At 69.6% G+C, this 56,362-nt stretch carries 53 protein-coding genes and 1 tRNA gene (2 of these 54 cut by a window edge); 27 read left to right on the top strand and 27 right to left on the bottom strand.

Going from position 1 to position 56,362, the window contains the following annotated elements:
• The 3 genes from BLQ62_RS24410 to BLQ62_RS21665 all read left to right on the top strand — a co-directional run.
• On the top strand, positions 1–113 hold the end of the coding sequence (locus BLQ62_RS24410) for an SMP-30/gluconolactonase/LRE family protein (protein WP_068530992.1). Its footprint begins 814 nt before the window's first position; the window shows 113 of its 927 coding nt (coding positions 815–927); the start codon falls outside the window, past its left edge; it ends in the stop codon at positions 111–113.
• Positions 114–141: 28 nt separating this feature from the next.
• Positions 142–1,305 (top strand): glycoside hydrolase family 3 N-terminal domain-containing protein, encoded by a 1,164-nt coding sequence (locus BLQ62_RS21670; RefSeq protein ID WP_068530993.1) that lies wholly within the window; start codon positions 142–144, stop codon positions 1,303–1,305.
• 79 nt (positions 1,306–1,384) lie between these two features.
• On the top strand, positions 1,385–1,981 hold the full coding sequence (locus tag BLQ62_RS21665; RefSeq protein ID WP_068530996.1) for a TetR/AcrR family transcriptional regulator: 597 nt from the start codon (positions 1,385–1,387) through the stop codon (positions 1,979–1,981).
• Between the two features lie 165 nt (positions 1,982–2,146).
• Here BLQ62_RS21665 and BLQ62_RS24405 read toward each other — a convergent pair whose 3' ends face one another.
• From BLQ62_RS24405 to BLQ62_RS21655, 3 genes are all read right to left on the bottom strand, one after another.
• A complete protein-coding gene (locus tag BLQ62_RS24405; RefSeq protein WP_269451310.1) occupies positions 2,147–2,275 on the bottom strand; it encodes a hypothetical protein in 129 nt (42 codons plus the stop codon).
• A gap of 274 nt (positions 2,276–2,549) precedes the next feature.
• On the bottom strand, positions 2,550–3,440 hold the full coding sequence (locus tag BLQ62_RS21660) for a MaoC/PaaZ C-terminal domain-containing protein (protein WP_068531002.1): 891 nt from the start codon (positions 3,438–3,440) through the stop codon (positions 2,550–2,552).
• 1 nt (position 3,441) lies between these two features.
• Entirely contained in the window at positions 3,442–4,800 is a 1,359-nt protein-coding gene (locus BLQ62_RS21655) for a 3-oxoacyl-ACP reductase (RefSeq protein WP_068531005.1), read from the bottom strand.
• Between the two features lie 105 nt (positions 4,801–4,905).
• Here BLQ62_RS21655 and BLQ62_RS21650 point away from each other — a divergent pair, with 105 nt between their 5' ends.
• The 3 genes from BLQ62_RS21650 to BLQ62_RS21640 all read left to right on the top strand — a co-directional run bounded on the left by BLQ62_RS21650 (position 4,906) and on the right by BLQ62_RS21640 (position 7,194).
• Positions 4,906–6,189, top strand: a complete 1,284-nt coding sequence (locus BLQ62_RS21650; protein ID WP_068531008.1) for an acetyl-CoA C-acetyltransferase — start codon at positions 4,906–4,908, stop codon at positions 6,187–6,189.
• A gap of 85 nt (positions 6,190–6,274) precedes the next feature.
• A complete protein-coding gene (locus BLQ62_RS21645; RefSeq protein WP_068531011.1) occupies positions 6,275–6,697 on the top strand; it encodes a CoA-binding protein in 423 nt (140 codons plus the stop codon).
• Positions 6,694–7,194, top strand: coding sequence for a hypothetical protein (locus BLQ62_RS21640; protein ID WP_068564058.1), 501 nt, complete (start codon positions 6,694–6,696; stop codon positions 7,192–7,194). Before BLQ62_RS21645 ends, BLQ62_RS21640 begins: the two co-directional genes overlap by 4 nt.
• A gap of 560 nt (positions 7,195–7,754) precedes the next feature.
• Here the strand turns inward: BLQ62_RS21640 and BLQ62_RS21635 are convergent.
• The 7 genes from BLQ62_RS21635 to BLQ62_RS21605 all read right to left on the bottom strand — a co-directional run bounded on the left by BLQ62_RS21635 (position 7,755) and on the right by BLQ62_RS21605 (position 15,722).
• Complete coding sequence (locus tag BLQ62_RS21635) at positions 7,755–8,825, bottom strand: acyltransferase family protein (RefSeq protein ID WP_280138112.1); 1,071 nt, start codon at positions 8,823–8,825, stop codon at positions 7,755–7,757.
• A 51-nt stretch (positions 8,826–8,876) separates the two neighbouring features.
• Entirely contained in the window at positions 8,877–10,835 is a 1,959-nt protein-coding gene (locus BLQ62_RS21630) for a YhgE/Pip domain-containing protein (protein WP_068564655.1), read from the bottom strand.
• A 35-nt stretch (positions 10,836–10,870) separates the two neighbouring features.
• A complete protein-coding gene (locus tag BLQ62_RS21625) occupies positions 10,871–11,539 on the bottom strand; it encodes a hypothetical protein (protein WP_068531018.1) in 669 nt (222 codons plus the stop codon).
• Between the two features lie 166 nt (positions 11,540–11,705).
• Positions 11,706–13,538 (bottom strand): acyl-CoA dehydrogenase, encoded by a 1,833-nt coding sequence (locus BLQ62_RS21620; RefSeq protein ID WP_068531022.1) that lies wholly within the window; start codon positions 13,536–13,538, stop codon positions 11,706–11,708.
• Between the two features lie 115 nt (positions 13,539–13,653).
• Positions 13,654–14,367, bottom strand: coding sequence for a class I SAM-dependent methyltransferase (locus BLQ62_RS21615; protein WP_068564062.1), 714 nt, complete (start codon positions 14,365–14,367; stop codon positions 13,654–13,656).
• Positions 14,364–15,134 carry a deoxyribonuclease IV gene (locus BLQ62_RS21610; protein ID WP_068531025.1) on the bottom strand — a complete coding sequence of 257 codons (771 nt, stop codon included), beginning with the start codon at positions 15,132–15,134 and terminating at the stop codon, positions 14,364–14,366. Before BLQ62_RS21610 ends, BLQ62_RS21615 begins: the two co-directional genes overlap by 4 nt.
• Positions 15,135–15,161: 27 nt before the next feature.
• Positions 15,162–15,722: a TetR/AcrR family transcriptional regulator gene (locus tag BLQ62_RS21605; RefSeq protein WP_068564657.1), complete on the bottom strand. Its 561-nt coding sequence runs from the start codon at positions 15,720–15,722 to the stop codon at positions 15,162–15,164.
• A gap of 108 nt (positions 15,723–15,830) precedes the next feature.
• Here BLQ62_RS21605 and BLQ62_RS21600 point away from each other — a divergent pair, with 108 nt between their 5' ends.
• From BLQ62_RS21600 to BLQ62_RS21590, 3 genes are all read left to right on the top strand, one after another.
• A complete protein-coding gene (locus BLQ62_RS21600; RefSeq protein ID WP_068564064.1) occupies positions 15,831–16,607 on the top strand; it encodes an SDR family oxidoreductase in 777 nt (258 codons plus the stop codon).
• Positions 16,600–17,001: a GlcG/HbpS family heme-binding protein gene (locus BLQ62_RS21595; RefSeq protein ID WP_068564065.1), complete on the top strand. Its 402-nt coding sequence runs from the start codon at positions 16,600–16,602 to the stop codon at positions 16,999–17,001. Before BLQ62_RS21600 ends, BLQ62_RS21595 begins: the two co-directional genes overlap by 8 nt.
• Before the next feature lie 124 nt (positions 17,002–17,125).
• Positions 17,126–18,274, top strand: coding sequence for an alpha/beta hydrolase (locus BLQ62_RS21590; RefSeq protein WP_139184281.1), 1,149 nt, complete (start codon positions 17,126–17,128; stop codon positions 18,272–18,274).
• 192 nt (positions 18,275–18,466) lie between these two features.
• Here the strand turns inward: BLQ62_RS21590 and BLQ62_RS21585 are convergent, their stop codons facing one another.
• On the bottom strand, positions 18,467–20,017 hold the full coding sequence (locus tag BLQ62_RS21585) for an MFS transporter (protein ID WP_068564070.1): 1,551 nt from the start codon (positions 20,015–20,017) through the stop codon (positions 18,467–18,469).
• Between the two features lie 106 nt (positions 20,018–20,123).
• Here BLQ62_RS21585 and BLQ62_RS21580 point away from each other — a divergent pair, with 106 nt between their 5' ends.
• Positions 20,124–20,675, top strand: a complete 552-nt coding sequence (locus BLQ62_RS21580; protein ID WP_068564072.1) for a TetR/AcrR family transcriptional regulator — start codon at positions 20,124–20,126, stop codon at positions 20,673–20,675.
• Positions 20,676–21,150: 475 nt separating this feature from the next.
• Here BLQ62_RS21580 and BLQ62_RS23595 read toward each other — a convergent pair whose 3' ends face one another.
• From BLQ62_RS23595 to BLQ62_RS21570, 3 genes are all read right to left on the bottom strand, one after another.
• On the bottom strand, positions 21,151–21,924 hold the full coding sequence (locus tag BLQ62_RS23595; protein ID WP_139184280.1) for a hypothetical protein: 774 nt from the start codon (positions 21,922–21,924) through the stop codon (positions 21,151–21,153).
• Positions 21,925–21,935: 11 nt separating this feature from the next.
• A complete protein-coding gene (locus BLQ62_RS23945) occupies positions 21,936–23,813 on the bottom strand; it encodes a hypothetical protein (protein WP_156483173.1) in 1,878 nt (625 codons plus the stop codon).
• Positions 23,814–24,128: 315 nt separating this feature from the next.
• Positions 24,129–25,589 (bottom strand): alanine/glycine:cation symporter family protein, encoded by a 1,461-nt coding sequence (locus BLQ62_RS21570; RefSeq protein WP_068564074.1) that lies wholly within the window; start codon positions 25,587–25,589, stop codon positions 24,129–24,131.
• 162 nt (positions 25,590–25,751) lie between these two features.
• Here BLQ62_RS21570 and BLQ62_RS21565 point away from each other — a divergent pair, with 162 nt between their 5' ends.
• The 3 genes from BLQ62_RS21565 to BLQ62_RS21555 all read left to right on the top strand — a co-directional run bounded on the left by BLQ62_RS21565 (position 25,752) and on the right by BLQ62_RS21555 (position 29,925).
• Complete coding sequence (locus tag BLQ62_RS21565; RefSeq protein ID WP_068531049.1) at positions 25,752–26,522, top strand: SDR family oxidoreductase; 771 nt, start codon at positions 25,752–25,754, stop codon at positions 26,520–26,522.
• 53 nt (positions 26,523–26,575) lie between these two features.
• Positions 26,576–28,219, top strand: coding sequence for a long-chain fatty acid--CoA ligase (locus BLQ62_RS21560; protein ID WP_231857523.1), 1,644 nt, complete (start codon positions 26,576–26,578; stop codon positions 28,217–28,219).
• 146 nt (positions 28,220–28,365) lie between these two features.
• A complete protein-coding gene (locus BLQ62_RS21555) occupies positions 28,366–29,925 on the top strand; it encodes a molybdopterin-dependent oxidoreductase (RefSeq protein WP_068564078.1) in 1,560 nt (519 codons plus the stop codon).
• Here the strand turns inward: BLQ62_RS21555 and glsA are convergent.
• Positions 29,912–31,183, bottom strand: a complete 1,272-nt coding sequence (gene glsA / locus BLQ62_RS21550) for a glutaminase A (protein ID WP_068564079.1) — start codon at positions 31,181–31,183, stop codon at positions 29,912–29,914. The two genes, BLQ62_RS21555 and glsA, sit on opposite strands and share 14 nt — an antisense overlap.
• Positions 31,184–31,345: 162 nt before the next feature.
• On the opposite strand from glsA, the gene BLQ62_RS21545 reads away from it, so the two are divergent.
• Complete coding sequence (locus tag BLQ62_RS21545) at positions 31,346–32,731, top strand: aspartate aminotransferase family protein (RefSeq protein WP_068564081.1); 1,386 nt, start codon at positions 31,346–31,348, stop codon at positions 32,729–32,731.
• 26 nt (positions 32,732–32,757) lie between these two features.
• Positions 32,758–33,249 carry an SRPBCC family protein gene (locus tag BLQ62_RS21540; protein WP_068564083.1) on the top strand — a complete coding sequence of 164 codons (492 nt, stop codon included), beginning with the start codon at positions 32,758–32,760 and terminating at the stop codon, positions 33,247–33,249.
• Between the two features lie 3 nt (positions 33,250–33,252).
• On the opposite strand, the gene BLQ62_RS21535 is transcribed toward BLQ62_RS21540, so the two are convergent.
• Positions 33,253–34,032, bottom strand: a complete 780-nt coding sequence (locus BLQ62_RS21535) for an S-methyl-5'-thioadenosine phosphorylase (protein ID WP_068564084.1) — start codon at positions 34,030–34,032, stop codon at positions 33,253–33,255.
• A complete protein-coding gene (locus tag BLQ62_RS21530) occupies positions 34,029–34,352 on the bottom strand; it encodes a hypothetical protein (protein WP_068531068.1) in 324 nt (107 codons plus the stop codon). Before BLQ62_RS21530 ends, BLQ62_RS21535 begins: the two co-directional genes overlap by 4 nt.
• 77 nt (positions 34,353–34,429) lie before the next feature.
• Between BLQ62_RS21530 and BLQ62_RS21525 the strand changes: the two genes are divergently transcribed.
• Positions 34,430–34,795 (top strand): PLD nuclease N-terminal domain-containing protein, encoded by a 366-nt coding sequence (locus tag BLQ62_RS21525; protein ID WP_068531071.1) that lies wholly within the window; start codon positions 34,430–34,432, stop codon positions 34,793–34,795.
• An 86-nt stretch (positions 34,796–34,881) separates the two neighbouring features.
• Entirely contained in the window at positions 34,882–35,682 is an 801-nt protein-coding gene (locus tag BLQ62_RS21520) for a DUF7847 domain-containing protein (protein ID WP_133298493.1), read from the top strand.
• Here BLQ62_RS21520 and BLQ62_RS21515 read toward each other — a convergent pair.
• Both BLQ62_RS21515 and BLQ62_RS21510 read right to left on the bottom strand, forming a co-directional pair.
• On the bottom strand, positions 35,640–36,188 hold the full coding sequence (locus BLQ62_RS21515; protein ID WP_139184278.1) for a hypothetical protein: 549 nt from the start codon (positions 36,186–36,188) through the stop codon (positions 35,640–35,642). The genes BLQ62_RS21520 and BLQ62_RS21515 overlap by 43 nt on opposite strands.
• Before the next feature lie 328 nt (positions 36,189–36,516).
• Positions 36,517–36,978 carry a hypothetical protein gene (locus BLQ62_RS21510; protein ID WP_139184277.1) on the bottom strand — a complete coding sequence of 154 codons (462 nt, stop codon included), beginning with the start codon at positions 36,976–36,978 and terminating at the stop codon, positions 36,517–36,519.
• Positions 36,979–37,380: 402 nt separating this feature from the next.
• On the opposite strand from BLQ62_RS21510, the gene BLQ62_RS21505 reads away from it, so the two are divergent.
• The 5 genes from BLQ62_RS21505 (at position 37,381) to BLQ62_RS24510 (ending at position 42,647) form a co-directional block, all read left to right on the top strand.
• The gene (locus BLQ62_RS21505; protein WP_068564090.1) at positions 37,381–38,532 is read left to right on the top strand and encodes an MspA family porin; all 1,152 of its coding nucleotides are present in this window, start codon (positions 37,381–37,383) and stop codon (positions 38,530–38,532) included.
• A 7-nt stretch (positions 38,533–38,539) separates the two neighbouring features.
• Positions 38,540–40,189, top strand: a complete 1,650-nt coding sequence (locus BLQ62_RS21500; protein ID WP_115391311.1) for an alpha/beta hydrolase — start codon at positions 38,540–38,542, stop codon at positions 40,187–40,189.
• Between the two features lie 794 nt (positions 40,190–40,983).
• Positions 40,984–41,463, top strand: a complete 480-nt coding sequence (locus BLQ62_RS23580; RefSeq protein ID WP_139184276.1) for a hypothetical protein — start codon at positions 40,984–40,986, stop codon at positions 41,461–41,463.
• Between the two features lie 156 nt (positions 41,464–41,619).
• Entirely contained in the window at positions 41,620–42,039 is a 420-nt protein-coding gene (locus tag BLQ62_RS23575) for a hypothetical protein (RefSeq protein WP_139184275.1), read from the top strand.
• The gene (locus BLQ62_RS24510) at positions 42,039–42,647 is read left to right on the top strand and encodes an LppU/SCO3897 family protein (RefSeq protein WP_425288338.1); all 609 of its coding nucleotides are present in this window, start codon (positions 42,039–42,041) and stop codon (positions 42,645–42,647) included. Before BLQ62_RS23575 ends, BLQ62_RS24510 begins: the two co-directional genes overlap by 1 nt.
• Positions 42,648–42,905: 258 nt before the next feature.
• Here BLQ62_RS24510 and BLQ62_RS21495 read toward each other — a convergent pair whose 3' ends face one another.
• Positions 42,906–43,202, bottom strand: a complete 297-nt coding sequence (locus BLQ62_RS21495; RefSeq protein ID WP_068564091.1) for a hypothetical protein — start codon at positions 43,200–43,202, stop codon at positions 42,906–42,908.
• A 91-nt stretch (positions 43,203–43,293) separates the two neighbouring features.
• Between BLQ62_RS21495 and BLQ62_RS21490 the strand changes: the two genes are divergently transcribed.
• Genes BLQ62_RS21490 through BLQ62_RS21480 form a run of 3 tightly spaced genes read left to right on the top strand, consistent with a single transcriptional unit; the run spans position 43,294 to position 46,261 of the window.
• Entirely contained in the window at positions 43,294–43,569 is a 276-nt protein-coding gene (locus BLQ62_RS21490) for a hypothetical protein (protein WP_139184274.1), read from the top strand.
• 9 nt (positions 43,570–43,578) lie between these two features.
• Positions 43,579–44,379, top strand: a complete 801-nt coding sequence (locus BLQ62_RS21485) for a chymotrypsin family serine protease (RefSeq protein ID WP_068564095.1) — start codon at positions 43,579–43,581, stop codon at positions 44,377–44,379.
• A 52-nt stretch (positions 44,380–44,431) separates the two neighbouring features.
• The gene (locus BLQ62_RS21480) at positions 44,432–46,261 is read left to right on the top strand and encodes a tyrosine-type recombinase/integrase (RefSeq protein WP_068564097.1); all 1,830 of its coding nucleotides are present in this window, start codon (positions 44,432–44,434) and stop codon (positions 46,259–46,261) included.
• A 37-nt stretch (positions 46,262–46,298) separates the two neighbouring features.
• Here BLQ62_RS21480 and BLQ62_RS21475 read toward each other — a convergent pair.
• Together BLQ62_RS21475 and BLQ62_RS21470 are read right to left on the bottom strand one after the other, a co-directional pair.
• Positions 46,299–46,372 (bottom strand) — tRNA-Gly (locus tag BLQ62_RS21475).
• Positions 46,373–46,448: 76 nt separating this feature from the next.
• A complete protein-coding gene (locus BLQ62_RS21470) occupies positions 46,449–47,810 on the bottom strand; it encodes an amino acid permease (RefSeq protein WP_068564099.1) in 1,362 nt (453 codons plus the stop codon).
• A 67-nt stretch (positions 47,811–47,877) separates the two neighbouring features.
• Here BLQ62_RS21470 and dcd point away from each other — a divergent pair, with 67 nt between their 5' ends.
• A complete protein-coding gene (dcd, locus tag BLQ62_RS21465; RefSeq protein WP_068564100.1) occupies positions 47,878–48,444 on the top strand; it encodes a dCTP deaminase in 567 nt (188 codons plus the stop codon).
• Positions 48,445–48,523: 79 nt separating this feature from the next.
• Here the strand turns inward: dcd and BLQ62_RS21460 are convergent, their stop codons facing one another.
• Genes BLQ62_RS21460 through BLQ62_RS21450 form a run of 3 tightly spaced genes read right to left on the bottom strand, consistent with a single transcriptional unit; the run spans position 48,524 to position 52,930 of the window.
• The gene (locus BLQ62_RS21460) at positions 48,524–50,563 is read right to left on the bottom strand and encodes a YibE/F family protein (protein ID WP_082756191.1); all 2,040 of its coding nucleotides are present in this window, start codon (positions 50,561–50,563) and stop codon (positions 48,524–48,526) included.
• A gap of 9 nt (positions 50,564–50,572) precedes the next feature.
• Positions 50,573–51,829, bottom strand: coding sequence for a pyridoxal phosphate-dependent aminotransferase (locus BLQ62_RS21455; protein WP_068564102.1), 1,257 nt, complete (start codon positions 51,827–51,829; stop codon positions 50,573–50,575).
• Positions 51,830–51,862: 33 nt separating this feature from the next.
• Complete coding sequence (locus BLQ62_RS21450; protein ID WP_176582428.1) at positions 51,863–52,930, bottom strand: ABC transporter permease; 1,068 nt, start codon at positions 52,928–52,930, stop codon at positions 51,863–51,865.
• 98 nt (positions 52,931–53,028) lie between these two features.
• On the opposite strand from BLQ62_RS21450, the gene BLQ62_RS21445 reads away from it, so the two are divergent.
• A complete protein-coding gene (locus tag BLQ62_RS21445; RefSeq protein WP_068564104.1) occupies positions 53,029–53,610 on the top strand; it encodes a TetR/AcrR family transcriptional regulator in 582 nt (193 codons plus the stop codon).
• 77 nt (positions 53,611–53,687) lie between these two features.
• Here the strand turns inward: BLQ62_RS21445 and BLQ62_RS21440 are convergent, their stop codons facing one another.
• Positions 53,688–54,323, bottom strand: coding sequence for a hypothetical protein (locus BLQ62_RS21440; RefSeq protein ID WP_231857525.1), 636 nt, complete (start codon positions 54,321–54,323; stop codon positions 53,688–53,690).
• 45 nt (positions 54,324–54,368) lie between these two features.
• Positions 54,369–56,362: the 3' portion of a (Fe-S)-binding protein gene (locus tag BLQ62_RS21435; protein WP_082756192.1), read on the bottom strand. Its footprint extends 1,477 nt past the window's final position; 1,994 of the gene's 3,471 nt are visible here — the last part of the coding sequence; its start codon lies off the right edge, out of view — the gene reads right to left on this strand; its stop codon occupies positions 54,369–54,371.

Below are 56,362 nucleotides of genomic sequence, written 5' to 3'. Positions count from 1 at the left end.
CGACCGGCCACCGCGGCGTGACGTCCGTGCGGTTCGGCCGCGGGCCGGGCTGGGACGGCGCGGCGATGTACGCGACCACGCTCACCGGCAAGCTGCTTCGCCTGACCCGGTAGCCGCGACGATCTGACACACTGGCCCTCGATGCAGAAGTTTCGGAACCTCACGATCCTGGTGCTCGCCGCGGCCGGCGTGGCGGCGTGCAGCCCGGCGACGCCGGAAGCCGCCCCGTCGCCGAGCTCGACACTCGCGCAAGCCCCGTCGACGGCGTCGGCGGCACCGTCCTCCGGGCCCGCGCGCCCCGCGACCTGCGGCGCGGACTTCCTCGCGAAGCTCTCGGTGCGGGAGAAGATCGGGCAGTTGCTCATGGTCGGGGTCAAGGACGCCGCGGACGCGCGCCGCGCTGTGCAGCAGGGCGCGGGCGGCGTGTTCATCGGCAGTTGGACCGACCGCTCCGTATTCTCCGGCGGCACCCTGCAGTCCGTCGCGAAGGCGGGCAAGGTGCCGGCGATGGTCTCCGTCGACGAGGAGGGCGGCCGCGTCTCCCGGATCCCCGGCGCGAACCTGGTCTCGGCGCGCGAGCTGGCGGCGACGATGACCGTCGCGCAGGCGCGGGCGGAGGGCGCCCGGGTCGGGAAGCTGATGAAGTCGATGGGCATCACCGTCGACTTCGCGCCCGACGCCGACGTCTCCGCGCAGCCCGATGACTCCGTCATCGGCGACCGCTCCTACTCGAACGATCCCGCCGTGGTCGTGAAGTACTCGCAGGCCTTCGCCGCGGGCCTGCGCGACGGTGGCGTCTACCCGGTGTTCAAGCACTTCCCGGGGCACGGCAGCTCGTCGGGCGATTCGCACCGCGGCGGGGTCAGCGTGCCGCCGCTGTCCGCCCTCAAGCAGAAGGACCTCGTCCCGTTCCGCGCGGCGGTCGAGGCCGGCGACGCGGGCATGATGGTCGGCCACCTGACGGTGCCGGGCCTCACCGAGCCCGGCCTGCCGACCAGCCTGAGCCCGGCCACGATGCGGCTGCTGCGCGACGGTGCCGGATACGGCGCGAAGCCCTTCGACGGGCCGATCTTCACCGACGACCTCTCCGGCATGAAGGCGGTCACCGACCGGTTCACGGTGCCGCAGGCGGTGGCGAAGTCGCTCGAGGCCGGTGCCGATGTGGCGCTGTGGATCTCGACGGATCAGCTCGGCGCGGCCGTCGACGCGGTGGAGGCCTCGGTGAAGTCGGGCAAGCTCTCGCGCGCGCGGCTCGACGATTCGGTGCTGCGCGTGGCGCGCGCGAAGCACGCCGTACGCTGCTGATTCCGAACGGATTTCAGCGGAACTTACTTGCGGGTAACCTCGTGGGCTAGGATCTGACTCGAGAGTAAGGAGGACGCCGATGGCCGGTGGTACGAAGCGTTTGCCGCGCGCGGTACGCGAGCAGCAGATGCTGGACGCCGCCATCAAGGTGTTCTCGCGCAACGGCTTCTACGAGACGTCGATGGACGCGGTGGCCCGCGAGGCGCAGATCAGCAAGCCGATGCTGTACCTGTACTACGGCTCCAAGGACGAGCTCTTCGCCGCCTGCGTGACCCGCGAGGCCGGCAAGTTCATGCGCAGCATCGAGTTCGACGCCAGCCCCACCCTGCCGCCGCTGCAGCGCCTGCGGTCCGTGATCGCCGGCTTCCTCAAGTACGTCGACGAGAACCGCGACGCCTGGCGCGTGATGTACCGCGAGACCACGGGGCAGGCCGCCTTCGCCGCGCTCTCGGAGAACAGCCGCGAGCGCGTGGTCGAGATGACCGCCGTGCTCCTGCGCGAGGCCGCCAAGTACGCGCCCGACGACACCGACTTCGAGCTCTACGCCGTCGCCCTCGTCGGCTCGGGCGAGGCGATCGCGGACCGCCTCGCCACCGGCAAGGTCGAGCTCGACCGCGCCGTCGAGATCATGACCTCGTTCCTCTGGGGCGGCATCCGCGGCGAGCGCCCGGAGTAATCGCCCGACGGTGCCCGGCCTGTGCGCGGGTGCGGGGCGAGGCGGTGGACGCGGAAGGCGTGTCCGTTCCGACGAGCCATGCGTCGGACGCATGCCCCTGTATCCGCAGGTCAGGTGCGTTTCGGGGCACTCGAGCCATGCGCGAGACGCATGGCTCCCGTGCTTTCACATCCTCGGCTGCGCCCTCTCTTCGTGCATCATCCGGTCGACCCAATCGGTCATCGCCGCTCGGACCACCTCCGGCCGGTCGATGTGCACGTTGTGGCCGGCGCGGTCGGCGACGAGCACAGCCATCTGTTCTGCGTGCCTACCTGGATTGCGACGGGGCGCGCCGCTGAGCGGGTGATGCGCGCGGCGCATCGCTCGAACGTCTGGAAACGCGTTCGACCTGCGTCGATGAGGGGTATGCGCGGGACGCATCGCCTGCGTGAGAGACACATCGTCCTTCGTCCGCCCGCCTCCGTCCCCGCCCCCCGGGGCCCCACCCTCGGGCCCGCGCCCCGCGGCGGCCCCGGAGACGACGATGCCCGCCGCGGCCGAAGCCGGGCGGGCACCGTCGAACAGCGGACTACAGCGGGGTGACGGTGGCCGTCACGTGCGGGTAGCCCTTCTTCAGATCCTTGGCGACGATCTCGGTGCCGCCGGTGGCCTCGTCGCGCGCGACGTAGAGCCCGATCCGCGCGGGCAGGATCACCGGCTTGCCGAAGCGCACCGAGTGGATCACGGCGTCGGGGACGTGGCCCTCGACGACGCGCAGCATCGCGGCCGCGGTCCACGCGCCGTGCGCGATCGAGGACGGGAACCCGAAGGCCTTGCCGCCCAACGGCGACATGTGGATCGGGTTCCGGTCACCGCTCACGCCGGCGTACCGGCGGATGAGGGCACCGTCGGCGGAGAGCAGCGCGTCGGGGGCGCCGGGGCGGCCCTCCTTCGGCGCCGGGCCCGACGGCTCGCCCGACAGCGACGTGCGCTGCTGGATGAGCATCGTCGACACCTCGGAGGCGACGGAATCGCCTGCCGCGTCGGTGAACTCGGTCGTGAAGTCGATCAGCATGCCCTTGCGGTGCTCGCGCAGGTTGCCCACCGAGGTGCGCAGCGTGAGCTGCTCGCCCGGGACCACCCGGCGGCGCCGCGTGATCGTGTTCTCCACGTGCACCGAACCCACCGCCGCGGCGGGGAAGTCGTCCGCGAGGAACAGGTCCATGATCAGCGGGAACGAGAGCACGTAGAGGTACATCACGGGCACCTCGCCGGTGTTCTTGAGCCCGACGACCTCGCAGTACTCGCCGACCCGGACGGGATCGACGTCGACGGTGAGCTCGACGGTCCGGTCCGGCAGCACGGTCTCCGGCGTGAGCTTGCCCTGCTTGCCGACCACGGGCAGGATGCCGCGCAGCCCGCGTGTGAGCACGGACAGGCTCGACGGCGGCGCCTGCAGCACGGTCACGTTCGTCGCCATATCAGGCTCCCAGCAGGCTCTGACCGCACACGCGCACGACGTTGCCGGTCACGGCGGCGGAGGCCGGAGCCGCGAAGTAGGAGATGGTCTCGGCCACGTCGACGGTCTGGCCGCCCTGCTGCAGCGAGTTCATCAGGCGGCCGGCCTGGCGGGTGGCGAGCGGGATCGCGGCGGTCATGGCGGTCTCGATGAAGCCGGGTGCCACGGCGTTGATGGTGATGTTCTTCTTCGCCAGGACCGGGGCGTAGGCGTCGACGATGCCGATGACGCCGGCCTTGGTCGCGCCGTAGTTGGTCTGGCCGCGGTTGCCCGCGATGCCGGCGATGGACGAGACGTCGACGACGGCGCCGCCCTCGTTCAGGGCGTCCTCGGCGAGCAGGGCGTCGACGAGCTGCTTCGGCGCCTTGAGGTTCACGGCCATCACCGAGTTCCAGCGGGCCTCGTCCATGTTGGCGAGCAGCTTGTCGCGGGTGATGCCGGCGTTGTTGACGATGATGTCGAGGCCCTGGTGGCGCGACTTCACCAGCTCGGCGATCTTCTTGCCGGCGTCCTCGGCGGTCACGTCCAGCGGCAGCGCGGTGCCGCCGACCTTGTTCGCGACCGCGGACAGGGCCTCGCCGGCGGCGGGGATGTCGGCGGCGATGACGTGGGCGCCGTCGCGCGAGAGGACCTCGGCGATGGTGGCGCCGATGCCGCGGGCGGCACCGGTGACCAGGGCGACCTTGCCGGCCAGCGGCTTGTCCCAGTCGGCGGGCGCCTCGGCGTCCTTGTCGGTGACGCGGATGACCTGCGCGTCGACGTACGCCGACTTGCCCGAGAGCAGGAAGCGCAGCGTCGAGGCCAGGCCCGAGGCGCCGGTGGAGGCGTCCGGGTGGACGTAGACCAGCTGGGCGGTGGCACCGTCGCGCAGCTCCTTGGCGACCGAGCGCGTGAAGCCCTCGAGGGCGCGCTGGACGATGTGCTCGTCCAGGTCCTCGATCAGCTCCGGCGTGGTGCCCAGCACGACGAGACGCGCGCTGTTGCCGAGCGAGCGGATCTGCGGGCCGAAGAACTCGTAGAGGCCCACGAGCTCGTCGATCGAGGTGATGCCGGTGGCGTCGAAGACCGCGCCGCCCAGCTTCTCGGCGCCGCGGGCGCCGCCGTTGTTGACGACGAGGTCGTAGTCCGCGAGCAGTTCGCGCACGGGCTCGACGAGGCGGCCCTTGCCGCCGAGGAGGACGGGGCCGGCGAGCGCGGGCTTACCGGCCTGGTAGCGGCGCAGGACCGGCGGCTGCGGCAGGCCGAGGCGGCTGGCCAGGAAGGAGCCGGGGCCCGACTTCACGAAGGCCGCGTAGAAATCCGTGCTGGGTGCATCAGGCATGTGAGGTACCTCATCCGTGTGGGGTTCCGATAGGCTATCGACAAGCAACTTACTCCAGAGTAAGAATACTCGGTAGTAGCAACCCTCGATCACTGGGAGAAACCCGTGGCAAACATCGAAACCCGCCCGGTCGCGATCCTCGGCGGCAACCGGATCCCCTTCGCGCGTTCGGACCGTGCGTACGCGAAGGCCAGCAACCAGGACATGTTCACCGCTGCGCTCAATGGTCTCGTGAGCCGCTTCAACCTGCAGGGCGAGCAGCTCGGCACCGTCGTCGGCGGCGCCGTGCTCAAGCACAGCCGCGACTTCAACCTGATCCGCGAGTCGGTGCTCGGCAGCCCCCTGAGCCCGTACACCCCGGCGTTCGACGTGCAGCAGGCCTGCGCCACCGGCCTGCAGGCGATCAACGCCGCGGCCCAGGGCATCCAGCTCGGCCGTTACGAGGCGGCCATCGGCGGCGGCGTCGACACCACCTCCGACGCCCCCATCGGCGTGTCCGAGGGCATGCGCAAGGTGATGCTCGAGCTCAACCGCGCGTCGAGCACCGTCGACCGCCTCAAGCTGGTGGGCAAGCTCCCCGCCAACCTCGGCATCGACATCCCGCGCAACGGCGAGCCCCGCACCGGCATGTCGATGGGCGAGCACGCCGCCATCACGGCCAAGGAGATGGGCGTCTCCCGCGCGGAGCAGGACGAGCTGGCCTACCTCAGCCACACGAACATGGCGGCCGCCTACGACCGCGGCTTCTTCGAGGACCTGATCACCCCGTACCTCGGCCTGACCCGCGACGACAACCTGCGCCCGAACAGCTCCGTGGAGAAGCTCGCCACCCTCAAGCCGGTCTTCGGCGTCTCGCTGGGCGACGCGACGATGACGGCCGGCAACTCCACCCCGCTCACCGACGGCGCGTCGACGGTGCTGCTCTCGAGCGACGAGTGGGCCAAGGAGCGCGGCCTGCCGGTGCTCGCCTACCTCAAGGACGTCGAGTACTCGGCCGTGGACTACGTCGGAGGCAAGGACGGCCTGCTCATGGCGCCGACCTACGCGGTGCCGAAGCTGCTGGCGCGCAACGGTCTCACGCTGCAGGACTTCGACTACTACGAGATCCACGAGGCCTTCGCCTCCGTCGTCCTCGCGACGCTGCAGGCCTGGGAGTCGCCCGAGTACTGCAAGGACCGCCTGGGCCTGGACACGCCGCTCGGCTCGATCGACCGCAGCAAGCTCAACGTCAACGGCTCGTCGCTGGCGGCCGGCCACCCGTTCGCCGCGACCGGCGGCCGCATCGTGGCCTCCGCCGCGAAGCAGATCCACGAGAACGGCGGCGGTCGCGCGCTGATCTCGATCTGCGCCGCCGGCGGTCAGGGCATCACCGCCATCATCGAGGGCTGATCCCTCGCGCTTCTCGGGCCGTCCGGGTGCTCTCGCGAGCACCGGGACGGCCCGATCCCGTTGCGGCCCGGCCTACACTGAGGGCATGACCGGCACGGACGAGACGATCGAGCGGATCCTGCGCGAGTACGACACCATCACGGTGGTCGGGGCCAGTGCCGATCCGGCGAAGGCGGCGAACGACGTGCCCGCCTACATGCAGCACCACGGCTGGCGGATCATCCCCGTCAACCCCCGTGCCGACGAGATCCTCGGCGAGCGGGTGCACCGCTCGCTGGCGGAGGTCCCGGAGCAGGTGGGACTCGTCGACGTCTTCCGCCCGTCGGAGCAGACGCCCGAGATCGCCCGGCAGGCCGTGGCCGCCGGGGCGACGGCGCTGTGGCTGCAGTTGGGGATCCGCTCGGCGGAGGCCCGCGAGATCGCGGAGTCCGCCGGCCTGCTCTACGTCGAGGACCGCTGCCTGATCATCGAGCAGCGCCGCACCGGGATCACCCGGAGGAGCGCATGAGCGTCGGAGTCGTCATCGTCGTGGCGGTCGCGGTGGTGGCCGTGCTCGTGCTGGCCGGCGTGGTGTGGTTCCTGCGCGATTCCAACAAGCGCATCAAGGACTTCGCCAACTCCACCGATCTGATCCCCGGCCGGCCGGGGCGCGCGCCCGCCGAGTGGGCGACCGCCACCTCTACCGAGGCGCTCCTGCATCAGCGCACGCGGTACGCGATCGCCGACGTGCACCGCGGCGCCTTCGCCCCCGCGGTGCCGCCGCCCGCCGACTCCGCGATCAACGGCCCCGAGTCCGACCTCGCCGAGCTCGACGACGCCGTCTTCGAGCTCGACGATGCGATCATCGCCGCGGCGCAGCTCACGGGGGAGGAGCGCACGAAGGCGCTCGGCGAGCTCGATCCCAAGGTCGCGGCGCTGGAGGGGCTCACCGGCAAGCTCTGGGACGCCCCCTCCGCGCAGCGACGCCCGCTCATCGACGGTGTCGCGGCGACCCTGCGCCGCTGAGCCTGCCCGCTGGGGCTGGACAACTGTGCCGGCCCGCTGGGGGGGGCTGGACCGTGGGCCGGACCGGAGGGTGCGGGCGCTCGGTGGATAGTCGTTCGGAACAGCTATGCGCGCCACGCATACCCCGAAGAATGCAGGTAGACGCTGTTTTTCGGCGCCACGGCTATGCGTTTCTCGCATACCCTGAGCCCGGCGACCCGGCGACCCGGCGACCCGGCGACCCGGCGACCCGGCGACCCGGCGACCCGGCGACCCGGCGACCCGGCGACCCGGCGACCCGGCGACCCTCGGCGTGGCTGCCCGGCGGGCTACGTGATCCGTTCCGCCAGGCGGCCTGGCCGTCACGATTTCTCATCCTGGTGGCCGGCCCGGCACATATCGCCGCGCCGGGTCGCTGGATGAGAATTTCGGATACGCAGTAGTCCCGGGTATGCGTGCGGTGCATGGCTACGACGGCAGAAAATGCCTTTGAACTGCGACGTTGCTAGCCATGCGTGGCGCGCATGGCTCTCGTGAAGCACTACGGTGCCCCAGCCCAGCCCAGCCCAGCCCAGCCCCGCCTACCCCGCCCGGCCCGCGCGAACGACGGGCCGTCGCGGCACCGCGGCCCGCAACCGCTCCACGGCGACGTGCAGCCCCCACGACAGCACGACCGTGATCACGGTGGTCAGCGCGACGATCGGCCAGGTGGAGCCGGTGAAGAGCGACCATCCGAACAGGTCGAGCACCACCACCTCCATGACCATGACGTGGATCAGGAAGAACTCGTAGCTGATCGCGCCGAGCCAGACCATCGGCCGCGAGCCCAGCACGCGCGACGGTCCGGTCGCGAACGCCGCCACCAGCAGTCCGCCGATCAGCGCCTCCAGCAGGAACTTCGTCACCCCCTGTGCCGGCGTCGGCAGCCGCAGGTCGATCGGCCCGGCGAGCGGCGTGAGCAGCACGCCGTAGGCCACCGCCGCCGCGAGCACCAGGGGCCATCGCGGCAGCCGCACGCGGTCGACGAGCAGCGCCACCGCGATCCCCGCCGCGAACGCCGCCGCGAAGCCCGGCGGCCAGGATCGCGCCGTCTTCCCGAAGACCTCCGTCGCGGTCACCAGCACCAGCCAGCCCACCGACAGCGCCACCATGGACACGGGGACGATCCATGCGCGACGCGCGCGCAGCAGCCACAGCCCCAGCAGCGGCAGCACCAGGTAGAAGGCCACCTCGACGCACATGCTCCACATCTGCGTCAGTCCGGTGTGCACCGCGCCCACGCCGTAGATCTGGGTGAACGTCAGGTGTCGCAGGTACGCGACCCAGCCGTGCCCGTGCGAGGACAGGTCGGGCCGCCACACGTAGATCACGTAGACGACGGTGACCACCGTCCAATAGGCGGGCAGGATCCGCCACGCCCGTGCGACGAAGTACCGCCGCACGTCCGGCCGCACCGCCGGCCCGGTGCCCGCACCGCCCTGCGCTCGTGCCCGCACCCACGGCCGCACCAGGAGGAAGCCGGAGAGTGCGAAGAACACCGGCACCGCGGTCTCCAGGCGCGCGTAGGCGGCGCCCACGGCGTCGGGTGTGAAGTCACCGCCCCAGAACGCGGCGTGCGTGACGCACACGCCGAACGCGGCGAGCGCCCGCAGGCCGGTGAGCGCGGGGACGTGCGAGGAGCGGGGAGCGGACTCGATGACGGCTCAGATCTTGATCGCGGGGAGGAGCCGGTCGAGGTTCCACAGCCGGTTCCGTCTCGCGGAGAGGCAGGAGACCGTGATCGAGGCGACCCAGATGAACAACAGCACCCCGATCGCGACCCAGAGCCGGTGGTCGATGCCGCCCAGGATCAACTGCCGCAGGCCGTTGACGCCGTAGGTCATCGGGTCGTACTTGTGCAGCACCTGGAAGGGTCTGGCGGTGGTCTCCACCGGATACATGCCGCCGGAACTGACCAACTGCAGCATCAGCAGCGCCATGATCAGCACGCGTCCCACCGCCGGGCCGACGAGGGCGTTCACGGCCTGGGTGAACGCGATGAAGGCGAGTGAGACGCCCATCATGAAGAAGATCATCGCCACCGGATGCGCGACCTCGAGCCCGAGGCCGAAGCGCACCACGCAGTACAGGATCACCGCCTGGAACAGGCCGATCGCGGCGGCCGGCAGGTAGCTGGCCATCACCACGCGGATCGCCAGCACCTCGGCGGCGATGGCGCGGTTCTGCAGCGGACGGAAGACCATCCACAGCACCAGCGCGCCGAAGAACAGCGCCAGGGTGAGGAAGAACGGCGCCATGCCGGTGCCGAAGTTCGGCGCGCGGTTCTCGTGCTGCGCGTCCAGCGAGACGGGCCCGCCGATGGTCGAGGCCACCGCGCTGGTCTGCTCGGGCGACCACTTGGGGACCGCGCCCGCGCCCTCGCGCAGCTTGGTCGCCAGCTCCTGGCTGCCGTCGCGCAGCGCGACGGTGCCGGCGGAGAGCTTGGTCGCACCGTCGGAGAGCTGGGTGATGCCGTCGTCGAGGGTGGCGTTGCCGGCCGCGAGTTGCTGCGCACCGGAACGGAGTTCGGTGAGCTTGGCGGTCAGATCGTCGCCGGTGTCGCCCACCTTGCCGAGCAGGACCGCGAGCGGGCTGCCGGGGGTGCGCAACTGCTCGGTGAACACGGCGGCGGCGTCGGAGGCCGCGACGACCTGCTGCTTGGCGGCGACAGGAACGGAGGACTGCGCCAGCTGCGCCCGCACGGCGCGCAGCCCGTCCGCGGCCTGCCGCGCCACCGGATCCGGGCTGGCGGTCAGCTGCCTGATCGCGGCGTCGATGCCGGCCAGGGTGGCGTCCTGGGTCTTGATGAACACGCCCGCCTTGTCGGCGGCGTCCGCGAGCGCGGCGGCGCTCTGCTGGATCTGCGCGGTGTTCCCGCCGAGCCCGGACAGCGCCTTGGTCACGGCGAGCAGGGGATCGGTGGCCTGGGTGATCCCGTCCGAGAGTTTCTGCGAGCCGGCGCGCAGCTGCGCCGAGCCGGTCTTCGCGGTCCCGAGGCCGGAGGCGAGCTGGGCGGCACCGTCGTTCGCGGTGACCAGGCCGTCGTGGAGCTTGCCCGCCCCGTCGGCGGCCTGCTCGATCCCGGACCCGGCGGTGATCATCATCGAGAGCACCTGGTTGACGGCCTGCCCGGAGATGCGGGTGGAGACGGCGTTGAGCACCTGCGACATGGCGGTCTGGCCGATGGTGGAGCTGATGTAGTTGTTGGCGTCGTTGTAGACGGCCCGCAGCTCCGCCTTCTCGGGCTTGCCGGTCATGGGCGAGGCGATGGCGGAGGAGAAGTTCTCCGGCAGCTCGAGCATGAAGTAGTAGGTGCCGTCCTTGACGCCCTGCTGCGCCTGCGCGGGGGAGACGATGTGCCAGTCGAGGCTCTTGTCGTCGGCGAGGGACTTCTCCACCTCGGCGCCCGCGTTGATCTTCTGGCCCTTGACCTCGGTGCCCTTGTCGGCGTTGACCAGCGCGACGGGCATCTTGTTGACGTTGCCGAAGGGGTCCCAGAACGCCCACAGGTACAGCGCGCCGTAGACGAGCGGCAGCAGCATCAGCACGACGATCGCGGCCCGGGTGAGACGGCTGCGCCCGAAGCGCTTGATCTCGGAGCCGAAGGCGAGGCCCGCGGCGATGGGAACGAGACGGCTCTTCTTCTCGGACATGAGAATCAGTCCTTCCGGGTCAGGGCGCGACGATCGTGCAGCGTGTGCTGCGGTGCGGTGCCGCCGAGGGGGTTGGTGACCCCGACGATCACGGTGTAGCGGGTGGCGATCGCGCCGAGCCGCTGCACGGCGTCGGCGCGGCCGGGGTTGTCGCGGACCTGCTCGAGGTCGCCGACGACGAGGATCGGGCGGTTGCCCAGCAGGGCCAGGGTGATGCGGAGCAGGAACAGCTGCAGGTCGCTCAGTTCGACGATGCGCGTCTTCGGTCCGGGGCGCTCGAGGTCTCCGAAGACCTGGTCCATCTCGAGGCTGCCGGCGCTCAGCGGCACCATCGAGTACCACGGGGCGAGCCAGCGGCGCTGCTCGGCGAGCACGGTCTCGACGGTGACGGACTCGTCCAGCTCGTCGATGTCCTCGAAGGCGGCGATGGCGCACTTGCGCCGGATCGCGCCCGGGGTGCTCGCGCCCAGCGCCTCGACGGTGCCGTGGCTGGGCTTGAGCCGCCCGGCCAGGGTGAGCAGCAGCGCGTCCTGGTCGCGTCCGGCGGGCATCTGCACCGCGTGCAGGCCGGGGCCGATCTCCAGGTCGATGCCCCGGAACAGCGGGCCGTGCTCCCCGTCGACGCCGAGGTTCACCGCCGCGAGCTGCACGTCGTTCGGCTGGTCATCGTCCATGCGGGGCACTCCGGAGGGTCGTCGGCGCAGGTCGGTAGCAATCCTACGGTGGTGGCCCGACGGTGCGGCGCGCACGTCGGGCGCACCGTCGGGCCCGAGAACGGGCGAGGGCGCCCCGACCGGTGGTCGGAGCGCCCTCGGGGTGCTCGTTGCTACGAGGCGACGATCAGAACGCGGCCTCGTCGAGGTCCATCGCCTGGTTGTCGATCGCGGCGATGATGTCCTTGGTGCCGGTGAGCTGCGGCAGCACGTTCGCGGCGAAGAACTTCGCGACGCCGACCTTGCCCTCGTAGAAGGACTTGTCGGCGCCCGAGGCGCCACCGTCGAGCTTGGCCTGCGCGATGACGGCCTGGTGCAGCAGGCGCCAGCCGATCATCAGGTCGCCGAAGGCCATGAGGAAGCGCACCGAGCCGAGGCCCACCTTGTACAGCTCCTTGGGCTCCTGCTGCGAGGCGAGCGCGAAACCGGTGAGCGTGGCGGCCATGGCCTGAACGTCCTCGGCGGCGGTCTTGAGCAGGGCGATGTCGGCGGAGAAGGCACCGCCGGCGTTGGCCTCGATGAACGCGGTGATCTGGCCGGCGACGTGGCCGAGCGCGGCGCCACGGTCGCGGAGGATCTTGCGGAAGAAGAAGTCCTGCGCCTGGATGGCGGTGGTGCCCTCGTACAGCGAGTCGATCTTCGAGTCGCGGACGTACTGCTCGATCGGGTAGTCCTGCAGGAAGCCGGAGCCGCCGAAGGTCTGCAGCGACTCGGTGCCGAGCAGCGTGAACGCGCGCTCGGAGCCGACGCCCTTGACGATCGGGAGCAGCAGGTCGTTGACCTTGAACGCCATCTCCTCGTCGGCACCGGAGACCGGGGTCGCGGTGCGGACGTCCTGGTGCGCGGCGGTGTAGAGGTACACGGCGCGCAGGCCCTCGGCGTACGCCTTCTGCGTGAGCAGCGAGCGGCGCACGTCCGGGTGGTGCGTGATGGTCACGCGCGGCGCGGTCTTGTCGGCCATCTGGGTCAGGTCGGCACCCTGGACGCGCTGCTTGGCGTAGTCGAGCGCGTTGAGGTAGCCGGTCGAGAGGGTGCCGATGGCCTTGGTGCCGACCATCATGCGGGCGTGCTCGATGACCTTGAACATCTGCGCGATGCCCTTGATCTCCTCGCCCACGAGCCAGCCCTTGGCGGGCTTGCCGTGGCCGCCGAAGGTGACCTCACAGGTGGTGGAGGTCTTGATGCCCATCTTGTGCTCGACGCCGGTGACGTAGACGCCGTTCTCCTCGCCGAGGTTGCCCTCCTCGTCGAAGTGGTGCTTCGGCACGAAGTACAGGCCCAGGCCCTTGGTGCCGGGCGCGCCGCCCTCGGGGCGGGCGAGCACGAGGTGGAAGGTGGACTCGAACATGCCGTCCATGACCGCCGAGGTGATGAAGCGCTTCACACCCTCGATGTGCCAGGAGCCGTCCTCCTGCTTGATGGCCTTGGTGCGGCCGGCGCCCACGTCCGAGCCGGCGTCCGGCTCGGTGAGCACCATGGTGGCGTTCCAGTTGCGCTCGGCGGCGATCTTCGCCCACTTCTTCTGCTCGTCGGTGCCCTCGTCGAAGAGGATCTGCGCGAAGCCGGGGCCCGCGGCGAACATGAAGATCGGGGGGTTGGCGCCGAGGAACATCTCGCCGATGCCCCAGTACAGCGAGCGGGGCACGTCGGTGCCGCCGAGCTCGTCGTTGAGGCCCAGGTAGGCCCAGCCGCCGTCGGCGAACTGCGCCTGCGACTTCTTGAAGGCCTCGTTGATCTTCACCTCGTGGGTGTTCGGGTCGAAGACCGGCGGGTTGCGGTCGGCCTCGGCGAAGGACTCGGCGATGGGGCCCTCGGCCTGACGGGCCGCCTCGCGCAGCATTTCCTTGGCGGTGTCCTCGTCGAGGTCGCCGTACGCACCGGAAGCCAGCACCTCGCCGACACCGAGATCCTCGAAGAGGTTGAACTCGATGTCGCGGACGTTGCTCTTGTAATGGCCCATGGGGCTGTTCCACCTTCTCAGATCAGGCTGTCGGACTGTTACCTGTCGGTAAGTTACCGCTCGGTAATATGGACAGGATATCGCGCCCGAGGCGTGCGAACAAGTGCAAGCACTCCTACGGCGCGAGCGCCTCATTACGCCTGCGACGTGCGCGAACGGCCAGGTCAGTACCCGTGCCGTGGTACGGATCACTCTCGCGCCATTCCACGTGCTCCACCACCATGTCCTCGGGGAGGGCCGCCGAGAGCTCCGCCGCACCGAACGTCGGCAGGCCCGGGTGGGAGTCCGCCTTCTCGTGCGCGAGCAGGAGGAGCAGCCCACCGGGCGCGAGCGCGTGCGCGACCTTGGCGATCGCCGCCGCCCGGTCCTCCGGATCGGGATGCAGGTATGCCCAGACGGCCAGGTCGTAGGGCTGGTCGGGGATCTCGTCGACGGTGACGTCCAACGGCGTCCAGTGCAGCCGGGCCCGGACGGTGCGCGGCGAGCGGGCCGCGACGGTGGCCGCCTTGTCCAGGCCGACGCGCGAGTAGTCGATCGCGGTGACGTCCCAGGCGCGGGTCGCGAGCCACAGCGCGTGCCGCCCCTCGCCGGCGCCCACGTCCAGCGCGCGTCCGGGCGGGAGCACCGTCACCTGTTCGACGATCCACGGGTCGGGCGGAGTGCCCCACACCAGCTCGGTGGCGCGGTAGCGGTCGTCCCACTGCTTCGCGCCGCGCAACTGCTTCTCCCCGTGCGCGAGCTCGGCGGGGGAGAGCGGGCCGATCGCGCCGGCCTCGCGCTCCTGATCCGTCCGGTCGATCCCGTCCGGGGTGGCGTCGGGCGTGCTCACAGCAGTGCCTCCTTGAGGTAGGCCACGTCGTCGGCGAGTCCCTCGGACGGGGTCTCGAGGATGATCGGCGCCCCGGCGGCGCGAGCCACGTCGGCCAGCAGATCGGGGTCGATGGTGCCGTCCTGGAGGTTGGCGTGTCGGTCGCGGGCCGAGTCGAACTCGTCGCGGGAGTTGTTCAGGTGCACCAGGTCGATGCGGCCGGTGATCGCCTTGACCCGCTCGACGATGCCCATCAGCTCCTCGCCGCCCGCCCAGGCGTGGCAGGTGTCGAGGCAGAAGCCGGCGCCCTGGTCGCCGACCGCGTCCCACAGCCGATCGATGGTCTCCAGCTGCCGCGCGATCGCCCCGTCGCCGCCCGCGGTGTTCTCGATGAGGATCGGCACGCCGAAGCCGCCCTTGTCCTCCTGGCGCGTGAAGAGCTTGCGCCAGTTGTCGATCCCCGCCTGCAGGTCCTCGCCGTCGCGCAGGTGCCCGCCGTGCACGACGAGCCCGAAGGCCCCGAGGTCGGCGGCCGCTGCCGCCTGCTGCTCGACGGCCTTGCGGCTGGGCATGCGGAGGCGGTTGTTCAGGCTCGCGACGTTGATGACGTACGCCGAGTGCACCACGATCTCGAGCGGCGAGTCCTTGAGCGCCTGCGTCTGCGGGTGCGGCTCCGGCTTCTTCCAGCCCTGCGGGTCCGAGACGAACATCTGGATCACGTCCACCCCCAGCTGTTCAGCCGTCTCGACGGGGTGGGTGTCACTGCGGACGTGGGCACCGATGCGCATGCGCCCAGCTTAGGCGTCCGCCGGGTGTCAGCGCTGCGTGGTCGCGGCGTCGACGGTGGCGCGGACGGCGGCGACGAGTGCCTCCCGGTGATCGCCCAGGCGCGCCGCGGCCTCGTCGTCGGCGAGGGCGCGCAGGGCGGGCGAGGCGTTCTGCCATGCGGTGATCAGCCCGAGGACGAGCGCGAGTAGGTCGACGGCCGCGGTGCCGTAGAGCGTGCGCAGTGCGTCGATCTTCGGGGCGTAGGCGTCCTGCTCCGACGGTGCCGCGCCGGGCCGCTCGAGGCGCGACCAGGTGGTCAGGCGCAGGACGTCCGGGTGGGCACTGAGGTAGTCGAAGTGCGCCCCTGCGTAGGCGGGGAGATCGTCCGGGGTGAGCGGCACGGCGTCCGCCATGTCCTGCAGAGCGCGACCCACGACGAGGTCGAAGAGCTCCTCCTTGGGGCCGAAGTGGACGTAGATCGACCGCTTGTTGGCGCCGGCCGACTCCGCGATCCGGTCCACGCGGGCACCGGCCAGCCCGTTGGCCGCGAACTCGGTGTGAGCCGCGGCCAAGATGCGTCGCTTGGTGTCGGAGGAGTCGGGTGGCACGCGGGGCACACTACTCGCCCACAAGGTAACTAACTAGTTATTGACATCGCTGTTCTGCAATGGCACTCTCGACCCATAGGTAACCAACCAGTTAGAGAAGGAGAGATCGTGGCACAGCGCATACTCATCACCGGAGCGAGCTCCGGGTTCGGTCGCGGAACCGCACTCGAACTCGCGCGGCAGGGGCACGAGGTCGTCGCGGCCGCGGAGACCTGGCCGCAGGTCCGCTCGCTGCGCGCGGACGCCGAAGCCGCCGGCGTGCGGCTCGAGGTCATCAAGCTCAACCTGCTCGACGAGATCGACCTCGCCCACGCGGGCTCCTACGATCCCGATGTCCTCGTCCTCAACGCCGGCGTGATGGAGGGCGGATCCATCGTGGACGTCCCGCTCCAGCGGGCGCGGGAATCCTTCGAGATCAACGTCTTCGGCCACATGGAGCTGGTGCAGAGCATCGTGCCGAAGATGGTGCGCCGCGGCTCCGGCAAGGTCGTCTGGACCTCCTCGATGGGCGGCATCCTCGTGGTCCCGTTCCTCGGCGTGTACTGCGCGACCAAGCACGCCATCGAGGCGATCGCCGGGTCGATGAAGGCGGAGCTCGAGCCTCTTGGCGTCAAGGTCGCCACCGTGAACCCGGGCGTCTTCGGCACCGGCTTCAACGACACCGGCGCCGAGAGCTACGTCCAGTGGTACGACCCCGAGACCGCCGTGGTCCCGATGCCCGACTTCGGCGACAGCCTCGCCGATCAGGCCGATCCGCAGGAGATGATCGACGCGATGGTCGAGATCATCCCCGCCGAGGACCACCTGTATCGCACCATGCGGCCGGCGGAGACGGTCGCCGCGGCGAAGCAGTGGCAGGAGACGGAGTGGACGCAGCATGCCTGAGATCACCCTGGACACCGCCCGGCAGATCATCGACCGGGGTCGAGCGCGGGCCGCGGAGATGGGGCTGAACGCCGTCTTCTCGGTGCTCGACCGCGGGGCGAACCCCGTCGCCTTCGAGCGGATGGACGACGCCTGGCTGGCGTCGAACGACCTCGCCGTCGCCAAGGCGCGCACCGCCGTCATGTTCCGCATGCCCAGTGAGGATCTCGCCTCCCCGGTCGCAGTCGGACAGGCCTACCCGCACTTCGATCACGTCGCGCGCGGCGGCCTGTTGCTCATGGGCGGCGGCGTTCCCCTCGTCGACGAGGCGGGAGGCCTGATCGGCGGCCTCGGCGTTTCGGGCGGCACGCCGGAGCAGGACGCGGCGCTGGCCCGCGCGGCGCGCGGGGACTGACGCCGTCCGTCCGCAGGGGCGCGGCCTCGAGGGCCCTGTGGAGGACCGCGGTCCTGTGGATGGATCGGCCGTGCGGGGCCGCGGCGCCGGGTTCCGGGGAGTGGTCGCGTCCTACCGTGTGGCCATGATGGTCACGCGGGTGGCGACGTGGCGGGGCGAACCCGCCGACGCGTACGAGCGGTGGGCGGGCCGCGAGGCCCGCGCGGCCGAGGAGCTGGACGTCGCCCTCGAACGCGCCGCGGTCGAGATCAGTGGTGGCGGTGGTGATCTCGCCGCGCGCCTCGCCGCGATAGACCTTCCCGCCGCCGTCCCGCTCGCCGGCGCGCGGGCCCAGGCGTCCATCCTGTCGACCCCGGTGAGGCAGCCGGCGCGCTCGAAGTCGGCGGCGCAGCGGGATCGGGAGAACCGCGCGCGCCTCGCCGCCGACCTGCGAGCCACGCCGCCCGGGCCCAGGCTGCGCATGCTCGAGACGATCGATGCGCGCCTGCGCGAACTGGGTCGCGGCGGCGAGACGGTCCAGCTCGTCGAGTACGACCCGGACGCGTTCGGGGGCGACGGTGCGGTGGTCGTCGCCCTCGGCGATCTCGATGCCGCGCGCAACATCGGCGTCGTGGTCCCGGGCATGGGAACCACCGCAGCCTCGATCTCGGCGGTCACCCGCAGCGCCGCGAACCTGCAGGTCGCCGCGCGACGTGCGGACCCGATGACCCCGACCGCAACGCTCGCGTGGATCGGGTACGACGCACCGTCGGGCCGGATGTCGGCCGCGCAGGTCCTCACCGGAGAGCATGCCCGACGGGGCGCCGCCGAGCTGCGGGCCGATCTCGCCGACCTTGCGCGGATGCGGCCCGACGACCCGCGGGTCGTGCTCTTCGGGCACAGTTACGGCGCCACGACGGTGGCCACCGCGGGCGCGGGCGGAGCGCTGGCCGGCGTCGTCGATGCGGTGGTGCTGCTGGGTTCGCCCGGCGCCGGCCCGGTGCGGTCCGCCGCGGAGTTGGGCGTCCCGGTCCACGTCGCGCGCGATTCCGACGATCCGATCCCGCGCGTCGCCGCGACCGACGGCGCGGGGCAGGCCCTGCGCCGCCTGCTCGGCGTGGAACTGGGACTCGGAACCGACCCGGCGGCATCGTCGTTCGGGGCACTGCCGATCGACGCCGAGGGCGCCACGCCCCTCGGGCCCGCGGCGCACTCGGGGTACTTCGACGAGGGCTCGCGGGCGCTGGTCGCGTTCGCCGCGATCCTCACAGGAGGAGGCGGACATGACCGATGACGCGGTGGACCCCGCGGAACTGGCGCGCGTCGCCGCGGAATGGGAAGCGGCCGCCGACGGGTTCGCCGCACTGGCGGAGCGGTGGCGCGCGACGACCGGTCCGCCCGCGGTGCGCGCCTTCGCCGAGCGTGCGGCCGCGACGCTCGCCGGCCATGCGGAGGCGGCGAGCGCCGCGGCGCAGCGGCTGCGGGACTACTGCGCGGCGGTCGTCGAGGCCGACGAGGAGGGCGCCCGCAGCGTGCGGTGCGCGATCCAGGCGGCGGACAGCATCAGCACCACGCCGATCGCGGAGGTCACCGAAACACCGGCGTCGAACGCCTGACCGGCGGCCCGGATCAGGGCGTCCGCCGACTCGGCGGGCAGCTCCGTCGCGATGTGGTGAGCGCCGGCCAGCGTCTCGGACGCCGCTTCGGCCTGCGCGCCGCTGAGCCCGGCGGGCAGCGCGAGCTTCACGGCGTAGGCGCCGGCCAGGATGGAGCCCAGGACGGCCGTGCCGAGCACCGAGCCCAGCTCGTAGGCGGTCTCGGAGACGGCCGAGGCCGCGCCCGCCTTCTCCGCGGGGACGGACGAGACGACCAGGTCGTTCGAGAGCGTCTCGGCCGCACCGATGCCCACGCCGAGCATCGCGAAGGCGACGAGCACCGCGAGGGTCGACTCGGGGGAGGCGAAGGCCGTCACCACGGCGTACGCGGCGGCGGCGACGAGCATGCCTCCCACCACCACGGTCGACGGTGCGACCCACCGCACGACCCGCACCACGTACAGGCCGGCGACCATCATCGTGATCAGCCCCGGGACCAGCGCCCATCCGGCGTCCATCGGGCTCATCCCCACCACCAGCTGCAGATGCTGCGAGACGAAGAACATGAATCCGACCAGCGAGAACACGCTGAGCAGGTTCACGGCGACGGCGCCGGAGAAGCGACGGTCCGCGAACAGGCGCACGTCGAGCATCGGGTCCGGGCGCTGCAGCTGGCGGCGCAGGAACAGCACCGTCGCCGTGACGCCGACGGCCAGCGCGCCCGCGACGACGGCGGGGTCGCCGCCCTTGGCGAGGGTCTTCACGGCGTAGACGATCGGGGTGAGCGCGAGCAGCGAGAGCACGATCGAGACCGGATCGATGCGGCCGGGGTTCGGGTCGCGCGACTCGGGCACGAAGATCGGCGCCAGGATCAGCAGCGGGATCAGCACCGGCACGGCCATGAGGAAGACCGAGCCCCACCAGTAGTGCTCCAGGAGGAAGCCGCCCACGATGGGGCCGAGCGCGGCGCCGCCGGCGAAGCAGGACGCCCACACCGCGATGGCGAGCCGCCGCTGCTGCGGATCGGTGAAGATGTTGCGCAGCAACGAGAGCGTCGACGGCATCAGCATCGCGCCGAAGAAGCCGAGGCCCGCGCGGGCGGCGATGAGCGCGGCGGCGGTGGGCGCGTACGCCGCGACCACCGACATGGCGGCGAAGCCGGTGGCGCCCAGCAGGAGCAGGCGACGCCGGCCCCACCGGTCGCCGAGGCTGCCCATGGAGACGAGCAGGCCGGCCAGCACCAGCGGGTAGACGTCGATGATCCAGAGCTGTTCCGCGGCGGTGGGAGCCAGCGTCGCGGCGATCGAGGGCAGTGCGAAGCCGAGGACGGTGCCGTCGATCGACACCAGCAGGACCGGCAGCATCAGGACCGCGAGCGCACCCCAGTCGCGCACCGTGGCGCGCGCAGACGACGCGGTCGTGGTGGTGAGTGTGGTGGTCATGGCGCACTTCCTGGGGTGTTGTCGGTTCGAGGACATCGTTACTGTACCATCTGGACGGTACAGAAACGAGAGACCGGGATCACCCTTCGCGCTGATCACCCCTACGATGCGAGGTGTGCCGCCCCCTCCCGCCGCCCGCGCCAAACTGCTCGACGCGTTCGTGACGATCCTTATCGAGCACGGCGAACGCGCCGCGACCCTCGAGGCCGTCGCCGCCGAGGCCGGCGTCAGCAAGGGCGGGCTGCTGTACCACTTCGGTTCGAAGAATGCCCTGGTCGAGGGGCTGTGCGACTGGCTGGACGAGCTGGTGGCCGAGGACGTCGAGCTCATGGCAGCCGCGCCCGAGGGGGCTGTGGAGTACTACGTGCGCACGTCGAACTACGACGATTCCCCGCTCGACCGCGCGATCGTGGCGGTGCTGCGGCTGAGCCAGGGGGCCGACGACCGCGCCGAGCGCGCGATCCGGTCGATGCAGGACCGCTTCCTGGCGACGGTGCAGGAGCAGGTGCCCGACGAGGCCACCGCCCGCGCGATCCTCCTCGTGGGCGACGGCCTCTACTACAACGCCGCCCTCAGCGGCGGCCTCCATCGCGCCACCGACGAGCAGATGGCCGGTCTTCTCGCCGTCGTCGCCCGCATGGTCGACGGGGTCGACTGAAACGACGGCGATCTGCTGTCATGTCGCGTGGCGGGTGAAAGGGCGACGTTGTTGCGGACACGGTCGTGTTACACCCACGACCTGGGTGAACAGGTCAGCCTCTGGTGTCTCGTCAACGATGAGAATTGTTAATGGGCTTCCTCGAGCTCAGTGTCCGATTTGCTCGTAACTCTCGTTTGGGAACCCTTAGGTCGACTCGTGGCGCTCTCGGTTCGAGTGAAACCATCCAAGGCTCGTATTAACCCATTTTACTCCGTTTAAAGCAATGAAAAACATGACGGTCAGAACCACCGCAAGGGGGATGTCATTTGTGATTGGAATGATGTACAACGGAAATGCGGCGATTGTCGCTAGGCATAGCACGCCCAGGAGCAGCATTAACGCGTACCAGCGCGCTAAACGAGTTCGGACCCGGTTCTCGGGTCGAGGTGTCTGACGCTTATCGTTTCCCACTTCTTGCACCTACCTCACAGGTTTAGTGGTTGTTCAATGGACGTCTGCTGAGCGATTCGCCTGCAAACTTTCTAGACTCCAGGAATCTGGCGCGGAAATCGGGATTGGAGGCTAGAAGGTTCAGTGTAGAGAGGAGTGCTAGCGAGTCCAGGCCGTATCGTACTGGGAACACCTGTGCAGTTTTGTGGTCGGCTTCCGACCCTGCAATAACCTGGATCGCGCGATGCATGTTGACCACTGCCGGCACGATGGTAGGCGATTCGTCCCAGCGAATGAATTCGGACCCGATCGTGATCCCGTCGATACTGATGAGTATGTCTTGCTTCTTTGCTATGACCGCAAGGGTTAGGCCAATGACCCCCGCCGCGAGTAGGCCGCCCCATAGGATAATGGATATTAGCCGTGGTCGCTCCGTTTGGAGTTCACGGATAACTGCACCCAACCCAGCGATCGATCCACTGAAGAAGAATCCCCCGGGCAGCACCTTGGAGTAGAATGTGCTCGACTTAAGGCGAATGGGCTTCGTCTCGACCGACTCCGTCTCAACTAGCCTGGCGGGTCGTCGCTTCCGTACGTCAAGTGCAAGACTTGCCCCTAGCGTCATGATCGCCGCACATGCAAGTAGACCGACTGTGAGCATGGATCTGCCGAGTTCGCTGAACGGGTTGTTTGATCTAAGGTAGTAAAAGGCTACTAGTACGCACAAGGCGGCGATTAAGCCACAAACAGCCCTGGTAAGCAGAATGCCGCTGCGCTTTCCCCACTCGGGTGGCCATTGAGGCTGGAGGTAATTCATCGCTAGTGGTCTCACCAGAACTTAAGTTTGGACGCCGCTTTACCGATTCCGCTGGCTGCCTTGCCGGCGAGTGCTTTGGCACCATCATACGTCTTATCGACGATGGCTGTCGTCGCACCGGAGCCGATGACGCCACCGGCTATCGCGCCCACTGCCCCACCGACCAGGGTGCCGCCGGGGATTGGAATGAACGTTCCGATTGCGGCCCCGGCCTTGGCGCCAGCCCAGGCTCCCGCTCCCGCTCCCGCTAGACTCGCTCCCCCCTTGACTATGGCCTTGTCGGGCGCAACATCCTTGTTAGTGATGTCGTTAGCAACCTGGACCACCGTAATTGCTTGACTCATGCCGGGCGCCCGCTTCGCAACTGCCCCGAGTGCGCTCCCCGCCTTGCCCAGCACGCTTGACTTGGCAGAGTTCACGGCGGAACTCGCCTTGTCGGCGACCTTCGTCGGGTTGTACCAGGGCTTGCTTGCCGCGCGCTCGGACGCAGCAGTCGCCTTCGAAGCTGCATCCGAGGCCGCTCGCTGGGCCGCTGGGGCTAGCGTTTTGGCACCGTTCCCTGCCCCTGTTGCTGTTGAATTCGCAATCGCGAGCGGGTCGCCGGTTAGGCCGATGTTTTCGCCGGTCATTTCCAGTATCTCCTGGGCGGTGCCCGGTTCAGAAGAACCTGAGGCTAGTGGCGAATCCGCCGACGCAAGGGTGACCCCCTGAGAGGTGGCTGATCCCTGGTCGCTGCCACCTTGAGATTCAGAGTTCGGAGTTTGCGTCACAGCCTGTCCTGAGCCAGTGCTGACACGATCTGTGGTTTCTCTAGCGGTATTCCCCTCAGGCGCTGCCCTGCCGCCGACGCGGTCCGTTGCCTCTCGAACAGTGCCTTCCGCGGGTGCCGCGCTGCCGCCGGTGTTGCGGCGACGTCCTGCTATTACTCCGGCGGCTTCGGCGACGAGGTAGGCCCAGGAGGGCGCTCCGCCCTCGTCCTTGCCGTCGCCGTCCGGACCGCCCGTTGTGCCGTCGTCACCGCCAGGTACACCGCCACCGGGGCCACCCGCTCCGGGAGCGCCTGCTACACCGGGTGCAGGGCACTCTGACTGGGTTTGGGTGACCGTCACTGTCGGCTGTCCCGAGGTGGGCTGCCCGGATCGGGTGGGCTGGCCGGTCGGGGTCGGTCGTCCGGGGGCGGTCGTGCGTACCGGGTTCTGCTGGCCGGTCTGCGGGCTCTGTGCGGGTTGCTGGGCCTGGCCGGTGGGGTTGCCGGGGATGTTCGGGGCCTGCTGTCCGGGGGCGCCGAAGTCCGGGGTCTGGGCCTGGATGTTCCCGCCGTCGTTGCCGCCGCTGCCGGCGGGTGAGGTGGCGATGCCGTTGTTGTCCTGACCGCTGCCCTGGTTACCCTGCTGCCCACCGGGGGCGGTGGTCTGCTGCGCGGGCGGGGTGATCGTCAGCTCCGGGCCGGGACCGGGGCCACAGGTCGCCGGCCCACCACCGGGGCACGGCGCCGCCGACGCGACACCCGCGCCGGGGCCGGTCGCGGCGAAGCCCATCATTCCGACCGCCACCACGATCCCGGCCACGGCGGCGGCCGCGCGCACCTGCTCCGGTGCGGGCGCGCTGACACCGGCGGAGCGGAGCTTGCTCAGCCCGGTGAAGAAGATCCGGCCGACGATCACCATGATCAGCCAGAAGGTCAGGAACACCACGGGCACCGGGGTGAACCGGGGTGCCTCGATGGAGAACATCACCCCACCGAACATTCCGGCCAACCCGATCACCGTCAGGAACGCACCCTGCAGCCGCAGCTGCACAAGCGAACCGTCGGGGGCGGTGGCGGCACGAGAGGGATCGTCGCCCGGCGTCGGGACGGGATTGCCTCGCGCATGCGCTGTGGCTGCCATCAGAACATCAACTCACTTCCACACAGCACCGAACCCTGCGACGAGGGACGGAAAGAGGGGATGGGTGCCCGTGAACCGGGCGATTGCACCAAACCCTTGTGTCCCGCGGGCGTGTGTGCAACCAGCCGGGCGCGGCGAGAGAGTGTTCGTGCAGGTGAAGTGGGGTAGAAGTGAATAATATAGTGGGTAGGTCTGTACGTGGTGTCCGTATTCAGCAGGGCGCTATATACGGACAAAACGGCATTTATCGGTCACAAACGAGTCGATCCTCATATGACCGGAAGCCGCGAGGTGCCGCCGAGCGTCAGGCGTGTGTCAGCGCGTGGTCGCGGGCGCGGCCCCGTCGACGGGGTCCCAGACGTCGCCCGGGAGGTCGCCGGGGAGGTTGGGGTTCCCGCGCCCGACGAACCTGTCATCGACACCGCGCTTGGTCATCGCGTCGTAGTCGCGCAGGGCGCCGAAGGCCCACTTGCCGAGCAGGGCGATGGCGACCAGGTTGACCATCGCCATGAACGCCATCGCCACGTCGGCGAGCATCCAGACGGTGTCGAGCTCGGCCAGGGTGCCCACGCCGACGGCGGCGAGCACGAGGGTCTGCAGGATGCGCAGCCGCTGTCCCTCGAGCCCGAGGAAGTTGAGGTTGATCTCGGCGTAGGAGTAGTTGCCGATGATCGAGGAGTAGGCGAAGACGAAGATCAGCAGCGCCATCGGCACCGTCGTCCAGCCGCCGAGCACCGCGGCGACGGAGTCCTGCGTGAGCACGGCGCCGCCGGACTCCGGCTCCGTGCCCGGCGTGTAGATGCCGGAGACGAGCACGATGAAGGCGGTCGCGGTGCACACGATGATGGTGTCGACGAAGACGCCGAGCGACTGGATCAGGCCCTGCTTCGCGGGGTGCGAGACGGTGGCGGTGGCCGCCGTGTTGGGCGCGCTGCCCATGCCGGCCTCGTTGGAGAACAGGCCGCGTTTGACGCCGTTGAGCAGGGCGGCCAGGATGCCGCCGGCGGTGCCGGCCAGCGCCTCGTCGAGCCCGAAGGCGCCGGCGACGATCTGCCGGATCACCTCGGGGAAGGCCGTGATGTTCAGGGCGATGATGACGACGGCCAGGGCCACGTAGATCAGTGCCATCACGGGGAGGATGACCTCGGCCACCTTCGCGATGCGGCGCACGCCGCCGTAGAGGATCGGCGCGGTGATCACCATGAGCCCCACGGCGACCCACGCGGTATCGAGATGGAACGTGGAGGAGAGCGAGCCGCCGATCGTGTTGGCCTGCACCATGTTGAAGGCGAAACCGAAGGCGAAGATCAGGAGGACGGCGAAGACCATGCCCCAGCGGCGGGAGCCGAGCCCGCGCTGGATGTAGTATGCCGGACCGCCACGGAAGCTGCCGTCCGCGTTGCGCACCTTGAACATCTGCGCCAGCGTCGCCTCGACGAACGCGGTGGCCATGCCGACGAGCGCGACGACCCACATCCAGAACACCGCTCCCGGACCGCCGAGCACGAGCGCGACGCTCACGCCCGCGATGTTGCCCGTGCCCACGCGGGAGGCGAGGCCCACGCAGAAGGCCTGGAACGAGGAGATGCCGCCGTCGGCGTCCGAGCGCGACGAGCCGACCGCGCGGAACATGCTGGGCAGCAGTCGGACCTGGACGAACCGGGTGCGGATCGTCATGTACGTGCCGACACCCAGCAGCAGCGGGATCAGCACGTTGTACAGGTTCGTGCTGAGCCAGCCGATGACGGTATCGACGTGCTCGAAGACCGAGGTCATTCGTTCCTCTCGTGAAGCGTGGGGTGCCCTGATGATTTCATGCCGGGCCGAGCTGCACCGTCGTACCGCCGGAGTCGACGCCCAGAGCCGGTACGCAGCGCTAATTGAGTGCTGTTCAGTAGGCTCTTTACCCCGGCCTGACCAGCGGGTAGGTTGGACGGCATGCCTTCGATCTTCATCTCCGGCGGTGCTGCGGGCATCGGCCGGGCCACGGCCCTGCGTTTCCTCTCCGAGGGGTGGACGGTGGGCGTCTACGACGTCAACGCCGCCGCGCTGGAGGAGTTGAAGGCGGAGCATCCCGCGATCGTCACCGGCACGCTCGACGTGACGGACTACGGCCAGTGGGAGGCCGCGCTCGCCGATTTCGCCACCCACACCGGCGGCACGCTGACGGTGCTCGACAACAACGCGGGCGTGCTCTTCAGCGGCGACCTCGACGAGATCACGCCCGAGCAGATCAAGCTGCAGATCGACATCGACGCCCTCGGCGTCACCTACGGCGCCAAGGCGGCGCTGCCGTACCTCACGGGCGTCAAGGACGCGCACCTGGTGAACATCAGCTCGGCCTCGGCGATCTACGGCCAGCCCGGCATCGCCACCTACAGCGCCGCCAAGTTCTACGTCGCCGGCTTCACCGAGGCGCTGGAGCTGGAGTGGGAGAAGCACGGCATCCGTGTGGTCGCGATCTGGCCGCTGTGGGCCAAGACGGCGCTGGCGGAGACCGACGCCAAGAGCACTAAGACGCTCGGCGTGAACATCACGCCCGAAGAGGTCGCGGATCAGGTGTGGAACTCGGTGCATCCCTCGATCCGGGTGCCCTTCCTGCCGCGAGTCCACTATTCCGTCGGAACCCTGACCACGCTGCTGTCCAATTCGAGTAAGTTCGCCCCCAGGTCGGTTGTGCGCCTGATCAACCAGATCACGAGCCAGTAGTACAGCCCGCTGCATTTCCCATCCGAGGAATCCGAGAAGGAGTCTCCACCACCGTGATTGCGACCACCATGCAGGACGGCGAGCTGACGATCGCCCGCCTGGTCGAGTACAGCCGCCGCGTCTTCCCCGAGGCCAAGATCACCACCTGGACCGGTGAGGGCCTGCGCGATCTCTCCTTCGCCGAGGTCGGCGACAAGGCATCCCAGCTCGCCCACGCGCTCACCAAGCTGGGCGTGCAGCGCGGCGACCGCGTGGCGACCTTCATGTGGAACAACAACGAGCACCAGGTGGCCTACGCCGGCGTGCCCGCCATGGGCGCCGTGCTCCACACGCTCAACCTGCGCCTGTCTCCCGAGCAGGCCGTGTTCATCATCAACCAGGCCGACGACAAGGTGATCCTCGTCGACGCCACCGTCGCGCCGCTGCTCGGCAAGTACCTGGCCGCCACCCCGAACGTGCAGCACGTCATCGTCGCCAACGGCCCGAAGGAGGCGCTCGAGGCGCCCGAGGGCATCACGGTGCACTCCTTCGACGAGCTGATCGCCGGCGAGCCCACCACCTTCGCGTGGCCGGAGATCGCGGAGCGCGACGCGGCCGTGATGTGCTACACCTCCGGCACCACGGGCGATCCCAAGGGCGTCGTCTACAGCCACCGCAGCATCTGGCTGCACTCGATGCAGGTGAACTCGAGCTCCGGAATGGCGCTCGGCAACGCCGATTCGGTGCTCGCCATCGTGCCGATGTTCCACGTGATGAGCTGGGGCCTGCCCTACGCCGCGATGATGGGCGGCATCACGCTGATCATGCCCGACCGCTTCCTGCAGCCCGAGCCGCTGCTGCAGATCCTGGACGCCACGAAGGCCACGTTCGCCGCCGCCGTGCCCACCATCTGGGCCGGCGTCGCCGCGCAGCTCGCCGCGAAGCCGCAGGACATCTCGCACCTGCGCGAGGTCGTCGTCGGCGGCGCGGCCGTGCCCCCGTCGATGATCCGCACCTTCGACAAGCTCGGCACCCGCATCGTGCACGCCTGGGGCATGACGGAGACCAGCCCGCTCGGCTCCGTCTCGCGCCCGCCCTTCGGCATCGAGGACGAGACCGAGGAGTTCGCCTACCGCGTCACGCAGGGCCGCTTCCCCGCGTCGGTCCAGGCCCGCCTCATCGACGACGAGGGCAACGAGCAGCCCTGGGACGGTGAGGCTTCCGGTGAGCTCGAGGTGCGCGGCCCCTGGATCACGGGCGCCTACTACTCGCCCGAGGGCAACGTCTCCGACGAGTCCAAGTTCCACGACGGCTGGCTCCGCACCGGCGACGTGGCCTCGATCAGCCCGGACGGCTTCATGACCATCCGCGACCGCACCAAGGACATGATCAAGACCGGCGGCGAGTGGATCAGCTCCGTCGAGCTGGAGAACACGGTCATGAGCAACCCCACCATCGCCGAGGCGGCCGTCGTGGCCGTGCCCGATGAGAAGTGGGACGAGCGTCCCTTCGTGCTCGCCGTGGTCAAGGACGCCGCCGACGCGGACGCCGAGAAGCAGCGCGCCTTCCTGGCGGACCTGCTGCCCAAGTGGCAGATCCCCGAGCGCTGGGCCTTCGTCGCCGAGGTGCCCAAGACCTCGGTCGGCAAGTTCGACAAGAAGCTCATCCGCGCCGAGTACGCCGACGGCACCTACACCGTGGTCGAGTCGCGCGGCTGACCCGCGCGCTCGAGTCGACGAGGGCCGTCGCAGCCGGAAGGCTGCGGCGGCCCTCGTCGTTCGCGGCGGCGCGGCGAGTTCTTACGAATCGGTGAGCTGTCCGCGCGATCGGCCCGGACGGGGGAATCGCGTGCCACGCTGGACCCATGACCGACGTGTCCGAGGAGACCGAGACCCCGACCGCACGGCGAACGGGATGGGCGGCGGCGCTGGCCGGTGTCGTCGCGGGCGCGGCGGGCCTGGCGGCGGCGGAGCTGGTCGCGGCGATCATCGCCCCCGGCGCCAGCACGCTGTTCGCGGGCGGGGCGGCCGTCATCGACGCTGCGCCGCGGTGGCTCAAGGACTTCGCGGTCGAGACCTTCGGTACCGCGGACAAGGCGGTCCTGCTCACCACGATGGCGGTGGTGATCGCCGTCGGTGCGGCGCTCGCCGGCGTGCTCGAGTTGCGCCGCCCGCCGTGGGGCGCGGTCGTGATCGGCGTCGTCGGTGCGATCGGCGCGGTGCTCGCGGTGCTGCGCCCCGACGCGACGGTGCTCTGGGCGGTACCGAGCGGGGTGGGCGTCGCCGTGGCGGTTCTGCTGCTGCGCAGTGCGATCCGGCGCCTCGTCCCCGAGTCGGAGTCGGAGGACGGCGCTGCCACCATGGACCGGCGGGGCTTCCTCCTCGTCACCGGGGCGGCCGCGGGCGGCACCGTCGTGGCCCTCGTGGCGGCGCGCCTGCTCTCGGCGGGCTCCACGGCGGTGCGGGCGGCGCGCGAGACGCTGCGCCTGCCGGCCCCGCGCACCGTCGCACCACCGATCCCGTCGGGGGCCGATCAAGCGATCGACGGGATCACCCCCTACCTCACGCCCACAATGGATTTCTACCGGATCGATACGGCGCTGCGGGTGCCCCAGATCGATCCCGCCTCCTGGTCGCTGGAGGTGAGCGGCATGGTGGAGCGGCCGTTCACCCTCACCTGGGACGAGCTGCTGGCGCTGCCGCTGGAGGAGCACTACGTCACGCTCGCGTGCGTGAGCAACGAGGTGGGCGGCGATCTCATCGGCAACGCCCGATGGCTCGGCCATCGGATCAGCGCGCTGCTCGATCGCGCCGGGCCGCACCCCGACGCCGACATGGTGCTCTCCCGCAGCCACGACGGATTCACCGCGGGCACACCGCTGTCGGTGCTGCGCGATCCCGCCCGGCCCTGCCTGCTCGCGGTCGGGATGAACGGCGAACCGCTCCCCGTGATCCACGGTTTCCCCGCCCGCCTCGTGGTCCCCGGCCTCTACGGCTACGTCTCGGCCACGAAGTGGGTGACCTCGCTCAAGGTCACCACCTTCGCCGCCGACCAGGGGTACTGGACGCCGCGGGGATGGTCCGCGCGCGGCCCGATCAAGGTGCAGTCCCGCATCGACGTGCCGCGGCGGTCCGTCGCCGCGGGCGACGTGACGGTCGCCGGCGTCGCCTGGGCCCAGCACACCGGGATCGGCAAGGTCGAGGTCCGCGCCGACGCGGGGGAGTGGGTGCGCGCCGAGCTCGCCGACACCGTCGGCCCCGACACCTGGCGGCAGTGGCACGTGTCCCTACCGCTGGCCGGTGGCGATCACACCCTCGAGGTGCGGGCCACCGACGCCGCCGGGCGGGTGCAGACGGACGAGCCCGCGCCGCCCGCGCCCGACGGTGCCACGGGCTGGCACCGCGTCTCGGTCACGGCGCGCTGACGGTCGTCGTCGCGCACAGGTGCGACGGATCCTGCACCACCACGCGCACGCCGTAGCCGGTGTCGGCCGCGAGCTGGTTGAGCAGGTAGGCCGCCACCGTCGACATCCGCGTGACGTCGGTGAGGTCGAGCACGATGGTGCTGCCGGCCTGCGCGCGCCCGAGGCTCAGAGCCTCGTGCACGACCTCCTCGACGGCCACGAAGTCCACCTCGCCGCGCAGGCGGAGCACGGTCCGGCCGGTCGACGGGTCGGTGCTCACGCCGGCCAGTGCGCTCACCGGCGTCATCGTCCGGTTCAGGATGTGCAGGCCGAACTCCTTGCTCATGCGCTGCAGGACCGCGACGCCGCGACTGGAGTTGCCGGCCTCGTCGAGCGGCGGGCTGAAGACGCAGATCCCGTACTCGCCCGGCGTCGCCGCGACGATGCCGCCGCCGACGCCCGACTTCGCGGGGATCCCCACGGACACCATCCAGGCCCCCGACCGGTCGTACATGCCGCACCCCGTCATCACTGACAGCGTGTGCTGCGCGACGGCGGCGCTGACCACACGCTCGCCGGTGACGGGGTTGACGCCGCCGTGGGCGAGCGTGCCGCCCATCACCGCCACGTCGTGCGCGTCCACGAGCAGCGAGCACTGCCGGAAGTACGGGTCGAGGGCGTCGTCGACCGGGACCTGCAGCGAGCCGGTGGAGCGGGCGAGCGCCGCCAGGGCGAGATTGCGGAAGCCGGTCTGCGCCTCCGAGAGGTACACCGCCTCGTCGAGCTCCAGCTCGCGCCCCGCGAACCGTGAGAGCCCGTCCCGGATCGCGGCGAAGCGGGCGGCACCGTCGGCCCCGGGGATCAGAGAGGTCGAGACGATCGCGCCCGCGTTGATCAGCGGATTCTCCGGCCGGCCCGACGGGTCGAAGCTGATGCCGTTGAAGGCCTCGCCGCTCGGCTCGACGCCGATCCGCTCGCACACCGCCTCGACGCCCAGCGCCTCGAGCGCGAGCGCGTAGACGAAGGGCTTGCTCATCGACTGGATGGTGAACGGCGTGCGGTAGTCGCCCGCGCCGTAGGAATGCCCGTGCACCGAGACGGCGGCGACGCCGAAGGCCTCCGGGTCCGCCGTCGCGAGCTGCGGGATGTAATCGGCGACGGTGCCGGGGTGCTCCTCGCGGCACACGTCGTCGAGTACGCGGGCCATCGCCGCGTTGACGGGGTTGTCGGTGAACCCGGTGAGTCCGCCGGGCTGGCGCTGCGTGCTCGTCCCACTCATACCGCCAAGTTATCCGCTTCCCGGCCCGGGCGTCGGCCGCCGGAATCGGGCGCGACGGGGCGAGTATCGTGGCAGGCACCGTGACGTGACCAGGTGAGCAGCGCATACCAGCGGATATCGCCAGCCGGCATTGCCGCAGACAATTTTTCTTGGAGTACAGCTATGACGAACACGCTGCCCGACGGCCGGAGCATCGACGACGCGATCGCCGCCGGTACCCGCGCCTACGAGCTCGACCGCGCCCATGTCTTCCACTCGTGGTCGGCGCAGGCGCAGATCACCCCGATGACGATCCTCGCCTCCGAGGGCTCGTACGTCTGGGACGGCGAGGGGCGCAAGCTCCTCGACTTCAGCTCGCAGATGGTCAACACCAACATCGGCCACCAGCACCCGAAGGTCGTCGCCGCGATCGCCGAGCAGGCCGCGCGGATCTGCACCATCGCGCCGCAGCACGTCAACGAATCCCGCAGCGAGGCAGCGCGGCTCATCGCCGAGCGCACCCCGGGCGATCTCGACAAGGTCTTCTTCACCAACGGCGGCGCCGACGCCGTGGAGCACGCCATCCGCATGGCCCGCGTGCACACCGGCCGCCGCAAGGTGCTCAGCCGCTACCGCAGCTACCACGGCGGCACCGAGCTGGCGATCAACGTCACCGGCGACACCCGCCGCTTCGCGAGCGACTTCGGCGGCGAGTCCGTCGCCCACTTCGACGGTCCGTTCCTCTACCGCAGCTCCTTCTACGCCGAGACCGAGGAGCAGGAGAGCCAGCGCGCGCTCGAGCACCTGGAGCGCACCATCGTGCTCGAGGGCCCGAACACCATCGCCGCGATCATCCTCGAGTCGATCCCCGGCACCCCCGGCATCATGGTCCCGCCGCCCGGGTACATGGCCGGCGTCCGCGAGCTGTGCACGAAGTACGGGATCGTCATGATCGCCGACGAGGTCATGGCCGGCTTCGGCCGCACCGGCAAGTGGTTCGCCATCGAGCACGCCACCACCGCCGCGGGCCCCGTCGTGCCGGACCTGATGACCTTCGCCAAGGGCGTCAACAGCGGCTACGTGCCGCTCGGCGGCGTCGCCATCGGTGCCGAGATCGCCGCGACCTTCGCCGACAAGCCCTACCCGGGCGGCCTCACCTACTCGGGCCACCCGCTCGCCACCGCGTCCGCGGTCGCGACGATCAACGCCATGGCCGAGGAGGGCATGGTCGAGAACGCCGCGGCGATCGGGAACGAGATCATCCGGCCCACGCTCGGGGAGTTCAAGGCGAAGCACCCGTCGGTCGGCGACGTGCGCGGCGAGGGCGTCTTCTTCGCCATCGAGCTGGTGCGCGACAAGCAGACCCGCGAGCCGCTGGCACCGTACGGTGGCAGCAGCCCCGCGATGAACGAGACCGTCGCGGCGCTGAAGAAGGGCGGCCTGCTGCCCTTCGCCAACTACAACCGCATCCACGTCGTGCCGCCGTGCAACGTCTCCGCCGAGGAGGCCCGCGAGGGCCTGAGCATCATCGACGAGGCGCTGAACGTCGCGGACGCGCACACCGTCTGACCCCGTTCGACACCCAGGAGCCCGACATGCCCGCTCTCAAGCCCGTCCATCCGGCCGAACTGCAGGCCGGGCGCCCCGGCGTCTACGAGTTCGCGGTGCGCTCGGCGCGCCCCGTCGACTGGGTGTGGGGTGAGCTGACCTCGGACCGTCCCCTGCACTGGTGCAAGGGGATCCGCAAGATCGAGTGGACGAGCCCGCGGCCCTTCGCCGCGGGTTCCACCCGCCGGGTGCACCTCGGCCCCGGGATCAGCGCCGACGAGCTCTTCTACTCCTGGGAGGAGTCGGAGACGCTGTGCGAGAAGGCCTTCTACGTGCAGTCCGCCACCGCCCCCGGCCTGGCGCGGCTCGCGGAGAAGTACCGCGTCGAGGCGCACCCCGACGGCGGTTCGGTGTTCACGTGGACGCTGCTGATCGAGCCGATCGGCGGCGACCGCGTGATCGGGCTCAGCGGATTCCCGGTGGGCCTGATCGTCAAGTGGCTCCAGCGCGACACCGAGCGCTACCTCGGCTCGGCGTAGCCGCTAGATCCCGACCGGATCCAGCCCCGCCGGGAGGTCGTGATCGCCCGCGGCGCAGTCGCACGGCGCGGCGGGATCGGTCGCGGCGATGGTCTTCGTCAGCACGTCGGTCAGTCGCGGCAGGTTGCGGCGGAACTCGGCGAGCACGTCCTCGGTGCGCACGCCCTCGCCGGCCTCGATGCCCGCGTCCAGGTCGGTGACCAGCGCGATCGAGGCGTAGCAGAGCTTGAGTTCGCGGGCCAGCGTCGCCTCGGGCAGGCCGGTCATGTTCACCAGGTCCCAGCCCTGTGCCGCGTACCAGCGGCTCTCGGCGCGGGTGGAGAAGCGCGGTCCCTCGATGACGACCATCGTCGACGCCGTGCGGTCGGCGTGCGGCGCCGCCGCGGCCCGCAGCGACGGACAGTACGGATCGGCGAAGCTCACGTGCACACCGCCACCGTCGAAGTAGGTGGACGCGCGGGAGAACGTGCGGTCGACCAGCTGCTCCGGGATCGCGATGGTGCCCGGCCCTGCGGCGGGGGCCAGGCTCCCGACCGCGCACGGCGCGAGCACTTTGCGCACCCCGAGGCTGCGCAGCGCCCACAGGTTCGCCCGGTACGGCACGGTGTGCGGGGAGAACTCGTGGCCCGCGCCGTGCCGGGGGAGGAAGGCCACCTCGCGCCCGGCGACCTCGCCCACCGCGATCGGCGCGCTCGGCCGACCGTACGGGGTGTCGACGGTGCGCTGTTCGGCCCCGTCGGCCAGGAAGCGGTACAGGCCGGTCCCGCCGATGACGCCGATCATGCGCGGCCCCCGATCCGGGTGCGGACGACCTCGGCGACCTCGTCGGGCCGGCCGGTGTCGAAGTACTGCTCGGAACCGTCGCCGAGGGTGACGCACAGTCGCTGCTTGGTGCGCTTGAGCAGGCCGACGGTCTCCTCGACGATGCCGGCCCCGGCGATGTGCTTGAGCTGGACCGAGAACGGGGTGCCGTCCACCTTCGAGGCGATCCCCGCCGGCCGGAACCGCAGGTGCGTCTCGGTCAGTTCGAGGTGTCCGCGGACGGCGGCGGAGCGCCGTCCGATCTTGAGGAGACGGGTCGCCGGCCAACTGAGGTCACTCACGGTGCCACAATATGTCGGTCCGCGACGAGGTTCGCGGTAGCATCACTTATCCGTTTTCCTTAGGGTGGGGGTTCAACATGCCGTACTTCGGTGCGATCGTGATGCTGCTGTGGGTGGCGGCGCTCATCGACGTGATCGTCGCGGACGAGTTCCGGGTTCGCCACCTGCCCAAGGGCGGCTGGCTGATCATCGTCATCCTCATCCCGCTGGCCGGCTCCCTGATCTGGTTCCTGCTCGGGCGGCCCGTCGGTGCGCCTGCGAGCGGACCGTCGAGGACGACGGGGTTCCCCGAGTACGAGCGCCCGGGCCGGCACATCGCCCAGTACCCGGACGACGACGACGAGTTCCTGCGGCAGTGCCGTGAGCGCGCCGAGCAGCAGCGGCGCCGGGCGAAGGAGAGGGACGCCCGCAACCACGCCGAGAACCCCGAGGACAAAGACTGAACGCGAGGCCACCGCGCGGGTTGGCCGACATATACCGGACCTCCCTCGCGGTGCTGCGGCACAGCCCCTGGCCGACCGTCGGGATCGTGGCGATCTCCCTCACGATCATCGCGGCGCTGGGTGTGCTGGCCAGGATGCCGCTGGTCCACGAGGCGCGGTGGACGCCGGGCGCCGATCGTGACGTCCGGCAGGTGCTGGTGACCCTCGGCTTCTATCCCGCGGGCACCATGCTGGTGACGCTCGTGTGGATGATGGTCAGCGTCGGGGCCACGGCGATCGGGTCCGTGGCCGCGTACCGGTACCTCGCCGGGGAGCGGACCTCGCTGCGCTCCGCGTGGGCGCGGGCGCGCCCCCGCTTCGTCGCCGCGCTCGGCCTGGGTGCCCTCGACGTGGTCGTCGTCCTAGCGCCGATCCTCATCGCCGGCGCCGCGGCGATCGCGCTGGCGGTGCGCACCGGGCCCGAGACCGCGCGCGTGACCACGACGGTGCTGCTCGTGCTCGCCGCCGGGGCCGTCCTCGCCGTCCTGCCCGCGCTCGTGATCGCGGGGCCGATGCTGGTGATCGAGGGGCTGCGGCCCGTCGATGCGCTCTGGCGGGCGCTCAGCCTGCAGCGCCACGACTACTGGCGACTACTGGCGCGCGTGATCTGCACGTACGTCATCCTGGTGACCGCCGCCTCGATCGTGGGCCTGCCCTTCACCATCGCGTCGATGGCCACGCGCCCCGAGGGGGATCTCGCGATGCAGAGCCTGCCCAGCCTCGTGTTCGGCAACATCGGATGGGTGCTCGGACAGATCGTCATCATGCCCTTCCTCATCGTCACCAACGCCCAGTTCTACGCCGATCAGGTGGCGCGGAGCCGACTGGCGGAGCCCGCCGCCGGCTGATCGGGCGCGGTATCCGGCGGGATGCTCCGGCCGGGTACTGCCAACAGCGCACACACCACCACGAGGACCACCACGGGCGCCCCGCAGGTGAGCACACGCGCCCACGAGGGAATCTGCGCCACGGCGGCGTCCATCGCGGGAACGTAACCGATCGCGTACTCCTGACCGATTGCCTTGACGATCTCGTAGATGAGGATCGTGAGCCACATCGACGCCGCGACGAAGACAGCGACGGTCGCCGTGCCCCACCTGCGACGGTCCTCGCCGGAAGCGGAGAGGCTCCGGCAGAACAGCACGACGATGACGGGCACGAACCACACCCAGTGATGGCTCCACGCCAGCGGTGTGACCGCGCAGGCCCCGAGCCCGACCAGCGCCACCGCCAGGATCTCGTTGCCCGCGTTCCTCGCCTTCCGGGCGGTCCAGTAGACCAGCGCCGCGACGATTGCGGAGCAGACCGCCCACAGCACCGCTTCCAGCGGACCGTTCGGTAGGAGGTTTCTCACCGGCCATGGTGAGGGCGCTCCAGTGGTGCCGCAGCGCTTTGGTGACCTGCAGCCCGTCGGTGCCGAGGCGGTCGGCGATCTCAGCGGCGCCGCCGTAGTGTTGGGCGGCCCACACGGTGTCGTCGGTCCACGAACCCCACCCCGCTGCGGTGAGTCGGCCTTCCCAGAGCAGTCGGTGGCGGCGGGCGGTGGGGTGCTCGAAGACCTCGCCGCTCGCGACGGCCTGCGTGATCCGTTCGGCGGCGGTGAGCCGCCAGTTCGGGTCCAGGGCGTCGAGGGCGACCGCGACGGCACTCTGCCGGCCGCTGTTGCGGACGTAATGCCGGGCTTAGTTGAGGAACTGAGCGAGTTCCCCGTCGGGGTAGTCGAGGTTGCCTTGCTCGTGGACGTAGGCTTCGGCGAGCTCGAACAGCCGCCAGAACCGGTGCCGCAGCTGCGCCCCGGCCCGCAGGCCGGCGGTGCGGGCGGACTGCCACGAGATCCCCAGGCGCTCGCCGATCTCGCGCCAGCCCACCCCCGCTTCGGCGGCCCAGCCGGTCGCATCGAACCAGGACCGCCACCCCACCTCGGCTAGGCGCTTGCTCCAGTGCTGGTCTGCCTGCTCCCGCCAGGTCTCCCGGATCTTCGCGACCGCGTGCGCGTGCTCGGCGGTGCCGGGTGTGCGCCATACGTGTAGGTGCTCGGTACCGCGCTCAAGAGCACCTTTGCGGAATGTCTCGGAGATATCGCCGACCACCAACGGGACCGACGCGGGTAGGTCGTGCTCGGCGCGGTAGTCCTCCGCGAGCATCCCGTGCGCCAGAAACACATGCGTCGCGAGATGCCGGTATCAACCGTCGCACTCGGCGCACTGCAGCCGCTCACCATCGAACACAAGTCCCCGTCTGTCGCGGTCATCCTCCTCGTGGCGTGACGGTTGCGCCATCGTCGCGTCTCCTCTCCGAATAGGTCTCGAGCTGCATAAACGCTGGGGTGGTCCTGTGTTGTCGGCTCGGTGGAGCAGACGTACCTACCGGTGTCGGCACCCGCCGCGGCGCCGGGGTTCCGCGTACGCGCGTTTGGTTTCAGTTCAGTAACGATCGTACCCGCGGGTTGCAAACAGCTGAGGTTCCCTGTTTAGCTCCGTTACGCAAGTGACTGATGTGACAAATGTGATTACGTCTAGCGATGGGCGTAGAAGGTTGGGGGAATCGTGACCGACGGTTCTCGGAAGCAGCCGCGGCGCAATGAGCCCACGCGGCGTGGCAATCTCGAGCAGAAGCAGCGGGACCGCGACATTAAGTCGAACCTGCGCACCGCGGCCGCAGTCACCGTCGTCAGTGGCGTCGCGCTCGCCGGCGGCGTCGTCGCCGCGGCGCCGCCCGCACCGGACAAGGCTCCGTCGCCGGGTGCGATCCGCACCGGGTTGTTCGCCGACACCTCCCGCGCCCTGGAGACCCGCGAAGGCTATGTGATCCGTGCCTGGAAGTACGGCGAGGCGATGCGCTCGATCCTCCCGCTCGGGCGTGCCCTGAACACATATGAGGCGATAAACTCCATCGCCGGCGAAGGCATCATTGAGCTCAAGGACCCCAAGGTCAAGCCGAAGTACCCGGTCAAGAGCGCGTCGATCGTCGTCGGCTGGACGATCGCCTGCAGCGCGACCCCGCAATCCCTACAAATCGGTGGGACGCTGTCGAATGCGGTGAATGTCTCTGTCACCCCGTCGATTTCCGGCACCGTCGGCGGCACCGCGGGCGGCTCCGGCGGCTCCAACGGCGGTGAAGGCAACGGCTCGGTCAACGGCTCCATCACCCCCGGGATCTCGGGCACGCTCGGTGACACGGTCACCACGTCCGGCACGATCCAGGGCACCATCGCCCCGGGCACCAGCAAGGACTTCCCGATCGCGAAGAAGGCCCTCGCCGGTGAACGCGGGTACGTCGTGACCAAGGAAACCCGGATCAGCATGGACTCCTGCCTCGGCGGAGCGCAGATCCGCTCCTACGCCACCGCCACGATGTCCACCGACCTCGGCGACTCCTCAATCACCACCTACGGCAAGCCGCTTTTCATCGAACGAGACAATCCCGGCCCGGCGAACAACCCGCCCAAGACGCCGCCGAAGATCAAGGAAGACCCCAAGCCCGCACCGACGCCCGCGGTCGCCGGCACCGCCATGGCCGCGCCCAAGAAGGACACCCCGGTCAAGCCCGCGCCGGCACCGGACAAGCCCACGAGCAAGCCCGCTGCCGCAGCGCCGCCCGCGGCGGCGAAGCCGTCGCCAGCACCAGCATCGACACCGGCTAGGCCGGCCGCTGCGAGCAAGCCCGCCACACCCGCGCCTGCCCCGGCGAAGCCGTAGCGGTGTCGTGACACTCCGCTCTACCGCGAGCTCGTCGAGACCCGTTGCCATCAGTGCCGTCACGCTGGCGGCAGCGCTCGGTCTGACCTCGTGCACCCCGACACCAACACAAGATGCTGGCCCGTCCACATCAGCGTCGTCACCTCCGTCGACGACACAGACGGGAACGCTGCCGGGAACAGGTGCCGCGCGGTTCTTCACGCAGCAGATCGCGTGGAAACCGTGCCCAACCACCACCAGCACCAGCGCTGTTGGTGGGCGGCAGGTCGACTGCGGAAGCGTCGCCGCCCCCTTGGACTACGCCCAACCCGAAGGCCGACAAGTAGCCCTCTCACTGATCCGCGTCCGCGTCCCCGAATCCGCTCGGGCACAGCGGATCGGGACACTGCTGGTCAACCCCGGCGGCCCGGGAGCATCCGGCGTCGAGTTCGTCGGCGGCCAAGCAGAGCAACTCGCTGCTGGTATCGGTGACCGCTTCGACATAGTCGGGTTCGACCCCCGCGGCATCGGAGCCTCCACGCCGGCGATCCGATGCCTCACCGACTCCGAACGCGATGCGGTCCGCGCCGCCGACCTGCGCAACGACCACACAGAACAAGGAGTCGCTCGGCAGGAACAGCAAGCCCGCGACTTCGCCACCAAGTGCGCCGACCGCACCGGCGCCGACGTGCTCGCCCACGTTGGGACCGCTGACGTCGTCGACGACATGGACCTGCTGCGGAGAGTGCTCGGCGACGAGAAGCTCACGTACCTCGGGTACAGCTATGGCACCTTCCTCGGCGCCCGCTACGCCCAGAAGTACCCAGACAAGGTCCGGGCGATGGTCCTCGACGGTGCAGTCAACCCCGCCGAGAACACCGCGACCATGACCGTCAACCAGTACGCCGGGCTCCAGCAGGCGCTGGACACCTACGCCGCCGACTGCGCCACCCGCCGCGCCACTGACTGCCCCCTCGGCGCAGACCCAACACCGACCGCGACCACCGCCGTGTTCCAGAACATCGTTCACTCACTCATCGGCAACCCCGCGCCCGCCGGCACCAGGCAACTCACCTACGGCGACGCTATCGACGGCGCTACTCAAGCTCTCTACAGTCCGAGTCTCTGGCCCTACCTGACCATCGGCCTGCAGAATCTCCGCGACCGGCGCGATGGGCGCACCCTCCTCAAGCTCGCCGACGCGTTCAACAACCGCAAGGCTGACGGCACCTACACCAACGCCACCGATGCGCTCACCGCCATCACGTGCCTCGACACCGACCGCATCACCACCCAGCAGCAGGCCGCCGCTCTCGAACAGCAGGTACGCGCGGCCGCACCGTTCACCGACGACGGCCGCATCGGCACCGGAAGTCGCGGTGTCCGCGACTCATGCGCCTTCTGGCCCACCCCTCCGACCACCCTGCCGCAGCTGATCACACCCGCCCCCACACTGCCGCCCGTCGCAGTGGTGTCCACCACCGGTGACCCCGCCACCCCCTACGCCAACGGCGTAGCCCTCGCCCAACAGCTCGGCGCTCGCCTCGTCACCGTCGAAGGAACTCAGCACACCAGCAGCTTCAGCGGCAACAACACCTGCCTCGACGCGCCCCTGCGCACGTACCTCACAGCCTCGCAACCAGCAGCGATCACCAGGCTCGTCTGCCCCGCGACCTAGTGACCAAGCGGGACTCGCGCTACCGCGAGACACTTGACCTGCACAAACGCATCACATTGACTCATCTCTTGCCGATATCGGATTATGGCGTATATGTTCTAACGAACGATTACCCGTGCATTACTACTAGAAGGTGACCCGTGCAACGCATAACCACCCCCGACCGCAACGGATGGCGGCGCAGGGTCGCAACCAGCGCCCTTGCGATGCTCGCAGCAGCCACCCTCACAGCGAGTCCGCTCCTGGTTCCGAACCCGATTGCTGAGCAGGTCCTACCGCAAGCAGCGGCGGCCCCATGCCCAGACGGGTCAGGCAATACTTGCGGACCGCAGCCAACCCAAGGGCCGCAGCCTACGCAGGGCAACCAGGTACCTACGACAGCGCCCGGCGCCGCACAGACCACGGTTCCTGGTCAGGCACCCGATACGGGCCTGCAGTCCCCACCGCAGAACGGCAGTACTCCCACCGTTCAGGGCAACGTCCCAACGATGCCGACTGTCACGCCCACGCAATCAGGCTGCATTGTGAACTGTCCGACACAACAGCCTCCGACTGAACCTCAATCTCCAGACTCTGGTCGCGATTATGACGGTGTTCAGCCAACGACGCCTGAAAGTTCGCCCTCGTCGTCCGACAATGGCGCGGAGAATCGGACTTTCGCTGAGAAGTGCGCTGAGGGAGCGACAGAAATCGTTAGTATTATGGCAGCGAGCGGGGGAGGCAGAACAGTTACACTGGCTCGGGATCCCAAGTATGGGGGGTGCCCGTCATGTCACGAGGGTTCCATCCTGTCTATGTACAAGCCGCGCGATAATGGCTTCGGGTTGAACTGCACACCTGGCGCCCAGACGAAGAGTTTCGGCGTTGTGTGCATTAATAACTACGACTATTTCATCCATAAGATGAAATACGTTCGTTCCGATACAAAGCCTGGCGACCAGCCGAAGGTGTGCACCATCCCGAAGACGGGGGGTTCATGCACCTACAAGTCAGAAGAAGTTACAAGCGCCGCAACAACAGTTTCAACGGATCTCAAGTTCATTACGGTGGGCTATGTCCCGGAGTCCAATAAAGTCACTAAGGGGCTTGAGAATCGTGCGGAATTCCCTGCAAGCGCCACTGGAATGCGAGTTTGGGCCGTGCCGGAGTATGATGTTTACGACTATACGGTTGCCGTAACCAAGGATCGCGGAACAAGAGATCTGATTGGTACTATCAATGGCCAATATATGGTTCCCAACGGCGCCGTTCGTTGGTTCAGTGAACCTCTCTGACTGATCCCCTAAACTCAATTGGAGCGCGTAATGCAATCAAAGATACGTAGGAGTTTTGTTGGCGTCGCCGCGCTAGCGGCGATTATGTCCAGCGTAAGCTGCTCGAATGCGGGGCAGCAGGATGAAGCGCCCCCCTCGCTTCCTGGAAGCGCACTGATGGGGATGCTGAACGACGACGTACTCAGCTCGGCAAAAGCGTCCGCCACCGTAATCGACGTGCAATCCGCCATCGTCGGACTCACTCTCGCTCAGGTTCGCGAGAAGCTCGGAGTCGGCCTGCCTGAGTCTGGTCCCAACGGCGGCAGGTCGCCAGCGATATCCGCAGAAGAGCCACTCCTCTTCGAGATCCCTCGGTCGTCAACTTCGAAGGTTGAGCTCGATAAGGAATCGCCAGACACCCTCATCGTCACGGCTTTGGGGATCGCGGACGGAAACCGACTAGTTCTTGGCGTTTCCAGAAAGGCTGAGACAACGTCTGCGAAGGCTCGAGAGAATTACAGCACCAATCAGTGGAATCTAATGAAAGAGGCTAAAGTGGGGGCGACCTCGAAAATTGCCGGAAAGGGTTCCCTCTAGTGCGGAAATATCGTCAGAGAGTCTCGTTGTTTTGTGTGTTAGGTGTTGTCTTCGCAGCCGTAATCGGCTGCGGCGACTCTGCCACGAGCGGTGACCGCGACGCCGCTCCATCCACCGTCGCAGGAATTGCACAATCGGATAACTTGGGAAGCATTCCGGGACAGATTCTGACTGAGACTGATCTGTCGGCTGACGTGTTGAATCGAGCGCCGCGTGTCGGCACCTGTGTGGCGCTTTATGGCACGGGAAACTCTACCCGTGTAGTTGGCGAGGACTGTTCTGGGCAGACTGCGAACTACAAGGTTATTCAGGTAGTTTCCAAGCCGTCAAAGTGCGTCAGGGACGTCGACAAGCTCGCGTTCGACGGTGATCCTGGAACGAATCAAACATGGGCACTCTGTCTTGATGTAAACTGGCAGGACGGAAAATGCTTCGACCTCGCCGGAACCCATCCGCAGTCTGTTGCTTGCTCCGCGGCTAATGCTTTCAAGGCAACAAACGTGATCACGGGCTCTGCCAGTCAGAATCTATGTGTGGGAGAATCTACGGGCGGGTTTCCGCACGCGTCTCGAAACTTCGTCGTGTGCGTTCGAGGCGCCGCGAAGTGATCGCTGAGGCGCGGTTGATCTGGAACGCCTCGGCTGTTGTCGCGACAGAAGCTTCTGCTGGTGCCAGCCGCATGAGCTGAGTGGCCTTCGCCTCGGTTGTGAGCTTTTGGGGCGACCAATGCTGCGTGTACGCCTGCCTGGCGTCGCGTGGCCGTTACGTCACCACGACCCAGGGCTCGTCGCTTCAGCAGGCCCAGCAGTCGACGGCAGCGAGTTGGACCGTGATCAAGAACGCCGGGAATTGACCTGACGTAGCAGCTACACCGCTCGTACCGCAGCCTGACTCACCCACGTGACGAGCGGCACCGAGCCGTGCCCGGTCGGCACCGCGACCTGCACCTCCGCGATCCAGTCGCCGCTGGTCAGCCGGGCCCAGCGGAGGACCACGCCGTGCAGCTCCGGCTCCAGCTGCAGGCCGAACGACCGGAGCCAGAGAGGGGTCTGATTCCGCCACCGGCCGGCCTCGCCGGCGCCGGGGAAGGCGCGGGCAGCGGAGATCAGGCACGGCGTGGGCGGCACAGGCGTGCGCCAGATCCTCGCCGCGTAGTCGTCCACCCTTGAATCGTACAACTGTTCGAATAGCGGGTTGCGGGACTGACCGCGCCGCCCGGGCTGCGGCGCTGGGTGGAGTGGCAGGGTGCGCGGCATGACTGATGAAGTGCACCGCATCAATAACGCGATCAAGGCTGTCACTGCCCGGGCCGCCGCAGCGCAGCAGGCGGTCGACGCCGTGATAGCGCAGTACGCTGGCGACCCGCTTGGCCTGGCGGAGGCTCTGGGTACCGCCGAGATCGCCGCCGCGAACGCTCGGATCACAGCGGGCGTGGCCGAGCTGGAGTCTTTGGTCGGGCAGCTGGCCGACGCGCAGATCGCCGTCGTCGCGGCCGTGCGGGCCGCGGACAACCCGGACACGGCCAGATAAGCTGCACGTATGCAGTCTCACCGCAGTGCACTTACCATCGTCGCCGCCCTCGCGGCTGCGGCGCTGCTCGGTGCGTGCAGTACGGACGTGCAGGGCGAGGCTTCGCCCTCCCGCTCGGTGACGGAGAAGGCCGCGACCGTGACGGCCGCCCCGAACATCCCTGAGGCCGGACCAGTCGGGCAACTGCAGGACGTGACGGGGCAGGGCGTGATCCGCCGGTCCCCGCGGGATAACGCGCGGTGGGCGCCGTCACCCGAGCCTGGAGCGCTGGTCTCCACCGCAGACTACGGGTGCACTCTCGGGCCTGCGATTACGAAGGCAGGGCGGACAGGTTTTCTCATCGCTGAGCACTGCGTGAAGACCGGCCCCCAGTACGCGCGCGTGAACGCCGCAGCTGCGAATCCGCTGGCTCTCGGTCCCGCCGTCGAGGGGGACAAGCTGACCGATTCGGCCGTCATCTGGACTGAGACTGCTGCTGACGACGTGAAGGTCGCCGGGACGTGGCCGGTGCGTGGAGCGCTGACCCTGCCGCAGGTACAGGCGCTAGATGTCAGCTCCAAGGTCTGCATCAACGGGGCGATCTCCGGAGTCCGCTGCGGCGCTGTGGCGAGCTCGAGCGAGTCGACGATGTTCCTTATCCTGCCGACGCAGGAAGGGGATTCGGGCAGCGAGGTGTTCGTCGTCGACTCGCGCGGCGATGCTTGGATTGCGGGTGTTCTGGTTCGCGGAAACAGTGGCAAGGCCAGTGACGCGACGCCGATCTCGGCTGTCCTGGCCGGGCTCAACGCGACAGTGGTCACGGCCTCCTGAGCGCGTCGCGCCGCCCACCAGCTCTGCCGCCCTGCGGTGATTCACTTCGCCCATGAGCTACGTGCTGAACACCGAATTCCCAACGCAGGCGACCGTCGACGGCGTCCTCGCGGTCGCAACCACCGCTGAGGCCAAGGCAAAGGAGTTCGCCGCCGCGCGCAAGGCCATGGGCGATGCCGCGACGGGCAAGGCCGCTGACAAGGCTCAAGAGTCGATCGTCGCGCAGGAGCGCGCCGCTGAGGCTGCGGCGAACACCGCGCGCCTTGCGCACCGCGCATTGGCCGAGTGGCGGCTGGCCGGCGAGACCTACCGCAAGACGTCCCCGACGCTGGAGGATCGCAGGGCGGCGGAGGACGACCTGCGCACGAAGACCGCGACGATGAAGGCGACAGGCAAGGCACTCGCTGACGCCGAGAACGTCCTGGCCAGCGCGAAGTGGCAGCTCACGGCTGCGAGCGACGAGGGCCGGGCGCAGGCGGAGCAGAACGTCGCCACCGCCGAGGCTGCGCGCGATACTGCAAAAGTCGCGGATGACAAGGCCGCTGCTGAGTTCCGGGTGGCGAAGGCTCACTTGACCGACGTCAATGACAGGATGAAGGCGGCTGAGGAGGCGTACAGCGCGGAGGTGGCTCGCATTGGCGGCGAGGTCCCGGCCGACGTCGGCGGCAACGGCCTCGGCGTCGGCGCCGCACCTGGAGGCGGATCCGGACCGGGCACTGCGACGGCCGGCTCCCCGTCGAAGCCGGGCGGTCCATCGAAGTCAGCGGAGTCGAGTGCAGGCGTCGGCACCCCCGCACCCGGCGCTACGAAGCCCACCAGTACCTCCGCAGGTACCGCCAAGCCCGCGACCACCACGGCGCCTGCTGGCACTCCTGCGGCGAAGACGACCGAGACCAGCACCAGCGGAAAGGACTTCGACGGGATCCTCGCCGGTCTGCGCGCCCAGGGCCAGACCTCGCAGACCGGCCAGACCGGCCAGACCGGTCAGGGCGCCGGGCAGGCCGCCCCCGTCGCCGCCCCCGCCCAGACCACCGGCGCCGGCACCGGCAAGCCGGTCACCGCTGAGGCCGGCAAGGACGCCGGCCGCGTGCGGAAACCGTGGGCCGCGCGATCGGTCAACAAGATGTTGGAGAACCTGTCGGCGGTCCTCGACTACGGCGTTGAGCGGCGCGAGCTCGGCCGCAACGTCGCGGAGAAGATCAAGAAGTTGCCGCTGACCACCAAGAAGATGGACACGTACACGCCCGCCGAGATCCGCAAGGTTCTCGCGAAGGCGGACGGTCACCGCGTCGGCCAGGTCGCGTACCTTGCGCTGTCAGGGTTCCGGCGCGGCGAGATCGCAGGTCTCAAGTGGGAGAACGTCGACCTCGACGCGGGGATGCTCACGGTCGCGACCAGCCGTGCCGTCGTGAGCAAGACGATCGTCGCGGGGGCGGTGGAGGAGAACGCCCCGAAGACGGCGGCCGGACGCCGCACGCTCCCTCTGGACGATGGTCTCGTCGCGGTGCTCAAGGAGGCGAAGAAGCGCCAGGCGGTCGAGCGGCTCGCGTTGGGGGAGGCGTACAGCGCGGACGGGTACGGCGTCGCCGACGAGGCCGGCCGCGCCTACTTCCCGAATACGATCGGCCGGCTGTGGCACGAGATCACGGACGAAGCCGGGGTGCGGCAGATCCGGCTGCACGACGCGCGGCACTCGGCTGCCACTGCGATGCACCTGCGGGGCGTGCCCATGGCAGTGATCGCCTATTGGATCGGGCACTCCGACGCGAGCTTCACGCAGCGGACGTACGCGCACAGCCAGGATGACGAGCTGCGGAAGGCTGCGGCGAGTTTGGGAGCGGTTGTGACATCTTGTGACACTGAGGCTGAATCGAGCGCCTGAGTCTTGCTTGCGGATTCACATATCCGCTGGTAGATCGTGGAGCCGATGACGGGAATCGAACCCGCGCTACCTGCTTGGGAAGCAGGAGTTCTACCATTGAACTACATCGGCAGCCGCGGCACCGTCGAGAAGCGGTGTCGCGCGTACGGGCCAGACTAGCACGGGCACCGTCGGGCCAGCGGACCGGTCAGGACTTCACGGACGCGCGCGGGGCCACCCACAGTCGGTAGGCCAGCGCGAGCGCGCCCAGCCAGACGAAGCCCACCACCAGCGCGATGAGGGTGTCGTGCTCGAAGGCCATGAGCACCGTCACGAACAGCAGGAAGGCGATCGCAAGCTGCTGCCCGTACGGCCACAGCGGGACGGGGAAACGCAGCAGCGCGACTTCGTCGGCGGGCAGGCGGGTGCGCTGGCGGTACTGCGAGAGCAGGATCATCAGCCACACGAAGACCGTCGCGAAAGTCGCGATCGAGGCGATCACCACGAAGACGTTCTCGGGGATCAGATAGTTGAGCAGCACGCCCACGAGCAGCGCGACCGTCATGATGACCACCGTCATCCACGGCACGCCGTTCGCGGTGGTGCGCCGCATGATCGCGGGCGCCTGGCCGCGCTGGGCCATGCCGAACATCATCCGGCCGGCGCCGTAGATGTCGCTGTTGATCGCCGAGATCGCGGCCGTGATCACCACGACGTTGAGCACGTGCGCGGCGGGCTCGACGCCGAGCGCGCGGAAGATCTGCACGAACGGGCTGGAGTCGCTGCTGATCTCGTTCCACGGGATCACCGCCATGATCACCGCGAGCGCCAGCACGTAGAACAGGCCGATCCGCACCGGCACCGTGTTGATCGCCTTGGGGATCGTCTTCTCCGGGTCCTCCGCCTCCGCGGCGGTGAGCCCGATGATCTCCGAGCCGCCGAAGGCGAAGACCACCAGCACGAAGCAGCCGAGGAAGCCGCCGATCCCGGTGGCGAAGAAGCCGTCGTGGGCCCACAGATTGCTCACGCCCTGGCTCGTGTCGTGCATGCCGAAGCCGAAGATCAGCACCGCGATGCCGCCCGCGATCATCGCGACGATGGCGGTGATCTTGACCATCGTCAGCCAGAACTCGACCTCGCCGAAGACGCGGACCCGCATCAGGTTCAGCGCGGCGATGAACAAGATCACCGCGAGCACCCAGATCCATTTGGGCACGTGCGGGAACCACATGCCCATGTAGACGGCGAACGCGGTGACGTCCGCGATGCACACGAAGACCATCTCGAAGACGTACATCCACCCCGTCATGAAGCCGGCCTGAGGGCCGAGGGCCGAGGAGGCGTAGTCGCCGAACGAACCCTGCGGCCGTCGCACGGCCATCTCGCCCAGCGCCCGCAGCACCAGGTAGATCACCACGCCGCCGATCACGTAGGCGAGCAGCACCGCCGGGCCGGCCGCCTGGATCGCGGCGGCCGAGCCGTAGAACAGACCGGTGCCGATCGCCGAGCCGAGCGCGATGAACCGGATGTGCCGCGCGGTCAGGCCACGGCGGAGGGGAGTGTCGGTCACGGAAGAGCAGTATCCCCGATCCGGGGTGCACGGTTGCGCACCACCGTCGTGCCTTTACGCTGAACCCGTGCTGCTCTCCGATCGCGACATCCGCGCCCACGTGGAATCCGGCCGCCTGGGAATCGATCCGTTCGACCCGCAGATGGTGCAGCCGTCCAGCGTCGACGTACGGCTCGACGGCCTGTTCCGGGTGTTCAACAACACCCGCTACACGCACATCGACCCCAAGCAGAGGCAGGACGAGCTGACCTCGCTGGTCGAGCCCACGGAGGGGGAGCCCTTCGTGCTGCATCCCGGCGAGTTCGTGCTCGGGTCCACGCTCGAGGTGTGCAGCCTGCCCGACGACCTGGCCGGACGCCTCGAGGGCAAGTCCTCCCTCGGCCGCCTGGGCCTGCTCACGCACTCGACGGCGGGCTTCATCGACCCGGGTTTCTCCGGCCACATCACGCTGGAGCTCTCCAACGTCGCGAACCTGCCGATCACGCTGTGGCCGGGCATGAAGATCGGCCAGCTGTGCCTGTTCCGCCTGACCAGCCCGGCGGAGAACCCCTACGGGAGCTCGTCGGTGGGGTCGAAGTACCAGGGCCAGCGCGGCCCGACGCCGTCGAAGGCGTACCTCAACTTCCAGAACTGAGCGTCGCGCCCTCCGCGACCACGAACGTCCGGTCATTCGTCCCCTTCCGGGGAGAGACGAAGGACCGGACGTTCTCGTGTCAGTCTGCGGAGTGGCGTCCCCGGCGCGGAGGCTCCGGTGCGGGCCGCTGCTGCTCCGGTGCGGGGCGGTCCGGCAGCTCCGGGGGGCGCGGCTGCGGACGCGGGGGAGCGGGGATCGGCTCCGACGGTAGCCGTCGACGCCCGGGCCGCGGGGCGGCCTGCGGTGCCGGCCCTGGGGCGTCAGGACGATCCGTCTCGGGACGGGCCTCGGGACGAGCAGCGGGTCGCGGGGCCGCGGGTCGCGGGGCCGCGGGGCGGCCCGTCACCGGGAACTGGCCGGTCGGCGGCGCGACGGGCGACTGGCCGGTGGGCGGTGCGACGGGTGACTGGCCGGTGGGCGGTGCGGCGGGCGCAGCGGCGCCCTCGCTCGACGTCGCCCGGGCGACCGGGCGGGCCGCCGTCCCGGGCGCCTGCTCGCGAGCCGTCGCTCGCGCTTCCCGGCCCGCGTCCTGCGACCGGGGCGCCTGCTCGGGGACGGGCGCGCTCGGCCGCTCCGCCGCTCCGGTGCGCTCGTGCTCGTCGTCCCGGGCCCGCGTCGCGGTCGCCACCGTTGAGCCCGCAGCCACCGTCGAACCCGCCGCGGCACCCTGCTCGGACGCGGCCGCCTTCGCGCCCCGCCGATTCCGCACGGGGATGTTCTCGGGATCGGCGTCGGGGTGCGTCTGCGCGTACCGCTGGGCGGCCTCCGCGCTCACCGCCACCCGCTTCGGCTTGGCGAGCAGCGTCGCGATGGCGGTGGTCAGTGGCACGGACAGGGCGAGGCCGATGCCGCCGACGAAGGCGCGCACCAGCTCGATCGCCACCGAGTCCGACGTGAGGACCTGCCCCAGCGGGCGACCCGCGATGGAGAAGAGCAGCAGCAGCGGCAGCGCCGTGCCGACGTATGCGAAGACCAGGGTGTAGACCGTCGACGCGATGTGGTCGCGGCCCACGCGCATGGCCGAGAGGAAGGTGCGGCGGCGCGAGGACTTCGGGGAGAGCTTCGCGAGCTCGAACGTCGCCGACGACTGCGTGATCGTCACGTCGTTGAGCACGCCGAGCGCGCCGATCACGAAGCCCGCCAGCAGCACACCCGACGTCGAGACGGTCGCGGCGTAGGCCTGCAGGTTCGTCGAGTCCTCGTTGCTCAGACCGGTGACCTGCGTGGTCATCGTCGCGAGCCAGGCCAGCACGCCGCACACCGCCAACGAACACAGTGTGCCCAGCAGTGCGGCCGACGTGCGCAGCGAGACGCCGTGCGCGAGGTAGAGCACCAGGTACAGGATCACCGCCGAGGCGACCAGGGCCACCCAGACGGCCGAGTGCCCGTCGAGGATGGACGGCAGCGCGAAGAAGATGATCACCACGCCCGAGAGCGCGAGGCCGAGCAGCGCCCGCAGGCCGCGCCACTGCGCCACCGCGATCACGACGGCCGCGAAGACCAGACCCCACACCCACAGGGAGACGCCGCGCGCGTAGTCGTAGAACGCGTAGTTCGACGGGGAGCCGGCCACGCCGCCGCCGTTCCAGCTCATCATGATCTTGGTGCCGGGCGCGAGGTCGGGCTGCCCGGTGCCGGGGGTCGCGGGCCGCGAGAGGTCGACGCCGCCGCGCGGGGCGTCCGGCGCGCTCTGCCCCGGCACCGCGGAGACGTTGGTGCGCTGGGTGCCGATGGAGAACATCGTCCACTTACCGGCGTCCGGCCCCGACGTGATGCGCACCGAACTGTTGAGGCAGCCACCGTCGGCGTTGAGCACCGGATGGGGTTCGGTGTCGCTGAGCTGGCCGTTCCCCGACGGGGAGAAGTCGCAGTCGCCGACGAGCTGCTCGGCGACCTCACCCTTGGCCAGGGTCGGCGTCGGTGGGCCCGACGGGACGCTCACCCGGATCTGCGAGGGCCACAGCAGGATCACGCCGGCCGCGACGAAGACACCGATCGCGACCAGCAGGCCGATCACCACGCGCGAGGCCCACTTGCCCAACGAGATGTTGCTCAGCGAATGACTGTGCACGTGGGCGGCGGCATCGGCGTGGTCGGCGTGCTCGTGGTCGGCTGTCACGCCGCCACCCTACTTCTGCTTGTACGAACTCAGGAAGTTGCCGAAGCGGTCGAGGGCCTCCGCGAGGTCGCGTGCCCAGGGAAGGGTCACTACGCGCAGATGATCGGGCGTGGGCCAGTTGAAGCCGGTGCCCTGGACCAGGAGGATCTTCTCCTGGTTGAGCAGGTCGAGGACCATCTGCTCGTCGTCGCGGATCTCGTGCACGTCGGGATCGAGCTTGGGGAAGGCGTAGAGCGCCCCCTTGGGCTTGACACAGCTGACCCCGTCGATGGCGTTGAGCTTCTCGAAGGCCACGTCGCGCTGCTCCAGCAGCCGGCCGCCGGGCAGGATCAGGTCGTTGATCGACTGGTAGCCGCCGAGCGCCACCTGGATCGCGTGCTGCGCGGGAACGTTGGGGCACAGGCGCGTCGACGCCAGCAGCGTCAGCCCCTCGATGAACCCGGAGGCGTGATCCTTGGGACCGGTGAGCACGGCCCAGCCGGCGCGGTAGCCGCACACCCGGTACGCCTTGGACAGTCCGTTGAAGGTCATCACCAGCAGGTCGGGCGCGAGCTCGGCGATGGAGATGTGCTGGGCGTCGTCGTAGAGGATCCGGTCGTAGATCTCGTCGGCCAGCACCAGCAGCGAGTGCTTGCGCGCCACCTCGACGATCTGCTGCAGCGTCTCGCGCGAGTAGACCGCGCCGGTGGGGTTGTTCGGGTTGATCACGACGATCGCCTTGGTGCGCGGTGTGATCTTCGCCTCGATGTCCTCGACGGACGGGTTCCAGCCGTTGTCCTCGTCGCACAGGTAGTGCACCGGGGTGCCGCCGGACAGGCTCGTCATGGCGGTCCACAGGGGGTAGTCGGGCGCGGGGATGAGCACCTCGTCGCCGTTGTCGAGCAGCGCCTGCAGCGTCATCGTGATCAGCTCGGAGACACCGTTGCCGAGGTAGACGTCGCCGATGTCGAAGTAGGGGAAGTCGGGGACCTCCTCGTAGCGGGTCACCACGGCCCGTCGCGCGGAGGCGATGCCCTGCGACTCGCTGTAGCCCTGCGAGGTGGGCAGCGCGTGGATCATGTCGCGGACGATGGAGTCCGGCGCCTCGAACCCGAACGTCGCCGGGTTGCCGATGTTCAGCTTGAGGATGCGGTGCCCCTGCGCCTCGAGCCGAGCCGCCTGTGCCACCACGGGTCCACGGATCTCGTACAGCACGTTCTGCAGCTTGGCGGACTGCTCGAGCGGCTTGAGTTCGGTGCGGATGTGGGGCACATGCGGTCGGCTCATGGGCTCTATCGTCGCAGGCCGGAGCAAACGTATTTATCGCGGCACGGCACTGACCGGCGTCGGCCCGGTGCCGGAGCTCACTTCGCTCGGGCCCGACGGTCCGCCTCCCGCCGGAGCGCCGCCGGCCGACGGGACGCCGTGGGCCGCGGCCCGGTGCCGGGCGGCGCCGACCACCAGCAGGCCGTAGCCGACCACGATCCATGCGCCGAGGACCGCGAAGGCCGCGCCGGCGCCGGCACCGATCAGGCCGCCGTCGGCGAAGAAGGCCGCGCTGCGCAGGGCGGTGCCCGTGGCGCCGATCGGCAGCGACTGACCCAGCACGGCCCAGACGTGCGGCAGGAACTCCGGCGGCATCGCGATGCCCGCGAGCGGCATTCCGATGAGCATGAACAGCAGCGCGGCGGGCGCGATGCCCCTGGTGCCGAGCAGCGAGACCAGGCCGGCGACCGTCGCGCCGATGGCGAGCATGCCGGCGCTCATCGCGAGCCACTGGCCCCAGAACCCGCCGGGCAGCACACCGATCCACATGGCCGCGCCCACCGCGGCGGCGCCGACGACCGCGGCGCCCACGGGTAGCGCCGCGGCGACGATCTTCGGGTGGCCGCCGATCATCACCGTGGCCAGCGCCAGCACCATGCCGGAGAGGAAGACGGGCATCACGATCGAGCCGAAGCCCGTGCCCCGGGGATCGTCGGCGGACAGCGGCGCGACCTCGACGGTCTGCACCCGCTGCCCCTGCGCCATCGTCGCGGCCATCTGGGTGAGCATCGGCGCAACGGCGGGGGAGGCGCCGCTCGCGACGACGGCCGTCGTCGGCGCACCGGGCGCGGCGGGCACGATGCCGCCGTAGACCTCGCGGTCCTGCGCGGCCCGGACCAGTGCGGCCTCGGAGTCGTAGGCATGGACGGCGAAGCCGTCGGGCTGCTGCGCGTCGAGTCGCTGCTCGACCTGCTGCGCCGCCGCGGCCGGGCCGACGACGCCGATGGGCAGCTCGTGCGGCTTGCCGTGCGAGGCGGGGCCGGTGAACAGCAGAACGATCAGGGGGATGGCGATCGCCAGCCCGGCGAAGGCCGCGGCGAGCCGGATGTGCGACTTGCTCATGGTGAGCACCTCCAGGTATTTCAACGGGTGTTGAATCCGAGCGTACGACCGCGTGCGCCGGGAAGTCAACAACTGTTGAAATAAGCTAGGATCGGCGCATGGCGACGGGCAGACGGGCGGGCACCAGCACCGCGAAGGCGGACATCCTCGAGGCGGCGCGCGAGCTCTTCGCCGAGGTGGGCTACGACCGCGCCACCATCCGCGCCATCGCCACCCGCGCGGGCGTCGACGTGGCGCTGGTGTCGTACTACTACGGCAACAAGAAGGGCCTGTTCCGGGGCGTGATGAGCATGCCGGTGGACCCGGAGAAGATCTTCACCGCCGCGCTGGACGGCCCGCGCGAGGGGATGGGGGAGCGGCTGGTGCGGGCGGCACTCACGGTGTGGGAGGGGCAGGAGACCTCGGAGGCCTTCCGGGCGCTGCTGCGAGGAGCGGTCAACGCCGACGACGGCGCGGCCAACACCTTCGGCGAGTTCCTCTCCTCGGTGATGATCCCGACGCTGACCACGCATGCAGGGATCGACGTCGCGACGGCGCGCGTGGTGGCCAGCACGATGTTCGGCCTGGCCTTCCTGCGTCATCTCATCGCCGCGCCGCTGTTCGCCGAGCCGACGGCCGACGAGCTGATCGCGACGTACGGCAGGGCGATCCAGCACATCGTCGACGGCGCCGAGGGCTGAGACCTCGGAGAATCAGCCGATTTCGCGCCGGCGACGGATATGTCCGGCGCCGAGGAGAAATCGGCCGAATCCCCGAATCAGTCGCGGGGCGCGGGCAGGATCTCGGTGGGCTCGATCACCTCGGAGGCGGGCGGAGCCTGCGGATCCTCGTCGTCGCCGAGGTTGTGGAACGCGCGGCCGAGCTCCTCGGAGACGTTGATGATCCGCGCCTTCTTGACCTCGGGCTTGTCGATCTCCTCCGCCACGTACTGCGCGATGAAGCGACGGATCTCCGAGTCGACGCTGGCCACCACGCGCACGATCGAGCCGCGGATGGTGCGCGATTCTACGTCGACCCACACGTCCTTGGGCTTCGGCGGATCGACCTCGATGCGCAGCTCCAGCGGCGCCGCGGCGCGCACGGTGAGTGGCAGCGTGATCAGGCCGGCCACGTCGTAGCGGATCCGGTCCACCTTGAGGTCGATCAGCAGCCCGATGCGCAGTGGGATCTTCACCGTGAAGGTGATGAGCTCGCCGACCTGGCGGGTGAGCTGCGGCTCGTCGATCTCGACCTGCGCCCACACCTTGGCCATTCCACCGGGGCCCGACGGGATCGGGCCCACGGTGAAATCACCGCCGGCGATGTCGGCGAACGCGGAGCCCACACGCTCCTCGTTCACGGCGATCTCGAAGAACCGCCGCCCGAACTCCTCGTAACTCACGTACTCAGGCACGGGACCATCCTGCCCTATCGGCGATAGGGATTCGCTTTGAACCGATCACTTCCGCCCGCCGGGGCGCTTGGCGCCCGCAGCGATCCCGAAGCCCTTGGCCTTCGACTCACCCTCGGTCCCCAGCGTCCGGTCGTTGCCCGACTTCGGAGCGGCGGGCTGCTCGGCGGCGGCCTCCGGGGCCGACGGTGCGCTGTCCGCAGCCTCCGGAGCCGCGGCTTCCGGGGCCTCGGCTGCAGGAGCGTCCGCCTCGGGAGCCTCGGGAGCCTCGGGCTCGGCGGCCGACGCTGCCGGCGCCGCGGGTGCGGCCGGAGCCGCAGGTGCGGCGGCCTTCGGGGCGCCCGGCTTCTTCGGGCCGGGGCGCTTGGCACCGGCGGCGATGCCGAAGCCTGCGGCCTTGGACTCACCCGCCGTGGTCAGCGTGCGTTCGTCCGCGGGAGCCGTTGCGGCAGGTGCCTCCGCTGCGGGAGCCTCGGCGGCCGGAGTCTCCGCTGCGGGAGCCTCGGCTGCCGGAGCGTCCGCCGCAGGTGCCTCAGCAGCCGGTGCCGGCGCGGCGGGCGCGGCCTTGGGTGCGCCGGGCTTCTTCGGGCCGGGGCGCTTGGCACCGGCGGCGATGCCGAAGCCTGCGGCCTTGGACTCACCCGCCGCGGTCACGGTCCGGTCCTCTGCGGGAGCCGACTCTGCCGGAGCAGAGGCCGGAGCCTCCGCCGGAGCAGCAGTCTCGGCGGCCGGGGCGGCGGGAGCGGCAGCAGCGGGCTTCGGCGCGCCGGGCTTCTTCGCACCCGGGCGCTTCGCGCCACCCGCCAGACCCAGGCCGACCGCGGGCTTGGCGGGCGCGGCCGGAGCCTCGGCAGCGGGAGCCTCGGCCGCGGGAGCCGCCTCGGCCTCGGCCGGAGCCGCGGGCTTGGCGCCACCCGGCTTCTTCGGGCCACCGGGGCGCTTGGCGCCGCCGGCGAGGCCCAGCCCGACCGCGGGCTTGGCGGGCGCCGCCGGCGCCTCCGCCGCGGGGGTCTCGGCCGCAGGAGACTCGGCAGCCGGAGCAGCGGGCTTCGCGGCACCGGGCTTCTTCGGGCCACCGGGGCGCTTGCCGCCGCCGGCCAGGCCGAGGCCGACCGCGGGCTTCGCCTCCTTCTTCTCCGCCGGAGCGGAGGGAGCCGATGCCGCGGGCGCGGCGGCCGGAGCCGACGCGGGAGCCTCGGCGGGCGCCTCCGCGAGCGCGGTGGCACCGTCGGAGACCTTGCGGTTCGGGTTGCCGACGACGATGCCCTCGGGCAGCCCGCGCTTGACGGACTCGAGCAGCATCTGCGCGACGTCGACGACCTCGGGCGCGGAGGCCTCGTCGTCGGCGGTCTGGGCGGTCACGCCGTCGGAGAGCATGACGCGGCAGAACGGGCAGCCGGTCGCGATCTTCTTCGGGGTGGCCTCGGCGGTGCCGGAGAGCGTGTTCAGGGCCTCGTCGACGCGGTCGATGTTGATGCGCTTACCGAGCTGCTCCTCCATCCACATGCGCGCGCCACCGGCGCCACAGCACATGGACCGCTCGAGGTGCCGCGGCATCTCCTTGAGCGTGGCGCCCGACGCGCCGATCAGCTCTCGCGGGGCCTCGTAGACCTGGTTGTGCCGGCCGAGGTAGCAGGGGTCGTGGTAGGTCACGTCCTCCGACGGGGGCGCGACGGGCACGAGCCGCTTCTCGCGGACCAGCTTGTTGAGCAGCTGCGTGTGGTGCACGACCTCGTACTGGCCGCCGACCTGCGGGTACTCGTTGCCGAGCGCGTTGAAGCAGTGGGCACAGGTCACGACGATCTTGCGCTGCTTGGCGGGCACGCCGTCGAAGACCTCGTCGAGCTGCTCGATGTTCTGCTGCGCCAGCATCTGGAACAGGAACTCGTTGCCCGCGCGACGGGCGGAGTCACCGGTACAGGTCTCGCCCTGGCCCAGGACCAGGAAGTTCACAGCGGCCACGTCGAGCAGCTCGGCGACGGCCTTGGTGGTCTTCTTCGCGCGGTCCTCGAAGGCGCCGGCGCAGCCGACCCAGAACAGGT

This window comes from Tsukamurella pulmonis (assembly GCF_900103175.1).
Classification (GTDB): domain Bacteria; phylum Actinomycetota; class Actinomycetes; order Mycobacteriales; family Mycobacteriaceae; genus Tsukamurella; species Tsukamurella pulmonis.
The sequence above is the reverse complement of the archived record's forward strand: the minus strand, read 5'-3'. Positions and strand labels throughout refer to the sequence as shown.

What these genes read in the sequence shown, in the direction of transcription:
- BLQ62_RS21510 (WP_139184277.1), bottom strand. Translation starts at nt 36,978, where the DNA reads ATGCTCGCGGAGGACTACCGCGCCGAGCACGACCTACCCGCGTCGGTC.
- BLQ62_RS21565 (WP_068531049.1), top strand. Translation starts at nt 25,752, where the DNA reads ATGCCTTCGATCTTCATCTCCGGCGGTGCTGCGGGCATCGGCCGGGCC.
- BLQ62_RS21590 (WP_139184281.1), top strand. Translation starts at nt 17,126, where the DNA reads ATGATGGTCACGCGGGTGGCGACGTGGCGGGGCGAACCCGCCGACGCG.
- BLQ62_RS21595 (WP_068564065.1), top strand. Translation starts at nt 16,600, where the DNA reads ATGCCTGAGATCACCCTGGACACCGCCCGGCAGATCATCGACCGGGGT.
- BLQ62_RS21445 (WP_068564104.1), top strand. Translation starts at nt 53,029, where the DNA reads ATGGCGACGGGCAGACGGGCGGGCACCAGCACCGCGAAGGCGGACATC.
- BLQ62_RS21555 (WP_068564078.1), top strand. Translation starts at nt 28,366, where the DNA reads ATGACCGACGTGTCCGAGGAGACCGAGACCCCGACCGCACGGCGAACG.
- BLQ62_RS23580 (WP_139184276.1), top strand. Translation starts at nt 40,984, where the DNA reads ATGTACAAGCCGCGCGATAATGGCTTCGGGTTGAACTGCACACCTGGC.
- glsA (WP_068564079.1), bottom strand. Translation starts at nt 31,183, where the DNA reads ATGAGTGGGACGAGCACGCAGCGCCAGCCCGGCGGACTCACCGGGTTC.
- BLQ62_RS21540 (WP_068564083.1), top strand. Translation starts at nt 32,758, where the DNA reads ATGCCCGCTCTCAAGCCCGTCCATCCGGCCGAACTGCAGGCCGGGCGC.
- BLQ62_RS21585 (WP_068564070.1), bottom strand. Translation starts at nt 20,017, where the DNA reads ATGACCACCACACTCACCACCACGACCGCGTCGTCTGCGCGCGCCACG.
- BLQ62_RS21665 (WP_068530996.1), top strand. Translation starts at nt 1,385, where the DNA reads ATGGCCGGTGGTACGAAGCGTTTGCCGCGCGCGGTACGCGAGCAGCAG.
- BLQ62_RS23595 (WP_139184280.1), bottom strand. Translation starts at nt 21,924, where the DNA reads ATGAATTACCTCCAGCCTCAATGGCCACCCGAGTGGGGAAAGCGCAGC.
- BLQ62_RS21545 (WP_068564081.1), top strand. Translation starts at nt 31,346, where the DNA reads ATGACGAACACGCTGCCCGACGGCCGGAGCATCGACGACGCGATCGCC.
- BLQ62_RS24405 (WP_269451310.1), bottom strand. Translation starts at nt 2,275, where the DNA reads ATGGCTGTGCTCGTCGCCGACCGCGCCGGCCACAACGTGCACATCGAC.
- BLQ62_RS21620 (WP_068531022.1), bottom strand. Translation starts at nt 13,538, where the DNA reads ATGGGCCATTACAAGAGCAACGTCCGCGACATCGAGTTCAACCTCTTC.
- BLQ62_RS21625 (WP_068531018.1), bottom strand. Translation starts at nt 11,539, where the DNA reads ATGGACGATGACCAGCCGAACGACGTGCAGCTCGCGGCGGTGAACCTC.
- BLQ62_RS21660 (WP_068531002.1), bottom strand. Translation starts at nt 3,440, where the DNA reads ATGGCGACGAACGTGACCGTGCTGCAGGCGCCGCCGTCGAGCCTGTCC.
- BLQ62_RS21670 (WP_068530993.1), top strand. Translation starts at nt 142, where the DNA reads ATGCAGAAGTTTCGGAACCTCACGATCCTGGTGCTCGCCGCGGCCGGC.
- BLQ62_RS21490 (WP_139184274.1), top strand. Translation starts at nt 43,294, where the DNA reads ATGACTGATGAAGTGCACCGCATCAATAACGCGATCAAGGCTGTCACT.
- BLQ62_RS21640 (WP_068564058.1), top strand. Translation starts at nt 6,694, where the DNA reads ATGAGCGTCGGAGTCGTCATCGTCGTGGCGGTCGCGGTGGTGGCCGTG.
- BLQ62_RS21450 (WP_176582428.1), bottom strand. Translation starts at nt 52,930, where the DNA reads ATGAGCAAGTCGCACATCCGGCTCGCCGCGGCCTTCGCCGGGCTGGCG.
- BLQ62_RS23945 (WP_156483173.1), bottom strand. Translation starts at nt 23,813, where the DNA reads ATGGCAGCCACAGCGCATGCGCGAGGCAATCCCGTCCCGACGCCGGGC.
- BLQ62_RS21480 (WP_068564097.1), top strand. Translation starts at nt 44,432, where the DNA reads ATGAGCTACGTGCTGAACACCGAATTCCCAACGCAGGCGACCGTCGAC.
- BLQ62_RS21645 (WP_068531011.1), top strand. Translation starts at nt 6,275, where the DNA reads ATGACCGGCACGGACGAGACGATCGAGCGGATCCTGCGCGAGTACGAC.
- BLQ62_RS21610 (WP_068531025.1), bottom strand. Translation starts at nt 15,134, where the DNA reads ATGCGCATCGGTGCCCACGTCCGCAGTGACACCCACCCCGTCGAGACG.
- BLQ62_RS21455 (WP_068564102.1), bottom strand. Translation starts at nt 51,829, where the DNA reads ATGAGCCGACCGCATGTGCCCCACATCCGCACCGAACTCAAGCCGCTC.
- BLQ62_RS21525 (WP_068531071.1), top strand. Translation starts at nt 34,430, where the DNA reads ATGCCGTACTTCGGTGCGATCGTGATGCTGCTGTGGGTGGCGGCGCTC.
- BLQ62_RS21485 (WP_068564095.1), top strand. Translation starts at nt 43,579, where the DNA reads ATGCAGTCTCACCGCAGTGCACTTACCATCGTCGCCGCCCTCGCGGCT.
- BLQ62_RS23575 (WP_139184275.1), top strand. Translation starts at nt 41,620, where the DNA reads ATGGGGATGCTGAACGACGACGTACTCAGCTCGGCAAAAGCGTCCGCC.
- BLQ62_RS21570 (WP_068564074.1), bottom strand. Translation starts at nt 25,589, where the DNA reads ATGACCTCGGTCTTCGAGCACGTCGATACCGTCATCGGCTGGCTCAGC.
- BLQ62_RS21580 (WP_068564072.1), top strand. Translation starts at nt 20,124, where the DNA reads ATGCGAGGTGTGCCGCCCCCTCCCGCCGCCCGCGCCAAACTGCTCGAC.
- BLQ62_RS21535 (WP_068564084.1), bottom strand. Translation starts at nt 34,032, where the DNA reads ATGATCGGCGTCATCGGCGGGACCGGCCTGTACCGCTTCCTGGCCGAC.
- BLQ62_RS21655 (WP_068531005.1), bottom strand. Translation starts at nt 4,800, where the DNA reads ATGCCTGATGCACCCAGCACGGATTTCTACGCGGCCTTCGTGAAGTCG.